At 67.5% G+C, this 55442-nt stretch carries 57 protein-coding genes and 1 pseudogene (1 of these 58 running past the window's edge); 37 read left to right on the top strand and 21 right to left on the bottom strand.

The window, feature by feature from the left end; genetic code table 11:
• The 4 genes in view from RMCN_RS24910 to RMCN_RS24895 are tightly spaced (at most 53 nt apart) and all read left to right on the top strand, a layout consistent with a single transcriptional unit that may run on beyond the window.
• On the top strand, nt 1-712 hold the 3' portion of the coding sequence (locus tag RMCN_RS24910) for an alpha-ketoacid dehydrogenase subunit beta (protein ID WP_067394925.1). The gene continues 296 nt to the left of window position 1, outside the view; 712 of the gene's 1008 nt are visible here — the last part of the coding sequence; its start codon lies off the left edge, out of view; it ends in the stop codon at nt 710-712.
• Nucleotides 705-941 carry a lipoyl domain-containing protein gene (locus RMCN_RS24905; RefSeq protein WP_067394923.1) on the top strand — a complete coding sequence of 79 codons (237 nt, stop codon included), beginning with the start codon at nt 705-707 and terminating at the stop codon, nt 939-941. Before RMCN_RS24910 ends, RMCN_RS24905 begins: the two co-directional genes overlap by 8 nt.
• 53 nt (nt 942-994) lie before the next feature.
• Nucleotides 995-1864 (top strand): enoyl-CoA hydratase/isomerase family protein, encoded by an 870-nt coding sequence (locus RMCN_RS24900; RefSeq protein WP_067394920.1) that lies wholly within the window; start codon nt 995-997, stop codon nt 1862-1864.
• 7 nt (nt 1865-1871) lie between these two features.
• Nucleotides 1872-3407: an acyl-CoA synthetase gene (locus RMCN_RS24895; RefSeq protein ID WP_067394917.1), complete on the top strand. Its 1536-nt coding sequence runs from the start codon at nt 1872-1874 to the stop codon at nt 3405-3407.
• 20 nt (nt 3408-3427) lie between these two features.
• On the opposite strand, the gene RMCN_RS24890 is transcribed toward RMCN_RS24895, so the two are convergent.
• Together RMCN_RS24890 and RMCN_RS24885 are read right to left on the bottom strand one after the other, a co-directional pair.
• Nucleotides 3428-4585, bottom strand: a complete 1158-nt coding sequence (locus RMCN_RS24890) for a Zn-dependent alcohol dehydrogenase (protein ID WP_067394914.1) — start codon at nt 4583-4585, stop codon at nt 3428-3430.
• Nucleotides 4582-5787, bottom strand: coding sequence for a cytochrome P450 (locus tag RMCN_RS24885; protein WP_067394911.1), 1206 nt, complete (start codon nt 5785-5787; stop codon nt 4582-4584). The genes RMCN_RS24890 and RMCN_RS24885 overlap by 4 nt, the downstream gene beginning before the upstream one ends.
• 86 nt (nt 5788-5873) lie before the next feature.
• Here RMCN_RS24885 and RMCN_RS24880 point away from each other — a divergent pair, with 86 nt between their 5' ends.
• The 3 genes from RMCN_RS24880 to RMCN_RS24870 are packed head-to-tail and all read left to right on the top strand — an operon-like array spanning nt 5874 to nt 8403.
• On the top strand, nt 5874-6230 hold the full coding sequence (locus RMCN_RS24880; RefSeq protein WP_067394908.1) for a Rieske (2Fe-2S) protein: 357 nt from the start codon (nt 5874-5876) through the stop codon (nt 6228-6230).
• Nucleotides 6227-7276, top strand: coding sequence for an amidohydrolase family protein (locus tag RMCN_RS24875; RefSeq protein ID WP_067394904.1), 1050 nt, complete (start codon nt 6227-6229; stop codon nt 7274-7276). Before RMCN_RS24880 ends, RMCN_RS24875 begins: the two co-directional genes overlap by 4 nt.
• On the top strand, nt 7273-8403 hold the full coding sequence (locus tag RMCN_RS24870) for an amidohydrolase family protein (RefSeq protein ID WP_067394901.1): 1131 nt from the start codon (nt 7273-7275) through the stop codon (nt 8401-8403). Before RMCN_RS24875 ends, RMCN_RS24870 begins: the two co-directional genes overlap by 4 nt.
• A gap of 49 nt (nt 8404-8452) precedes the next feature.
• On the opposite strand, the gene RMCN_RS24865 is transcribed toward RMCN_RS24870, so the two are convergent.
• On the bottom strand, nt 8453-9166 hold the full coding sequence (locus tag RMCN_RS24865) for an SDR family NAD(P)-dependent oxidoreductase (RefSeq protein WP_067394897.1): 714 nt from the start codon (nt 9164-9166) through the stop codon (nt 8453-8455).
• 20 nt (nt 9167-9186) lie between these two features.
• On the bottom strand, nt 9187-9996 hold the full coding sequence (locus tag RMCN_RS24860) for a FadR/GntR family transcriptional regulator (RefSeq protein ID WP_067394894.1): 810 nt from the start codon (nt 9994-9996) through the stop codon (nt 9187-9189).
• 72 nt (nt 9997-10068) lie between these two features.
• On the opposite strand from RMCN_RS24860, the gene RMCN_RS24855 reads away from it, so the two are divergent.
• Nucleotides 10069-12396 (top strand): CaiB/BaiF CoA-transferase family protein, encoded by a 2328-nt coding sequence (locus tag RMCN_RS24855; protein WP_067394891.1) that lies wholly within the window; start codon nt 10069-10071, stop codon nt 12394-12396.
• 2 nt (nt 12397-12398) lie between these two features.
• On the opposite strand, the gene RMCN_RS24850 is transcribed toward RMCN_RS24855, so the two are convergent.
• Nucleotides 12399-13640, bottom strand: a complete 1242-nt coding sequence (locus tag RMCN_RS24850; protein ID WP_067394888.1) for a cytochrome P450 — start codon at nt 13638-13640, stop codon at nt 12399-12401.
• A 105-nt stretch (nt 13641-13745) separates the two neighbouring features.
• Between RMCN_RS24850 and RMCN_RS24845 the strand changes: the two genes are divergently transcribed.
• From RMCN_RS24845 to RMCN_RS24825, 5 genes are read left to right on the top strand one after another with little or no spacing between them, the layout of a single operon-like run.
• Nucleotides 13746-14861 carry an aromatic ring-hydroxylating oxygenase subunit alpha gene (locus RMCN_RS24845; RefSeq protein WP_067394885.1) on the top strand — a complete coding sequence of 372 codons (1116 nt, stop codon included), beginning with the start codon at nt 13746-13748 and terminating at the stop codon, nt 14859-14861.
• Nucleotides 14861-16462, top strand: coding sequence for an AMP-binding protein (locus RMCN_RS24840; protein ID WP_067394881.1), 1602 nt, complete (start codon nt 14861-14863; stop codon nt 16460-16462). Before RMCN_RS24845 ends, RMCN_RS24840 begins: the two co-directional genes overlap by 1 nt.
• A 12-nt stretch (nt 16463-16474) precedes the next feature.
• A complete protein-coding gene (locus RMCN_RS24835) occupies nt 16475-16888 on the top strand; it encodes a nuclear transport factor 2 family protein (RefSeq protein WP_067394879.1) in 414 nt (137 codons plus the stop codon).
• Between the two features lie 53 nt (nt 16889-16941).
• Nucleotides 16942-17415 (top strand): FAS1-like dehydratase domain-containing protein, encoded by a 474-nt coding sequence (locus tag RMCN_RS24830; RefSeq protein ID WP_064414519.1) that lies wholly within the window; start codon nt 16942-16944, stop codon nt 17413-17415.
• Nucleotides 17412-17834: a hotdog family protein gene (locus tag RMCN_RS24825; protein WP_067394876.1), complete on the top strand. Its 423-nt coding sequence runs from the start codon at nt 17412-17414 to the stop codon at nt 17832-17834. The genes RMCN_RS24830 and RMCN_RS24825 overlap by 4 nt, the downstream gene beginning before the upstream one ends.
• Here the strand turns inward: RMCN_RS24825 and RMCN_RS24820 are convergent.
• A complete protein-coding gene (locus RMCN_RS24820; RefSeq protein ID WP_067394873.1) occupies nt 17826-19283 on the bottom strand; it encodes an aldehyde dehydrogenase in 1458 nt (485 codons plus the stop codon). The genes RMCN_RS24825 and RMCN_RS24820 overlap by 9 nt on opposite strands.
• 253 nt (nt 19284-19536) lie before the next feature.
• Here RMCN_RS24820 and RMCN_RS24815 point away from each other — a divergent pair, with 253 nt between their 5' ends.
• Nucleotides 19537-20538, top strand: a complete 1002-nt coding sequence (locus RMCN_RS24815) for an alpha/beta hydrolase (RefSeq protein WP_067394869.1) — start codon at nt 19537-19539, stop codon at nt 20536-20538.
• A 21-nt stretch (nt 20539-20559) separates the two neighbouring features.
• Here RMCN_RS24815 and RMCN_RS24810 read toward each other — a convergent pair whose 3' ends face one another.
• Nucleotides 20560-20979, bottom strand: a complete 420-nt coding sequence (locus RMCN_RS24810) for an Rv0313 family protein (protein WP_064414491.1) — start codon at nt 20977-20979, stop codon at nt 20560-20562.
• Nucleotides 20980-21086: 107 nt separating this feature from the next.
• Between RMCN_RS24810 and RMCN_RS24805 the strand changes: the two genes are divergently transcribed.
• The 5 genes from RMCN_RS24805 to RMCN_RS24785 all read left to right on the top strand — a co-directional run bounded on the left by RMCN_RS24805 (nt 21087) and on the right by RMCN_RS24785 (nt 23646).
• Complete coding sequence (locus RMCN_RS24805) at nt 21087-21890, top strand: nuclear transport factor 2 family protein (protein ID WP_067394866.1); 804 nt, start codon at nt 21087-21089, stop codon at nt 21888-21890.
• Between the two features lie 45 nt (nt 21891-21935).
• A complete protein-coding gene (locus RMCN_RS24800; RefSeq protein ID WP_064414493.1) occupies nt 21936-22373 on the top strand; it encodes a hypothetical protein in 438 nt (145 codons plus the stop codon).
• Complete coding sequence (locus RMCN_RS24795; protein WP_067394864.1) at nt 22370-22552, top strand: hypothetical protein; 183 nt, start codon at nt 22370-22372, stop codon at nt 22550-22552. The genes RMCN_RS24800 and RMCN_RS24795 overlap by 4 nt, the downstream gene beginning before the upstream one ends.
• Before the next feature lie 121 nt (nt 22553-22673).
• Nucleotides 22674-23255: a hypothetical protein gene (locus RMCN_RS24790; RefSeq protein ID WP_174523772.1), complete on the top strand. Its 582-nt coding sequence runs from the start codon at nt 22674-22676 to the stop codon at nt 23253-23255.
• 25 nt (nt 23256-23280) lie between these two features.
• Nucleotides 23281-23646 (top strand): DUF732 domain-containing protein, encoded by a 366-nt coding sequence (locus tag RMCN_RS24785; RefSeq protein WP_064414495.1) that lies wholly within the window; start codon nt 23281-23283, stop codon nt 23644-23646.
• 58 nt (nt 23647-23704) lie between these two features.
• On the opposite strand, the gene RMCN_RS24780 is transcribed toward RMCN_RS24785, so the two are convergent.
• From RMCN_RS24780 to RMCN_RS24770, 3 genes are all read right to left on the bottom strand, one after another.
• Nucleotides 23705-24655 carry an ankyrin repeat domain-containing protein gene (locus RMCN_RS24780; RefSeq protein WP_067394943.1) on the bottom strand — a complete coding sequence of 317 codons (951 nt, stop codon included), beginning with the start codon at nt 24653-24655 and terminating at the stop codon, nt 23705-23707.
• A 74-nt stretch (nt 24656-24729) separates the two neighbouring features.
• Nucleotides 24730-25035, bottom strand: a complete 306-nt coding sequence (locus RMCN_RS24775) for a hypothetical protein (protein ID WP_064414496.1) — start codon at nt 25033-25035, stop codon at nt 24730-24732.
• 189 nt (nt 25036-25224) lie between these two features.
• On the bottom strand, nt 25225-26037 hold the full coding sequence (locus RMCN_RS24770; protein WP_067394861.1) for a hypothetical protein: 813 nt from the start codon (nt 26035-26037) through the stop codon (nt 25225-25227).
• 45 nt (nt 26038-26082) lie between these two features.
• Here RMCN_RS24770 and RMCN_RS24765 point away from each other — a divergent pair, with 45 nt between their 5' ends.
• The 3 genes from RMCN_RS24765 (at nt 26083) to RMCN_RS24755 (ending at nt 28203) form a co-directional block, all read left to right on the top strand.
• A complete protein-coding gene (locus tag RMCN_RS24765) occupies nt 26083-27393 on the top strand; it encodes an NAD(P)/FAD-dependent oxidoreductase (protein ID WP_067394858.1) in 1311 nt (436 codons plus the stop codon).
• Nucleotides 27394-27426: 33 nt separating this feature from the next.
• Nucleotides 27427-27618, top strand: coding sequence for a hypothetical protein (locus RMCN_RS24760; RefSeq protein ID WP_064348755.1), 192 nt, complete (start codon nt 27427-27429; stop codon nt 27616-27618).
• A 93-nt stretch (nt 27619-27711) separates the two neighbouring features.
• The gene (locus RMCN_RS24755; RefSeq protein WP_067394940.1) at nt 27712-28203 is read left to right on the top strand and encodes an NUDIX hydrolase; all 492 of its coding nucleotides are present in this window, start codon (nt 27712-27714) and stop codon (nt 28201-28203) included.
• A 22-nt stretch (nt 28204-28225) separates the two neighbouring features.
• Here the strand turns inward: RMCN_RS24755 and RMCN_RS24750 are convergent.
• The 5 genes and pseudogenes from RMCN_RS24750 to RMCN_RS24730 form a co-directional block, all read right to left on the bottom strand.
• A pseudogene (locus RMCN_RS24750) lies at nt 28226-28618 on the bottom strand (nuclear transport factor 2 family protein); the annotation flags it as partial.
• Nucleotides 28615-29502 (bottom strand): LLM class F420-dependent oxidoreductase, encoded by an 888-nt coding sequence (locus RMCN_RS24745; RefSeq protein ID WP_064414498.1) that lies wholly within the window; start codon nt 29500-29502, stop codon nt 28615-28617. The gene RMCN_RS24745 and the pseudogene RMCN_RS24750, both read right to left, overlap by 4 nt.
• The gene (locus tag RMCN_RS24740) at nt 29499-30941 is read right to left on the bottom strand and encodes a serine/threonine-protein kinase (protein ID WP_067394855.1); all 1443 of its coding nucleotides are present in this window, start codon (nt 30939-30941) and stop codon (nt 29499-29501) included. Before RMCN_RS24740 ends, RMCN_RS24745 begins: the two co-directional genes overlap by 4 nt.
• Before the next feature lie 20 nt (nt 30942-30961).
• Nucleotides 30962-32068, bottom strand: coding sequence for a PDR/VanB family oxidoreductase (locus tag RMCN_RS24735; RefSeq protein ID WP_064414499.1), 1107 nt, complete (start codon nt 32066-32068; stop codon nt 30962-30964).
• Complete coding sequence (locus RMCN_RS24730) at nt 32068-32994, bottom strand: metal-dependent hydrolase (protein ID WP_064414523.1); 927 nt, start codon at nt 32992-32994, stop codon at nt 32068-32070. Before RMCN_RS24730 ends, RMCN_RS24735 begins: the two co-directional genes overlap by 1 nt.
• Nucleotides 32995-33081: 87 nt before the next feature.
• Here RMCN_RS24730 and RMCN_RS24725 point away from each other — a divergent pair, with 87 nt between their 5' ends.
• Together RMCN_RS24725 and RMCN_RS24720 are read left to right on the top strand one after the other, a co-directional pair.
• Complete coding sequence (locus RMCN_RS24725) at nt 33082-33927, top strand: lysophospholipid acyltransferase family protein (protein WP_064414524.1); 846 nt, start codon at nt 33082-33084, stop codon at nt 33925-33927.
• A 3-nt stretch (nt 33928-33930) separates the two neighbouring features.
• Complete coding sequence (locus RMCN_RS24720) at nt 33931-34365, top strand: SRPBCC family protein (protein WP_064349836.1); 435 nt, start codon at nt 33931-33933, stop codon at nt 34363-34365.
• A gap of 5 nt (nt 34366-34370) precedes the next feature.
• Here RMCN_RS24720 and RMCN_RS24715 read toward each other — a convergent pair whose 3' ends face one another.
• Together RMCN_RS24715 and malQ are read right to left on the bottom strand one after the other, a co-directional pair.
• Nucleotides 34371-34784, bottom strand: a complete 414-nt coding sequence (locus RMCN_RS24715; RefSeq protein WP_064349838.1) for a hypothetical protein — start codon at nt 34782-34784, stop codon at nt 34371-34373.
• Nucleotides 34785-34861: 77 nt separating this feature from the next.
• Complete coding sequence (malQ, locus tag RMCN_RS24710) at nt 34862-36985, bottom strand: 4-alpha-glucanotransferase (protein WP_067394852.1); 2124 nt, start codon at nt 36983-36985, stop codon at nt 34862-34864.
• Nucleotides 36986-37103: 118 nt separating this feature from the next.
• Between malQ and RMCN_RS24705 the strand changes: the two genes are divergently transcribed.
• On the top strand, nt 37104-38303 hold the full coding sequence (locus RMCN_RS24705; RefSeq protein ID WP_064414503.1) for an MFS transporter: 1200 nt from the start codon (nt 37104-37106) through the stop codon (nt 38301-38303).
• Here RMCN_RS24705 and RMCN_RS24700 read toward each other — a convergent pair.
• Together RMCN_RS24700 and RMCN_RS24695 are read right to left on the bottom strand one after the other, a co-directional pair.
• Entirely contained in the window at nt 38272-38595 is a 324-nt protein-coding gene (locus RMCN_RS24700) for a DMT family transporter (RefSeq protein ID WP_067394849.1), read from the bottom strand. The genes RMCN_RS24705 and RMCN_RS24700 overlap by 32 nt on opposite strands.
• Complete coding sequence (locus RMCN_RS24695) at nt 38595-38930, bottom strand: DMT family transporter (RefSeq protein ID WP_064414504.1); 336 nt, start codon at nt 38928-38930, stop codon at nt 38595-38597. Before RMCN_RS24695 ends, RMCN_RS24700 begins: the two co-directional genes overlap by 1 nt.
• A 145-nt stretch (nt 38931-39075) precedes the next feature.
• Between RMCN_RS24695 and RMCN_RS24690 the strand changes: the two genes are divergently transcribed.
• From RMCN_RS24690 to RMCN_RS24675, 4 genes are all read left to right on the top strand, one after another.
• Nucleotides 39076-40626, top strand: a complete 1551-nt coding sequence (locus RMCN_RS24690; protein WP_067394846.1) for a carboxylesterase/lipase family protein — start codon at nt 39076-39078, stop codon at nt 40624-40626.
• 70 nt (nt 40627-40696) lie between these two features.
• Nucleotides 40697-41584 carry a sterol desaturase family protein gene (locus RMCN_RS24685; protein WP_064394138.1) on the top strand — a complete coding sequence of 296 codons (888 nt, stop codon included), beginning with the start codon at nt 40697-40699 and terminating at the stop codon, nt 41582-41584.
• 37 nt (nt 41585-41621) lie between these two features.
• Nucleotides 41622-43040 carry an NAD(P)/FAD-dependent oxidoreductase gene (locus RMCN_RS24680; protein WP_067394843.1) on the top strand — a complete coding sequence of 473 codons (1419 nt, stop codon included), beginning with the start codon at nt 41622-41624 and terminating at the stop codon, nt 43038-43040.
• Nucleotides 43041-43225: 185 nt separating this feature from the next.
• Nucleotides 43226-43921, top strand: a complete 696-nt coding sequence (locus tag RMCN_RS24675) for an Rv1815 family serine proteinase (RefSeq protein ID WP_064418517.1) — start codon at nt 43226-43228, stop codon at nt 43919-43921.
• On the opposite strand, the gene RMCN_RS24670 is transcribed toward RMCN_RS24675, so the two are convergent.
• A complete protein-coding gene (locus RMCN_RS24670; protein ID WP_064425177.1) occupies nt 43918-44361 on the bottom strand; it encodes a nitroreductase/quinone reductase family protein in 444 nt (147 codons plus the stop codon). The two genes, RMCN_RS24675 and RMCN_RS24670, sit on opposite strands and share 4 nt — an antisense overlap.
• A gap of 102 nt (nt 44362-44463) precedes the next feature.
• Here RMCN_RS24670 and RMCN_RS24665 point away from each other — a divergent pair, with 102 nt between their 5' ends.
• The 5 genes from RMCN_RS24665 to RMCN_RS24645 are packed head-to-tail and all read left to right on the top strand — an operon-like array spanning nt 44464 to nt 48178.
• Nucleotides 44464-45150, top strand: coding sequence for a TetR/AcrR family transcriptional regulator (locus RMCN_RS24665; protein WP_064418515.1), 687 nt, complete (start codon nt 44464-44466; stop codon nt 45148-45150).
• 31 nt (nt 45151-45181) lie between these two features.
• On the top strand, nt 45182-45520 hold the full coding sequence (locus RMCN_RS24660; RefSeq protein ID WP_064393691.1) for an ArsR/SmtB family transcription factor: 339 nt from the start codon (nt 45182-45184) through the stop codon (nt 45518-45520).
• Nucleotides 45517-46155 carry an SRPBCC family protein gene (locus tag RMCN_RS24655; RefSeq protein WP_064418514.1) on the top strand — a complete coding sequence of 213 codons (639 nt, stop codon included), beginning with the start codon at nt 45517-45519 and terminating at the stop codon, nt 46153-46155. The genes RMCN_RS24660 and RMCN_RS24655 overlap by 4 nt, the downstream gene beginning before the upstream one ends.
• A 50-nt stretch (nt 46156-46205) precedes the next feature.
• A complete protein-coding gene (locus tag RMCN_RS24650; RefSeq protein ID WP_064427431.1) occupies nt 46206-46676 on the top strand; it encodes a VOC family protein in 471 nt (156 codons plus the stop codon).
• Nucleotides 46673-48178 carry an FAD-binding protein gene (locus tag RMCN_RS24645; RefSeq protein WP_067394840.1) on the top strand — a complete coding sequence of 502 codons (1506 nt, stop codon included), beginning with the start codon at nt 46673-46675 and terminating at the stop codon, nt 48176-48178. The genes RMCN_RS24650 and RMCN_RS24645 overlap by 4 nt, the downstream gene beginning before the upstream one ends.
• Here the strand turns inward: RMCN_RS24645 and RMCN_RS24640 are convergent.
• On the bottom strand, nt 48175-50088 hold the full coding sequence (locus RMCN_RS24640; protein WP_064393695.1) for an ABC transporter ATP-binding protein/permease: 1914 nt from the start codon (nt 50086-50088) through the stop codon (nt 48175-48177). The genes RMCN_RS24645 and RMCN_RS24640 overlap by 4 nt on opposite strands.
• 205 nt (nt 50089-50293) lie before the next feature.
• Between RMCN_RS24640 and RMCN_RS24635 the strand changes: the two genes are divergently transcribed.
• The 3 genes from RMCN_RS24635 (at nt 50294) to secA2 (ending at nt 55347) form a co-directional block, all read left to right on the top strand.
• Nucleotides 50294-51940: an acetolactate synthase gene (locus tag RMCN_RS24635; RefSeq protein WP_067394837.1), complete on the top strand. Its 1647-nt coding sequence runs from the start codon at nt 50294-50296 to the stop codon at nt 51938-51940.
• 131 nt (nt 51941-52071) lie between these two features.
• Nucleotides 52072-52932 (top strand): GNAT family N-acetyltransferase, encoded by an 861-nt coding sequence (locus RMCN_RS24630; protein ID WP_067394834.1) that lies wholly within the window; start codon nt 52072-52074, stop codon nt 52930-52932.
• Between the two features lie 90 nt (nt 52933-53022).
• Complete coding sequence (gene secA2 / locus RMCN_RS24625; protein WP_067394831.1) at nt 53023-55347, top strand: accessory Sec system translocase SecA2; 2325 nt, start codon at nt 53023-53025, stop codon at nt 55345-55347.
• The last annotated feature ends 95 nt before the right edge of the window (nt 55348-55442 follow it).

Here is a 55442-nt window from a genome sequence, read left to right as displayed (position 1 = left end):
CAACAATGCGGCCAAACTCCGCTTCATGACCGCCGGACGAACCACCGCGCCGATCACGGTCCGTACGCAGGTGTACAGCGGGTTGGCCACCGGCGCCACGCATTCACAGAGCCTCGAAGCCTGGTTCATGCACATCCCGGGGTTGAAGGTGATCGTGCCGTCCACCCCACGCGACGGCAAGGGGCTGCTGACCTCGGCGATCTTCGACGACGACCCGTGCCTGTTCGTCGAGACGATCCGGCTGCAAGCCCAAAAAGGCCTGGTCCCAACCGATCCGGGGTTCTCCATCCCGCTCGGGGTGGCCGACGTCAAGCGCGCCGGCTCGGACGTCACGCTGATCTCCTACGGTCGCAGCGTGCAGGAAGCACTGGCCGCCGCGGCCGCTCTGGAATCGGACGGCGTCAGTGCCGAGGTGATCGACCTGCGCACCTTGGTACCGCTGGACGTCGACACGATCGTCGCATCGGTGCGCAGAACCGGCCGTGCCGTCGTGGTGTACGATGCGGTGCAGTTCGCAGGCCCGGGTGCCGAGATCGTCGCGATTCTGCAGTCCGAGTGTTTCGACCGTCTCGCCGCTCCGATCGGGCGCGTGGCGGCACCGTTCGTGCCCACCCCGGCCGCACCCAACCTCGAGGCGCTGATCTACCCGTCGGCGGCACGTATCGTCGCCGCCGTCCAGAAGACGTTCGACCGGGCGCAAGCCCGTGGGTGAGTTCGTCATTCGTATCCCGCGCGTCTCGGTCGCGGTGGCTGAGGCCGAGGTGACGGAGTTCCTGGTGGAGACCGGTCAGCATGTCGAACAGGGCACACCCATCTACACGATCGCTACCGAGAAGGTGGAGCAGGAGATAGAGGCGGGTGCGTCGGGCACCGTTCGGTGGACCGGCGCGGTCGGCACCACCTACGACATCGGCGCCGAAATCGGTGTCATCACATCGTGATCGCACCAACGGGAATCGAATTTCAGCACGGCAACGGAAGGTAGAGACGACGCATGGACATCAACGAGACGCGGGAACGGATCATCTATCAGAAGGACGGCCCGATCGCGCGCATCATCCTCAACTGGCCCGAGAAGGCCAACGCCCAGGACCAGAAGCTCGCCGAGGAGGTCGACGCCGCGCTGCTCCAAGCCGACCGCGACTACGACGTCAAAGTGCTTGTTCTCAAGGCCAACGGCAAGGGCTTCTGCTCGGGACATGCGATCGGCAACAACGCCGTCGACTACCCGGCGTTCGTCGAAGGCGCGATGAAGATGGGCCATCCGTGGAAGCCGCAGTCGGACTTGTTCGTCAAGCCGACGCTGAACTTGTGGGAGTTCTCGAAACCCACCATCGCGCAGGTGCACGGTTACTGTGTGGGTGGCGGCACCCACATGGGGTTGACCACCGACATCGTGATCGCGTCCGAGGACGCGTACTTCTCCTATCCGCCGCTGCAGGGTTTCGGTATGCCGTCGGGCGAATGCTCGATCGAGCCCTGGGTTTTCATGAACTGGCGTCGGGCGGCCTATTACCTATACCTCGCCGAGGTGATCGATGCGAAGAAGGCGCTGGAGATCGGACTGGTCAACGAGGTGGTCAGCCGCGACGATCTCGACGACCGTGTGGAAGCCATCGCGCGCCACATCGCCCGCGCTCCGATGACCACCCTGCTCGCGACGAAGGCCAATCTCAAACGGGCATGGGAGCTGATGGGCATGCGGGTGCACTGGCAGAGCTCCAACGACCTCGTCGCGCTCGCCTCGATCAGCAAGGACGTTCAGGAACTGATCCAGCAGGTGTTCCGCGACAAGATCCTGCCGTCGGAGATGGCCCAACGCCAGGCGGCGGCCTCGACCGACGGCGCCGCGGCAACCCCGTGACCGACCGGTGAACATCGCCGACCACGCTGAGCACGCACCCGACACCCCAGCACTGATCGATGCGGACGGCGATGTCGTCACCTACGCGCAGCTGCACACTCGAAGCCGACAGGTCGCCGCCGTACTGCACGACGCGGGCCTACGCCGGGGCGACGCGGTGACGCTGGTGCTGCCGAACCGCCGCGAGTTCCTCGAAATCACTTGGGGCTGCCAACTATCCGGGCTCTACTATTCGGCGGTGAACACTCATTTCACGCCGGACGAGGTCGCTTACGTCGTCGCCGACTCCGAGGCGAAGGCGGTCATCGTCGATGCATCGATGCCCGCGCTCGGCGCTCACCTCATCGACAGCGCACCGGGCGTCGATCTCCGCATAGGCGTCGGAGGCGAACTCACCGGCTGGCGTCGCTACGAGGATGCCCTCGCAGCCGCGGGAACGCCGCCGCCGATCTCCGACGGCACCGAGATGCTGTACTCATCGGGCACCACGGGGCGACCGAAAGCCGTGCGACGACCGCTGCCGACCGACGGGGCGGGCTCGTGGGGGCAGAACCTCCTCGAGACCACGCTGCGACGGCGGTACGGGATGACCACCGACGGCGTGTACCTTTCGCCGGCACCGCTTTACCACGCGGCGGGCGTCAACTACACCATGGCCGCGCACCGCGTCGGCGCCACCGCGGTCCTGATGCGCAAGTTCGACGCCGAGGAGGTCCTGCGGCTGATCGAATCCCACCGCGTCACCCATGCCCAATTCGTCCCGACCATGTTCGTGCGGATGCTCAAGCTACCGCCGGCCTTTCGGCAGCGCTATGACCTGTCCTCCCTGCAGTGCGTCATCCATGCCGCCGCGCCGTGTCCGGTCGAAGTCAAACACCAGATGATGAACTGGTTCGGCCCGATCATTCACGAGTACTACGGAGGCACTGAGGGTTTCGCCGGCAGCTCGATCGGGCCTCAAGAGTGGCTCGCACATCCCGGCTCCGTCGGCAGACCCGTGAATCCCGTCCACGTCGTCGCGGAGGACGGAACCGAACTGCCACCGGGCGAGGCGGGTGAACTGTTCTTCGAGGGAGGGCCCGCATTCGAGTACTTCAAAGATCCCGAGAAGACGGCCTCGGTCGCCAACGAACACGGCTGGCGATCGTTGGGCGATGTGGGCTACGTGGACGACGAGGGATACCTGTATCTGACCGACCGCTCGACGTTCATGATCGTTTCTGGCGGGGTCAACATCTACCCGCAGGAGGCGGAGAACCTCTTGGTCACGCATCCCAAGCTCGTCGACGCAGCGGTTTTCGGCGTGCCGAACGCGGAATTCGGAGAGGAGGTCAAGGCTGTCGTCCAGCCGGCCGGGGGAGTGGCCGTCGGGCCCGCGCTCGAGCAGGAGCTCATCGAGTACTGCCGGTCCCGGTTGGCCGCCTACAAGTGTCCGCGCACGATCGACTTCGAGCCCGATCTACCGCGCGACCCCAACGGAAAGCTCTACAAGCGGCGTCTCCGCGACCGCTACTGGCAAGGCCATACCTCACGGATCGTGTGAACCGACGGGTCGTCGACGGTCTAGTTCAGCGCGAAATCGATGACACCTCGGATGATTTCACCACCCAGCAGGTCCTCATACGCGGTGTTGATATCGTCCAGCCGATACCGGCGGGTGATCATCTCGTCGAGCTGGAGCTGTCCTGACTGATAGAGGGTGGCCAACCGGCTGATGTCGGCCCGCGGGTTGCAGGAACCGAAGACGGTGCCGACGAGGTTCTTGTTCCAGAGGATGAAGTCCTGCAGCGCGATCTTGGCCGACCGCGTTGTCTGGGCCGTCATCCCGGTCAGCACGCAGGTACCGCCCTTGCGCGTCAGCTTCAGATATGCGTCGACGTCGCCGCCCGCGATCAGCGACGGCGCCGCCACCACGCTGTCCGCCATGACGCCGGCCGTCAGGTCGCGGACGAGATCGAGCGCCTCGTCGACCGTCGAAACGCTGTGTGTGGCACCGAATTGCAGCGCGGCTTTCTGCTTGAACTCGACGGGGTCGACGGCGACGATCTGCGCGGCGCCGTTGATCCGCGCGCCTTGGATGGCCGCGGTTCCGATGCCACCCGCCCCGATCACCACGACGGTGTCGCCGCCGCGCACGTTGGCGCGGTTGGCCGCCGAACCGTAACCGGTCGGAACCGCGCAGGAGAGCAGGGCGCTCGCGACGAGCGGCAGATGCGGGTCGATCTTGACCAGCGAGTGCGCCGACACCACGGTGTGCTCGGCGAAGGCGCCGACCTTGGACAGGTGCCCGAGTGGGCGCCCGTCGACGGTGTGGTGCCGAAACGTCTGGTCGGTCGGCATACCGGGCACCATCGTCCCGGCACCCTCGTCGCACAGGTACTCCAAACCGGATGTGCACCAGCGGCATTGGCCGCACACCGCGATGAACGACATCACGACGTGGTCGCCGACCGCGAACTCCGTGACACCCTCGCCGGTCTCGACCACCGTGCCGGAGCCCTCGTGGCCCCCGATCAGCGGGAACATCGGTGTGATCCCGTACTGACGCGCGACCTCGTTGGAGACCGACATGTCGCCCTTGAGGATGTGATCGTCGGAGTGGCACAAGCCGGCCGCGGCCATCTCGACGAGCACCTCACCGGCACGCGGGGGATCGAGTACGAACTCCTCGACCGACCATGGACCCCCGACATCGTGCAGGATCGCCGCACGGCTCCTCATCGTGTCGGGCGGAAGGTGACAGGGAGGTGTGTGGGGGAGCGGAAGGGCATGCCGGTGATCCGGGTGTCGTCGTCGGCTTGTAGCTCGAAGTCTGTTGCGCGGTCGAAGAGGCTGGTCAACATGGCGCGCGTCTCCACCCGCGCCAGGTGCATTCCGAGGCAGCTGTGCAGGCCACCCGCAAAGGAGATGTGGGCACGCCGCGAACGACGGATGTCGAACTCGTCGGCTCTGTCCCAACGCTTCTCGTCGCGGTTCGCCGAACCGATGCAGAGATTGACCTGGGCACCCTGCGGTATCGGGATGCCGTGGATCTCGACATCACGCGTCACCGACCTCGGCACCGACACCAGGGGTGTCTCGTAGCGCAGGCCCTCCTCGATCGCGGCGGGGATGAGCTCGCGCTCCTGTTGCAGGGCCTCCAGCTGTTCGGGGTGGGTGAGAAGCAGGAACAGCAGGTTGCTCGACGACCGGTAGGTGGTCTCGAGTCCTGCGGGCAGCAGCAGACGCAGAAACGAGATGATCGCCTCGTCGGTGAGCTTCTCGCCGTCGATCTCGGCGCCGACCAGATCGCCGATGATGTCGTCGGTCATCTGCCGGCGCCGCTGGTCGACCTGGTCCTGGAAGTACGTGCCGAGTTCGACAGAGGCGGTCAGTCCGGCCTCGATGTCCTCCGTGATCGAGATCAGGTCCAGCGAGAGGCGGCGGAACAGCTCCAGGTCGTCTTGCGGCAGCCCCAGCAGCGCTGCGGTGACCCGGGTGGGGAACTCGAACGTCAACGCCTTGATCAGGTCGACTTGACCGTCCTCGATGAACTCGTCGACCAATTGTTGGCAGATCGGCACGATCACCTCGGGCTCCCACTGCGTCAATGCGCTCTGCCGGAACGCCTTGGCGACCAGGCTGCGGTGGTCGTGGTGCTGCTTGCCGTGCATGCCCAGGATGGTCGGCCCGAACACGAGCCCGATCGTCTGGTTGTACATCTCGGAGCCGTAGACCTCGTCGTCACGGAACGCCGCGAACACGCTGTCGAAGTCGAACAGCGTCCACTCATCGGACGGCAGAAGTTCCGGCGGAACCATCGAGGTGTCCATGATCGTGCCGCGCCACACCGGCTCGGTCCTGCGCTTGTACTCGAAAAAAGCGTAGGGATCGCTCGCCACATCGGGAACGGTCTGGTCATCCGAACGGGTGCTGATCGTCACCTTGCCTCCCGGCAGCGGGGTTGGCGCTCTACCCGCCTATCTTTACTATTTTAGGTAATCTAGGTCAAGGTAAGCGAAGGGATGCGATGCGGCGCCGACCGGTGTGTGCCATCGAGGACCTGCCGCCGGGCACCATGAAACTGGTGCAGGCAGGCAGGTTCGGCGTGGGGGTGTACAACATCGACGGCTCGCTTTATGCGATCGCGAACTACTGCACACATGAGGGCGCGCCGCTGTGCGCCGGATACGTCCGGGGCACCACCGAGTACGCGCCCGACCTGCCAGGCCAAGTCCGCCATGTGCGTGCCGGCCGGGTCATCCGATGCCCTTGGCACCAGTGGGAATTCGACATCCCCACCGGAGTCAACCTCGCCGACCCCACGAAACGCGTGCGCACCTACGAGGTCGACATCGCCGACGGACAGGTGTACCTGACCGCATGACCGTCATCGACGCATCGGTGCAGCCCCACTTCCGGTACAACGCCGAGATCCGGCGCTACCTGGCCGAACCGCACAAACTGCGGGCGATACCGGACGTCGAACAGCAGTGGTACCAGGCACCGGGAGGCGACTACCGAACGGACCTCTACGGCGACGGCTATCCGGGGTCGGACCCCGAAATCGTGGCCCGTCACCTCTTCGACGAGGGCGGCGTGGACTACGCGATCCTCAACCCGTTGACCCGAGGCAACATCGCCGACTACCTGCTCAACAGCCGGATCTGCGCGGCGGTCAACGACTGGTTGCTCGACCGCTGGCTCGAGCCCGACACCGGCGGACGGTTCCGCGGTACCATCCGCGTCAACCCCGAGGACGTCAGGGGCGCGGTCGCCGAGATCGAGCGGTGGGCCGATCATCCGAAGATGGTCCAGGTCGGTGTCCCCATGCAGTCGCGCGAGCCATATGGCAAGCCGATGTTCGAACCGATCTGGGAGGCGGCGGCCGGGCACGGACTCCCGGTCGCGGTGCGCATCAACGGCGGCAACGGCGTCGACCACGCGCCGACATTCGCCGGGCACGCATACACCTATCCGGGTTACGCGTCGTTCATGCCGCTCAACGGTTTCGTGCATCTTGCGACGCTGATCGTCGAGGGGACCTTCGGTAGGCATGCGGGGCTGAAGTTCGTGTTCGCCGACGGCGGCTATGACATCCTCACCCCGCTGATGTGGCGGTTGGACACGTTCTGGATGTCGATGCGCGACCAGACCCCCTGGGTGGACCGCTATCCCAGCGAGTATCTGCGCGACCATGTGCGGTTCTGCACCTCGGCCCTCGATGGCCCGACGTCGGCCGAACCGGCCGAGCGGTGGATGGACTTCACCGACAAGGCGGATCTCGTGATGTACGGCTCGAGCTATCCGCACTGGTCGGCGACCACGCCGGCGGAGGCGGTGCGCGGACTCAACGAGCGTCAACGCGAGAGCCTGCTGTGGCGCAACGCCAGTGAACTGTATGCGTTCGCGCTGGAGGTGAACGTGACATGACAGCCATCGCACCGGATCGGCGGTCCTCCGCGGAGGACATCGCGGTCACCATCGTCGACACCGATGTCCACCCACTGCCCGTCTCTGCCGACGAGCTCAAGGGCTACGCCCCGGCGACCTGGAAGGACAGACTGTGGCCGACGGGCAACGCCGTCTCGCCGCTGCCGCACTTCTACGACACCCCCGACTCGTACAAGACCAACTCGCTGCGTGTCGACGCCGGACCGCCCGACGGCGGACCGCCGGGCAGCGACCCCGACTACGCCGCCAAACAGTTGCTGATCGACGCAGGCGTGAGCATCGCCGTGCTGGAACCGATGTGCGATGCGCAACTGCCGCAAGCCGAACACGTCCTCAAGGCCACCTACAACGACTGGCTGGCCGACGTGTGGCTGGGCGAGGCCAACTGGCACGGCCGGTGGCGCGGAGCGATCAGCATCACGGCACAAGACCCACAGGCCGCCGCCACAGAAGTCGAACGCTGGGCGGGGCACCCCTACATGGCCGAGGTGCTGATGACACCGCAGACCCGCGGAATCCCCTTCGGCAGCCCGCATTTCGACCCGCTCTATCGCGCGGCGGCCCGCCACGGCTTGCCGATCGCCACGCACCTGATGGGGCAGACGCCGTTCGAGCTGATCCCGATCTATCCGGTCGGCAACCCCGCGCACTGGCACGACTTCTTCGCATCCTGGCCGCTGCTGTACGCATCGCATCTGATGAGCCTGGTGTTCGACGGGGCGTTCGACCGCCACCCGGACCTTCGCGTGGTGTTCGTCGAGGGCGGCTTCACCTGGGCGATGCCGGTGATGTGGCGCATGGACCGCATCTGGTCACAGCGCAGGTCCGACCTGCCGCACGTGAAACGCAAACCGTCCGAATACGTCCGCGAACACGTGCGTTTCACCACTCAACCGTTGGAGGAGGTCGACGTCGTCGTGTACCGCGAGTACCTCGAGATGATGGACCTCGGTGACAACTTGATGTTCTCCACCGACTATCCGCATTGGAGCTACGACTCGCCGCAGTGGGCGGTCCGCCGTTTTCCCGCCGACCAACGCGAACGGATCATGCGCGGCAACGCCACCGAACTGTACGGCCTGCCGTCGACAGTCAAAGCACTGTAGGCGATTTCGGTGTAGTTGGTCGCGGTGCGCGAACCCAACGACACCGAAGTCACGTGTTGGCGCGGCGTTGCGCCTCGAGGGGGACGACCGGCGGACGGGCCGACGGCCCGCGGGTGATCGCATGCAACCTGATCTCCGGAACGTCCACCGCCGGGTCGACGGTGTCGAGCCAGGCGACGGCGTCGGCCACATCGGCGGCCCGGATCGCGTACATCTCGAACGGCACGTCTTGGAGCATTTCGGTCTCGACGGGTCCTGGGGTGACCACGTGCACGTTGATCCCGTCGCGGTCGACCTCCTGCGCCAGCGCACCGGCGAACGCGTTCATACCCGCCTTCGCCGCCGAGTAGGCGGTGCGGGCCCGCATCGGCTCATGCGCCGCCGAGGACGAGATGAACACGAACCGGGAGCCGGACCGCATCCGCGAGAGCGCGGCCGACGTCACCACGAAGCAGGAGTCCAGGTTCGCCGACATGGTCGCGCGCCACTGCTCGAAAGTCTGCTTGCGGGCGTAGGTACCACCGAGGATTCCCGAGGCGTGCACGAGCAGGTCGATGGTGCCTGCCGCCTCGACGGCGGGGGCGAACCCCGAGGGCAGGCTCGCATCGGCGACGACATAGCGTGCACCCATTTCCTCGGCGGCGGCCCGCAGCGGCGCTTCCCGTCGTGCCGTCAGCACGACCTCGTATCCGAGTCCGGCAAGCTTGCGGCCGCACGCCTTGCCGATTCCGCCACTCCCGCCGGTGATCAAAGCCGTTCGCACGCAGCGCCTTTCACGGACATCTAGCGCTTACGCTGTGCCAGCGCCTGCGGGGACAGCGCGACGATCCGCTGTTCGGGGTCGCCTGCCAACAAATAGGTCTGAGTGTCGGCGACGTGCTTGGCGGCCAGCTTGCGGGCGCGTTCGCCGTCGCCCGCCGCGATCGCGTCGGTGATTTTCGTGTGAATGGTCAACGCGATGCGGCGCTTGCTCATCGACGGATATTCACCTTTGGCCGCGCTCTCCTCGGCCCACCAGTTGAGGTGTCCGGTCCACAATGTCTCCAGGCTGCCGACGACCGCGATCATCGTGTGGTTACCGCATCCGCGGACGATCTCGTCGTGGAACTGCCCGCCGATCTCGGTGAACCGCGCTCCGTCCTCGATATGTTCGGCCATGGCCGCGTTGAGTTCGCGGAGCCTGGGGATGAGGGTCTTACCGCGGTCGGGTCTGCGCGCGGCAAGCGCCGCGCACATCGGATCGAGTTCCTGCAGCGCCGTGCCGAGGTCGGCAAGCGGCACGTAGTCGCTCTGCAGCAGCAGGCCCAGCATGTATGCGGCGCTGGCTTTGGCCGGCGCGTGCACCACCGCGCCGCCACGGTTGCCTCGACGCACCGAGACGAGGCCCTCAGTCTCCAGGATTCGCAAGGCTTCTCGTAGCGACACCAAACTCACGTTGAACTGCTCGACGAGCACTTCCTGACGCGGCAGCAGGTCGCCGTCGTTGAGCTCACCCTCGATGATCTGCCGGCGCAGTTCGTCGGCGACGATCTCCGCCGTGCGGCGGGCGCCCAGTCGGCGACGCGCCTCGGGCCCGATTCCCAGTGTTGTCATGTCTTAGCAATATTAACAGTGATAGCGCCACCACCTGCGGTGTCGCCCTGCCATCTGCCAATAGTTACTAAGATGGCGGCCGACCGGGAGGTGTGCGTGGGCGTGAACGACACGATATCCACCCCGCTGCACGATGTGCGGGTCCTCGAGATCAGCGACCGCATCGCCGGGGCGTACTGCGGCAAGCTGCTGGCCGATGCGGGCGCCGATGTGGTCAAGGTCGAACCGTGCGAGGGTGATCCGCTGCGCCGCGTCACCGTTACCGGAGGTGAACTCCGCGATGATGTCGACTCGCCGCTGTTCTGCTATCTCAACGCCGGAAAGCGCAGCGTCACAAGCGTTTCAGAGCGCATGATGACCACCGCCGACATCATCGTGGTGACGGCGGACGAGCCCACTGCCCGTCGCAACGGTGTCGACCCCGCCGCGCTGCTGGCCGCCGCGCCCGGATGCGTCGTCGTCTCGATCTCGGACTTCGGGTGGACGGGGCCGTGGTCGGGGCGGCCCGCGACCGAATTCACGCTGCAGGCCGCGTCGGGTCTCACCGGGTTTCGCGGCGATCCCGCGGGCCCCCCGATCTCGATCGGCGGAGACCTGGGGGAGTACATGGGTGGCGCCTGGGCCGCCTACGGTGCGCTGGCCCTTCGGCGGCGCGTGCGCGACGGCGGGGCAGGCGGACACCTCGACATGTCGATGCTCGAGGCGGTCACGCTGATGCAGAGCGGGGAATGGCTGCATTCGGCGCTTCTGCAAGTTCCTCCCGTGCGGAGGTCGGTGGAGGTGCCGTCGATCGAACCCGCCAAGGACGGCTACGTCGGCATCAGCATGGTGACCGGCCAGCAGTGGCTGGACTTCGCCGCGATGGTCGACTGCCCGGAGTTGACGGAGATAGCGCAGTTGCAGTTCCAGATCGGCCGTTGGGACTACCGCGATTGGATCCGCGAACGCATTGACCCCTGGATGAGGGAACGCACGGTCGCCGAGATCGTCGAATTGGGACAGTTGTTCCGGTTGCCTCTGGCGCCGCTGGGCAAAGGCGCGACGATTCCGTCGATGGAGCACCTCCGCGAACGCGGGGTCTACGTCGACAACCCGGCCGGATTCCGCCAGCCGCGACCCCCGTGGCTCATGTCGAGGGCGCGCCCCGCGCCGGTCGGCACCTCACCCCCCGTCGGCGGAAGCGACGATGAAGCACTATGGGAGCCAAGGTCGTTACGTACCGAACGGGCGACGACCGAGCGCATGCCGCTCGCCGGAGTGCGGGTGGTCGACTTCACCGCGTTCTGGGCCGGTCCGGCTGCCACCCACTCGTTGGCCGCATTCGGCGCGGACGTCATCAAGATCGAATCGATCCAGCGCCCGGACGGCATCCGCTACTCGGGCGGCATGCGCAAGGACGTCGACGACTGGTGGGAGTACGGCTGGGTCTTTCACGCGATGAACACCAACAAGCGGTCGGTGACCCTCGATCTGCAGTCCGACGAGGGGCTCCGGCTGGTTCGGCGCCTGATCGGCCAGGCCGACGTCGTGGTGGAGAACTTCTCGCCGCGCGTGATGGAGCAGTTCGGCCTCAGCGCAGACGCCCTGCTCACCCTCAATCCGCGGTTGGTCGTGGTTCGGATGCCTGCATTCGGGTTGTCCGGGCCCTGGCGGGACCGCGTCGGTTTCGCTCCGACGATGGAGCAGATCGCCGGCCTGGCATGGCTCACCGGAATGCCCGACGGCCCGCCGATCGCTCCGCGCGGCGCCTGTGATCCGCTCGCCGGGGTCCACGCCGCTTTCGCGGCGCTCGCCGCACTCGAGTTCGCCGACCGCGCGGGCGAAGGCCAACTCGTCGAGGTGCCGATGATCGAGGCGGTGCTGAACGTAACAGCAGTTCAGACAATCGAATACGAGGTGTTCGGGCGGGTGATGGAGCGGCGAGGCAACCGGGGGCACGCGGCGGCCGTGCAGAACGTCTATCGGTGCGCCGGGGACGACAGCTGGATCGCCCTGGCCGCGCGCACCGAAGACGAACGCACCGCACTGACCGCTGTCACCGGCGGTGCGGAGCTCGAAACCTGGCTCGCCGAGCGAGACCCCGAAGCCGCCGCGGAGGCACTGACACGCGCAGGGGTGCCTGCCGAGGTCGTGGTGTCGCCGTCGCTCGTCACCGACAACCCGCAACTGCGCGATCGCGGGTTCTTCGAACGCCTGCACCATCCCCGTACCGGGGAGAACCTCTACCCGTGCCCGCCGTTCACCCGGTTACCCGGCAGCGAGCGATGGCTGAAGCGCCCGCCGCCGACGCTCGGTGAGCACAATGCCGAGGTGCTAACCGCACTGTGCGAACTGACCGAAAGCGACCTGGATCGGCTTGAAACTCAGGGTGTCATCGGGTCGCGACCCAAGGGGTTGTGAATTCAGCGGGCCCGCAACGAAATCGGCATCGAGTGGAAGATCGTCATGTTGTTGGTCAGCGTCGGATAGGTGACCTCGGCCGGTCCGAGCGTGATGTCCTCGGCGCGGCACAGGACCTCGTCGAGGACAGCGCGAATCTCCGCGCGAGCCAGCATCGCGCCGAGGCAGTGGTGTGGTCCGCCGCCGCCGAACGCCACGTGGGGGTTGTCCGCGCGGCCGATGTCGAATGCGAACGGATCGGCGAAGACGTCCTCATCGCGGTTGGCCGACCGCAACATCGACACCACCCGCTCGCCTCGGGGGATCGTGACGCCGTCGATCTCGACATCGACCCTGGTGACCCGGCTCCAGAACGCCACTGGTGTCGACCATCGCAGCACTTCTTCGACCGCCGACTGGCGTACCGACGGATCGGTGCGGTAGCGCTCGGCCTGCTCGGGGTTGTCGACGAACGCCCGAACCCCGTACGCCAGTGCGTTCTTCGTGGTGTCACTGCCCGCGAACGCGATCACGAAGAAGAAGATGTCGAGCTCGGTGGCGGGAATCGACAGTTTTTCGCCGTTCTCGTCGGTCACCACCGCCGTGGCCAGGGTGCTCCAGATATCGTCGGTGGGCCGCAGGCGCTTTGCGGCTGTCAGTTCCGAGGCATAGGTGAAGATCTTGCCGAACAGTTCGAGATGCTGTTGTTCGGCCTCCCGTCCCGACGGAGCCGAATTGGCCTGCAGGATGAGGTCGAAGGTATCGAAGATCTCCGGTCGGTCCTCCTCGGGTATCCCGACGATGTCGCCGATCACGGACATCGGGAGAGCGTCGGCGACGTCGGCGATCCAGTCGCCGCCGCCGCGCTCGAGGAGGTAGTTGATCAGCGCCGCGGCCCGTGTGCGGATGTCCTGCTCGAGCTTTCCGATCGCCTTGGGCGTGAACGCGTGTGACATCACCCGGCGCCGCTTGAGCAGATCGGGCGGATCCATGTTGATGATCGTCGGGAACGCCCCCACGGCGCCCACTCCTTGGATCAACGGCCCCTCGGCGGCGGTGAACGATTCGGTGTCGCGGTGGATGCGGTGAGCGTGATGCAACTTGGTGGTCATCCAGAAGTCGCGCTTCAGCGTCGCCGCCACCCGTTCGGTGAGCTCGTGCTTGAAGACGGGCCGCTCGCGCCGCAGTTTCGTGAAGAGCTCATCGGGAAAACCGTTCTGCCACAATGCCGGATCGGAGAGGTCGACCGGGGCGGTCGTCGTCATGCGCGGTTCCCTTCGCCGTCCTTGACCCAGAATGCCTAAAATAGTAAAAATAGGCAACGGACAGCGCCGCTGACCCCGGCTGGTGCGTGCGCGGACGGAGTTGCGATGACGGATACGGTCGACGATCCCACCCTCGACCCGTCGGAGCGCGAATTCGGGCCCAGCGGTATCAGCTTGTCCACCTACCGGTTTCCCACGGGGTGGTTCATCGTCGGATTCTCCTCCGATCTGGGACCCGGTCAGGTCAAACGCGCCCACTACTTCGGCGAGGAGCTGGTGATCTTCCGGACTCAATCCGGCCGGGTCAACGTGCTGGACGCCTACTGCCAGCATTTGGGCGCCAACATGGGCGTCGGCGGCACCGTCGAGGGCGAGCACATCGTCTGCCCCTGGCACGGCTGGCACTGGACCGGTGAGGGCACCAACGCGCTGATTCCCTACAGCAAGATCGGCTGCAAACAGAATGTGCGGATCAAGCGCTATCCCTGCACCGAGTGGTACGGCTTCATCTTGGTCTGGCACGAACGCCACGGCCGCGCCCCGTACTGGCAGCCGCCGGTGTTGCCTGAACTCGAGACCGACGAGTACTACCCCCTGCACCCCCACACCCGGATGGTCAACCGGGTCAAGGTGCACGCCCAGATGATCATCGAGAACGCGGCCGACCCGTACCACGTCCAATACGTGCACAAGGCCGCCAATCCCGCCAACACCGCGTCGTTCGAAGTGTCCGGGTACCACCTGCACGCGACGGTGAACGCGAATTTCGGTGGGGGACGGGCCAAGACGTGGCTCACCCCGAACGGGCCCGTGGACGCGAAGATCATCTACGACAACTACTCGCTCGGCCTCGGGGTGGTGCGCTTCCCCTCGGAGTTGGTCGCCACCGTCCAGGTGACGGGCCAGACCCCGGTCGACGAGGATTACACCGACTACTTCTACACCCAGGCGTCGGTCCGCGAACCGGGCGAGACCGGCGACAAGCCCACGGGTCGTGCGGCGAAGTTCTTGCAGTTGCAGCAGGAGGTCATCAAACAGGACTTCTTCACCTGGGAGAACATGAAGTACCTGGAGAAGCCGAACCTCGCGCCCGAGGAGGCCCGTGACTACGCCGCGCTGCGACGTTGGGCGCATCGCTTCTATCCGGGTGCCGAACCGTCGGCGACCGACTTCGGGTACACGGCCAGCGGTGAACCCGACCCGTCGGCAGCGGACGCTTGATGCCCGCAGGCAGGGCGTCGTGCATCGAGCCCACGGCATTCGGCGTCGAACATTTCACGGTCGCTTCGGTTCTCGACCGCCGTGCCGACCAGTTCGGCGATCAGGTGATGATGTCGATCGACGGCACCCCGATCACGTTCGCCCAGATGCGCGACCGGTCCTGCGCCGCGGCGGGCATGCTGGCCGACCGCGGCGTGCGCCGGGGTGACACCGTCGCGCTGTTCGCCGGGACCTGCGCCGAGTGGGTGTACTTCTGGCTCGGTGCCGCCCGGTTGGGCGCGGTCAGTGCCGCGGTCAACGCCGCCAACAAGGGCGACTTCCTGACACACGCGCTCAACGTGTCGCGGGCCCGGCTGGTGGTGGCCGACGACGCCCGCCGTGCTCGACTCGCCGAGGTGGCCGACGACCTCGACGCCCCGGCCGCGACCCTGCTGATCGACGATTCGGTCGGCACCGAGTTGAGCGGACCGCACGACGTCACCTATCCGGTGGTGCGCACAGACGCGGACGAGGTGGGAGCGCTGTTCTTCACCTCGGGAACCACCGGACCCTCGAAGGCGGTGGCGACCACATGGCACTACCTGTTCGTCGCGGCCGCCACCGTGGCATCGGCGTGGGAGTACGGCCGGGGTGACGTGATCTGGACGGCCATGCCGCTGTTTCACCTCAGCGCAGCCCCGACGGTGCTGGCGCCGATGCTCGTCGGCGGCACCAGCGTGCTGGCCAGCGCCTTCCACCCCGCCGATGTGCCAGGTGAGTTGCGAGCCTGTGGCGCAGCGGGGTTCGCCGGGGCGGGTGCGATGGTGTCGATGCTGTGGAATCTGCCGCCCGACCCGAGCGATGCGCAGCTCGGAATCCGGTTCATCTCGGCCGCCCCCATTTCGGCCCAGCTGTACCGCGCGATCGAGGAGCGGTACCGGTGCCGCGTGGTGACGATGTACGGAATGACCGAAGCGTTCCCGATCGCCTACAAGGCGGTTTCGGACGACGGCGTTGCGGGTACGTCTGGACGAGTCAACCCGGCCTTCGAGGTCCGCATCGTCGACGGGGACGGGCATCCCGTTGCCCCCGGCGTGACGGGTGAGATCGCGTGCCGGCCGCGGACAGCGCATGTGATGAGCGAGGGGTATGTGTCGTCCGCGCCCGGGCACCGCGGCCTGCGGATCGAGCCCCACCCGGAGTGGTTCCGCACAGGCGATCTGGGTGTCCTCGACAACGACCAGAACCTGACGTTCGTCGACCGCGCCAAGGACTCGCTTCGCAGGCGAGGCGAGAATGTGTCGTCGGTCGAGCTCGAGCAGGTGGTGATGCGGCACCCGGCGGTCGCCGAAGCCGCCGCGATCGCGGTCCCGAGCGAGTTGGGCGAGGACGACATCCTCGTCGTCGTGGCCCTTCGTCCCGGCGTGACGGCGGACCTTCCAGAACTCCTGGACTTCTGCGCCGCGCGCATGCCGTACTTCTGCGTGCCTCGGTATCTCGAAGTGCTGGACGAGATTCCGAAGAACGTCATCGGGCGGGTGCGAAAGGACGTCCTGCGGCAACGCGGCCTGAGCGCGGCGGTGTGGGATCGAGAAGCCCACGGCTACCTGCTGAGTCGGTGAAGGAGTCAGACGATGGCATTGAGCTACCAACAGCAGTACGTGCTCGACGGGCTGGCGGGCCGGGCGGGCATCCTCAACCTCGACGCCAGGCACAACCGGTTGTTCTCCAGCGGTGATCTGGCCGGATGGCTCGCCACCTTCCGGCACTCCGGTGCGACGTACACCAGGGGTGAGGAGTCGTTCACCAACCTGGCGGAGGCATTCGACGGCGGCAGCGGCCGTCGACTCGTCACCGTTGACCACGACATCACCGTCGATGGCGTCGAAGCGACTCAACAGTGCGTCGCATTGCTGTTCTGCGACAACGAACTCGAGGCCACCGGCAGCTACACCGATCGCCTCGTCTACGAGCGCGGCGGGTGGTATTTCGCCTCGCGTCGACTGGCCTGGGACGCGGTTCCGCATGAGAGCGCGCTACCGGGGTGACCGAGACCCTCCGGTACGAGCTGGCGTTCGGCACGTACGAAGACGCGTTGCGGATGGTCGGCACGCGCACACAGCCGCGGTACGCCGGGACCGCGGTGAGTGCGGCCCGCATCCAGCACTTCGCGGCCATGGTTCGCGACTCCAATCCGGGCTACTGGGACGAGGATTTCGCCCGCCGCCAGTGGGGCGGTCTGCTCGCCCCACCCGCTCTGTTGATGGGGTGGCTGATTCCACCTCCGTGGCTGCCGAACGGCCGATCACCGGTCGCGGCGATCGCGCTCCGCGTTCCGCTGCCCGGAACCACGTTCATCAACGCCGCCAACGACGCCGAGTATCCGTGCGCGATCGTGGAAGGCGATCGCTTGCACCTGGTCGAGGAGGTCGTCTCGGTTTCGCCACTGAAGCGGACCCGCCATGGGGCCGGCCACTTCGTCCAGACCTGCGACGAGTTCCGCCGCGACGACGGAACATTGGTCGCCGTCAACCGCAACACCTTGTTCCGGTTCACCCCCGAGGAACAGCCGTGAGGACACCGCCCGGGGTGGACTGGGAGCGGGTCGCGGTTGGATCGGAGCTGCCCGAACTGGTGGACCACATTGACTACCAGCGCGTCGTGATGAACCCCGGTGCCACGTGGGATTACTTTGCGGCACACTACGACCCGCGCTACGCCGAACAGCACGGCCATCCGACGATCTTCGTCAACACGATGCACATCGCCGGATTCATCGACCGAATCGCCACCGACTGGGCCGGCCCCTACAGCCGCGTGGTGCGCCGCAAGATCACCCTGCTGGGATCCATCTACGCCGGTGACTCGATGGTGGGTCGCGGGTGCGTCGTGGCGAAACGGCATACCGGCCTGATCGATCTGCAGATCACCGTGTCCAATCAACGCGGAGAGCTGTGCTGCCCGGCGGAGCTGACACTCGAGCTGTCACGCTAGCTCGGGCAGCTTTTCCGCGCTGATGGTCGTCTGCAACTCGACATACTCCGACAGTCCCTCCGCGCCGAACTCGCGACCGATTCCGGACTGCTTGAAGCCGCCGAACGGCATGGTCGTATCGAGCCTGTACATGTTGATTCCGTAGGTGCCGGTGCGAATCTCTGCGGCGATGTCGAGCCCGTGCGCGACGTCGGCCGTCCAGACCGAGCCGGCCAGCCCGTAGTCGCTGTCGTTGGCGATCCGGATGGCGTCGCGTTCGTCGGAGTAGGTGAGCACGGTCAGCACCGGCCCGAAGATCTCCTCGCGGGCGATGCGCATCTCGTTGGTCACGTCGGTGAACAGCGTCGGCTGGACGTACCACCCCCGGTAATGGGGTGTGTCGGTGCCGCCCAACACCATTCGCGCACCCTCGGCGAGTCCCGCGTCGATGTATCCGTGCACCCGCTGCTGTTGGCGCTGCGCCACCAGTGGTCCGATGTCGGTGGCATCGTCGGCGGGATCACCCACCGCGAGCCCCGACATCATCGCGGCCAGCGCTTCCACCACCTCGTCGTGGCGGCGTTCGCTCACCAGGATCCGCGTCTGCGCCACGCACGCCTGCCCGTTGTTCATCAGGCTTGCCGTCTTCAAATGCTCGACTGTGCGCTCGATATCGGCGTCGTCGAGGATGATCGCCGCCGACTTGCCGCCCAACTCGAGGCTGACGCGTTTGAGTTGCTCGCCGCACACGGCGGCGATATGGCGTCCGCTGGCCGACGAACCGGTGAACGAGATCTTGTCCACGCCGGGGTGATGCACCAGGCGCTCACCGGTGTCGCGTCCGCCGGGAAGGATCGACACGACACCGTCGGGAAGGTCGACCTCCTCGAGCATCTCCGCCAGCCACATCGCGTCGATGGGCGTCTCGGGCGCCGGTTTGACCACGACGGTGCAGCCCGCGATGAGCGCCGGGATCATCTTCGGCATGATCAGGAACTGCGGGACGTTCCACGGCACGATCGCACCCACCACGCCGACGGGTGCGCGTCGTATCTGCACGTCGCCGAACAACCCGGGCCGCCGCTCGACCCACGGGAACTCCCGCGCGGTGGCCAAGCCCAGATGTATCTGGGCGAGCGCACCGGCGGCCTGCCCCAACCGGCTGAAGCTGCGCGGTGAGCCCATCTCCGCGGTGATGAGGTCGGCCATCTCGTCGGTGTGGGCCGCGTAGACCGTCGCGAGCTTCTCGATCTTCTCCATACGCTCGTCGACGCTCATCCGCGGCCACGGCCCCTCATCGAACGCCTTGCGCGCGGCCTGCACTGCGCGGTCGACGTCCTGCGCGGCGGCCTCGGGTGTTTCGCCGATCTGCTCCTCGGTGTGCGGCGAGATGACCGCGATACGTTGTCCGGTGGCCGGCGTCTGCCATCGGCCGCCGATGAAAAGCCGTTCGTAACTCAGCGATCTCACGACGGCGCCTCCTCGATCACCGGGCGAGCTCCGCAGATGTCCGCATCGCGCCACACCATGCGGCGGCCGCCAAAGTCGCTATTTGTGCAAACATAACAAAATTGGCGGGCCAGGGGCGCGGGCGCGAGTCCCCGAAATGGCATTCCAGCAGACGTCCACTCGAACTCTCCCTGCCGGAATGCCATTTCGCGATCGATCCGGGGCGGGCGGGCGTATCGTCCGCTCTGGGACGGCGATGAGAGGGAGGTCGTCGATGGCGCTCGTGAAGTGGACGTCACTGCGCCCGGTTGCGCGATGGGCAACAGCGACGGTGGCCGCCGCGATGCTTCCGGCCCTCGCGGCCGGGAGTGTAGGCCCGTCCGCGCAGGCCTTTTCGGATCCGAGTCTGCCGATCGAGCACCTGGAAGTGCCGTCGGCGGCGATGAACCGCACGGTCCGGGTCGAGTTTCTCGGTGCGGGCGCAGACTCACCCGCGTTGTATCTGCTCGACAGCATGGAGGCCGGCGACGACCTCAACGGTTGGGACATCAACACCCAGGCCTTCGACTGGTATGACGGCTCGGGCATCTCGGTGGTGATGCCAGTCGGCGGCAAATCGAGCTTCTACTCCGATTGGTATGCGCCCGCGGTGGGCAACAGCACGACCTACACCTACAAATGGGAGACCTTCCTGACCCGGGAACTTCCGGCCTGGCTGGCCTCCAACAAAGGGGTACGACCGACCCGCAACGCCGTGGTCGGGTTCTCGATGGGCGGTTCCGCGGCGCTGATCCTGGCGGCCTACCACCCGCAGCTGTTCAGTTATGCCGGTTCGCTGTCGGGCTTTCTGAACCTGTCAGCGCCCAACGGCCCGGGCCAGGTCAGGGTGGCCCAGATGTGGAACGGGGGCTTCGATCCCACCGCGATGTGGGGCCCGCCCGGCGATCCCGCATGGGCCCGCAACGATCCCACGGTGCAGGCAGGCAGGCTCGCAGCCAACGGGACGCGGGTCTGGATCTACTGCGGCGACGGCACACTCACCGACCCCGCGCTGACCAATCCCGACGCGCCCATCGCCGGGCTCGGCTTCCTCGAAGGCTTCGCGATCGACTCCAACCGGGCGTTCGTCGACGCCTACATCGCCGCGGGCGGGAACAACGGCGTGTTCAACTTTCCCGCGGGCATCCACAGCTGGGGCTACGCAGGCCAGCAGTTACAGCAGATGAAACCCGATATCCAGCGAGTGCTGGACGCCCAGCCGACGAACGAGCAGTGAAGCGGTGCAAGCGATTTCGCGTTAGATGTCGTCGGCGGCAGGGGAGTCCGGGGCCGAGTCCGTTTCGCCGGCGTCCAATACGCTGACCGCGATGCCGTAGGGCAGGAACCGCACCTTGCGGGCGGGATCGGTGTTGTTCTTGTTGGCCCGCAGCGCATCCAGCTCGGTGGGGTAGACCTGCTCGATATGCGCACCCCCGTCGTCGTCGACGGTGTAGATGGCCCACACCCCGTCTCCGGTCTCACCGGTGGTCTCCGGTTCGCGCCGGGGCCGGGACGAACGGGTGAACTCGTCGACCAGGTTGGCCCAGCCCGCACGTTCCCCCGACGTGCTGAAAAACCTGCCGAGGCCGTCGAGCGCGTCGCGCAGCCCCTCACCGGCTTCGCGCACGACGCGGTCGAACTCCTCGGGGTCGAACCCGAACGGGCCGTTGCTGCTCATGGTGCCTCCTCCTGGGGCGCCCGCACCTCTGCGCGGTAGTGCTTCCAGTGTGCCCGCCTGCGGTGAAGTAGTCGACTGAGGCGATCCCGAAGTGGTAGGCAACCTCTATGGCCATCTCCCGGGCCGACGCCCTGGCCGCCGTCGAGCGATCCCCGGCCGCGGTCGCCGACCACGACCGCCAGGCGTGGGTCGCCGCCTTCACCTTCGACGCGATCGTCGAAGACCCGGTGGGTGCACAGCCGCACCGCGGGCCGACGGCCATCACCCGCTTCTACGACACCTTCATCGGCCCGCGCGACATCGCGTTTCACCGCGACGTCGACATCGTGGTGGGCTCGACCGTCGTCCGCGATCTGGAGCTCGAGGTTCACATGGCCGCGGGTTTGACCATGCGGATCCCCGCCTACCTGCGCTACCACCTCCACGAGGACGCAGGTGAGCTGAAAATTGCAGAGCTGTCAGCCTATTGGGAGCTCCCGGCGATGGTCGGGCAGTTCCTCAGCGGGGGGATCCGATCGGTGCCCGCCGGGCTCCAGCTGTCGCGGGGGCTGCTGACGAACCAGGGCATCGTCGGGACGCTCGGTTTTCTGGGCGGCTTCCGTGGCGTCGGCCCCCAGGGCAAGCGGCGGTTCGGGGAATTCCTCGCGGCCGCCCGTGCGGGTGACGAGGTCGGGCTGCGGCGCTGGTTGGGCGGCGGCGCGCAGATCACCGCCGGCGACCACACACCGATGGGCAGCACAGAACTGCTGTCCCGGCTGACCGGCGCCCACTCCCGCAAACTGATCGGGTCGGGTCAGAGCCTGGTGTGCGGCATCGAAGGCGCCGGGACGCGCGACGTACTGATCGCCGACGTGGCGACGAACCCGTTCGCGATCAGGCGAATCCGCTACTACGCCGCGACGATGGCCTGAACCACCCGACGTTTCGTGTCCTCGACCCGGGGCAACTCAGCAACCATGCGACACACTGATTCACGCGAGTTCGCCGTTGTGGGCGTGGCGCTGGCCGCGGTCTTGGCCTCCTGCCTGATCCTGCCGACGATCGGACAGCTCGCGACGCTCGACCAGACGTGGATGGCCGCCGCGATCCTGGGCATCCCCACCGTCGCGGTGCTCACTGTCACCGGTTACCGGCACTACGGGCCTGCCCGCAGCTTGGCCGTCGCGGTGGTCGTCATGAGCGTCGCCCTGATGGCCAGCTGGGCGTTCTCCGTTCACGTGGTCGCCGCCGCGATGAGCGGTTCGACGACAACCCTGGCCATGGGGGTCCTGCTGTACGGGACACCGGCCCTGATCGTGGCGCTGCTCGGGCTCCTGGCGCTCAAGCTCGTGCCGCCCCGGTCCCCGTCGAGCGACCGTTTGACCACCTCCACCGCGGGTAATCCGGCCGCATGACTCCGCGCGAAGACGACGACAGCAGCGAAGAGGGCGTCACCGAGGACGACCACGTGGCGAGCTCCCGCGCCGGTAAGGACAGCGGCGACGACGGCACCTATGTTGGCCAGACATCCTCCGACGACGCCATCGACGCAGAGGAGAGCGGGGCCGAGGCGCGCAGTAACGACGGTGCCTGACGGGCCGGCGCACAGGATCGCGGAACGGTTGCAGAAGCATCGCGGGAGGCGTGCACGAGGTGTCTCGATTCGGTCGCGGCGGTCGCGTCGCGTGCAGCCCGAGTTGGGCGCGTGAGACGGTATGAGCACCATGCCTGTCGACGATGAGTCCACCGAGATCACCTACGAGGAATTCGGCCGCAGATTCTTCGAGGTCGCCGTGACCGAGCAGCGTGTCGGCAGCGCCATCGCCGATATCGCCGGCGATGAGTTCGAGATGGGACCCATCGCTCAGGGCCCGGGCAAAATCGCCAAGGTCACCGCCAAGGTGCGGATCCAGGAGCCGCGACTGACCCGCCACGTGGGACCGCTGATCACGTTCGCCATCCGCATCCCGCTGGAGATCGACATGATGGTCGATCTGCGCATCGACAAGCCGAAGTTCATGGTTTTCGGGGAGATCGCGCTGAACGCCACCGCGCGCGCCGCCGAACCGTTGCTGCTGATCCTCGACGTCGAGAAACCGCGGGCCTCCGACATCTCCATCCATGTGACATCCAAGTCGCTGCGAGGGGAGGTGGTGCGCATTCTCGGTGGCATCGACGCCGAGATCCGGCGGTTCATCGCCGCGCACGTCGCCGGCGAGATCGACAGCCCGGCCTCCCAGAAGGCCAAGGTGATCGACGTGGGCGCCACCATCGACACCGCCTGGACGGGCGTCTGAGGGGTCCACGGCGTAGGATTCCCGGGTGCTTAGCAAACCCGTGTCGGCGCTCGCGCTGACCTCCGGACTTCTGGCCGCCGCGGCCTTGGTGGCTGCGCCGGCGCAGGCTGACCCGGTCGACGACGCGTTCATCAACGCGGTGACGGAGGCCGGTGTCGTCATGAGCGATCCGAACAGTGCGGTCGCGGTGGGCCAACAGGTGTGCCCCATGCTCGCCGATCCGGGCCAGAACGCCGCCAACGTCGCGGCCAAGGTCGCCGAAATGGGCGGTATGTCACTGGGGCCGGCAACCATGTTCACCGGCATCGCGATCTCGATGTTCTGCCCCGCGATGGTGTCGTCGATCGGCAACGGTGATTCGCCGATCCCGCTGCCGTTCCTCGGAATCTAGAGGCCGCCGCCGGATCCGATGGCGACGTATCGGACGTATCCGGCCACGCTTTGACGCCTCACCGACGCAGGGCCGCCGTCACCTGCTCGACGCCGGCGGCGGCAGCGGCGTCACGGTGACGTTGGCTCACCTGGGCGCCCGCGGTGCGCAGCACCTCGACGACGTCGGTCACGACGCCGGCCCGCTGGACGCAGCACGACACCCCGGCCGCCCACCACGACATCAGCGCGTCGAGACCGCGCCCCGGATCGGCACCGTGATCGACGAGTGTGGCGACGGTCGCGGGCAGCAGACGCCGCGCGGCCCGGTCGATGGGTTGGGTGCCGTCGGGCAGCGCGGCGTCGACCGGCGCACCGGCGCGCACCAGTGCGCGCACCGACTCCGGGTTGACGTTGTCGCCGTCGCCGCCGAGCACGTGCAGCGGTGTCGCACCTTCGGAGTCCAGCAGCGCCGGGCACACGCCGTTGGCCAGGGCGTGTTTCAGCGCCACGGTGCGCCCATTGCGCACGATCTCGTGCAGGATCGTGGTGTAGCGCTCACCGCGGGCCGACAACTCGATGCGCCGTCCCGCGTCGGCCCCCGCATCGATGAGCGCCACCGCGAGGCCCAGGCCCGGTGAGCGCACCGCGTACCAGAGCGGTGACGCACCACACGCATCCACTGGATCGGGATCGGCGCCCATCGCGAGCATCTCGATCACCGCCGAGTCGCCGCGCTGCGCCCGGCGAAACAGGTCCAGCACGTCCGGTGGTAGTGGCTCTGTCCATTCCGGTGGGTCGACATCGAGTCCGGCCAGCGCTCGTAACACACCCTCACGCTTTGGACCGAGGTCGTACCAGGGCCACGGACCTTCGCCTCGGGCGACGAAATCCTCGACCCGCATGCGGGTCTCGGAGGTGCCCCTCGGCGGTTCGCCGTCCGCGTAATCGGTGCAGAAAACCAGATCGGCGCCGTCGAGCAGGATGACGACCCATACGGTCCCGTCCTGATACCGGGCGAGTTCGGCCACAGCGAGGATTGTGCCCATACGCGAAGAGGGGCACCCCTGCGGGTGCCCCTCTCGCGCCGTCTTTCAAGTACCGGCTACTTGACGTCTACGTAGACGAGACGGTCCTGATGTGTGATGTAGTTGTGGCTGCTCCCGATCACCGGGGCGCCTGCGTCGATCCGGGTGAAGGTGGGGCCCTCGCGGACCGCGACCACCTCGGCCTCGCTCAGCGGGGCCGTCCCCACCTGAGTGACGATGACCCTGTACCCCTCAGATTTGAGCTGGTTGATGGTGTCCTGTGCGTTCTGCGACCCCGACGGTGCGGCGGCCACCGGTGCGGCCAGCCCGATCAGGGCGGCGGCCAGTCCGCTCGCTACGGCTGCAATTCCTATCTTTTTCATTGACGTGCCTCTTTTCTATGTCTGCGAGCCACCGAAACCCGCTTTCCACCAAATAAATTCGGATCGGACGCGTTCCGGTCGACTCATAAGCGGCAACCAAGAAGAGACGGGTTTAATTCCCTGGCAGAAATTGACCGGAGATTGGCAGATTTTAAGCGGCGCAACGATGTTCGGTGTGCGCAAACACTGTCAGAGTAGGCGCCCCAACCGGCTCAGCTGCAGTGGACGGCCGACTGCGCTCAACTGGCCGAGGATGTCCTCGAGCCTCGTCAGCGGCAGGTCCATCCGCCACTCCGCCACCGACGCCGACAGCCGCACCACACCCGGTGCGAAGCTGATTCCGGTGAGTCGCACACCGTGCGGCAGTTCGGGCAGCCGCACGGGGTAGGCCGGGGTCCGGGCCGGAAGCGGACAGCGTGTCCGGCCGAAGGTGAGGCAGCGTGGTTTGAGCCACAGTGTCGAGCCGTCCAGATGTGCGTCGACCTCGAGGTGGCCGGCGCCCGGCCGCCGCGCCAGGCGCAGCCGGGCCACACCGTCGGCGCCGACCGCGCCCGAGAGCCGCGGCGCCGCCCAGCGGAACACGTCGTCGAGAACCGGCGCCGGAATCTCCAACGTCAGTTCGACGGGCGCGGCGACCAGCACCGGTGGCGCCGTGGGCCGCATGTGCACGTTGTGCAACACCGCGGTGGCGTGGTCGAACTGCGCCCCGTTGCACTGAATGTCGCGCGCGGCCAGCCGTACGTCGTTGAGCTGACCGACCGAGAGACCCCGGACATCAAGGCGCGAGTCGAACTCGGTGACCGTCAGCGTCAGATCACCCTCGTCGAGTTTGACGGTGAGTCGCCTGCCGACGACGAGTCGGCGGACCGTCAGGAACAGTGTTCGGTACGCCGCGGCCGCCCCGGTGGTGACCGGCGTCACCGCGGCCGAGGACCACAACGCGGTCAACATGTCGAGGGGTCGGAGCGGGTCGAATCGGCGCAGAGGTTCCGGGCGCGTCATGCCTCCAGCATTCCCCGACGGGGGCGGTTCCGTACAGTCGGGCGCATGACCTCCGTGGTAATCGTCGGCAGCGGATTCACCGGTTTCGAGTGTGCGCGCACCCTGGCCAAGAAACTGCGCAAAGAGCGTTCCGACGTCGAGATCTCGATCATCTCCCCGGTCGACTACATGCTGTACACGCCGCTGCTACCTGACGTCGCCGGCGGGTTGGTCGATGCCCGCTTCGTCGCGATCCCGTTGGCCAACGCCTTGCGCGGGGTGCAGGCGATCCGCGGCCGCGTCGACGAGGTCGACTTCCAAGGACGCACCGTCACCTTCACCGATCCCGAGGAACGGTCACGCGCGCTGTCATGGGACCGGCTGGTACTGACCCCCGGTTCGGTCACCAAGCTGTTCGACGTGCCCGGCCTCGCCGAGCACGCGCGCGGTCTCAAGTCGACCGCCGAAGCCCTGTATCTGCGCGATCACGTGCTCCAGCAACTCGAACTGGCCGATGTCGACGACGATGCCGGCCGCCGTCAGGCGCGGCGCACGATCGTCGTGGTCGGCGCGTCGTACTCGGGTACGGAACTGGCGGTGCAACTGCGGGCGCTGGCCGACGCGGCCGCCAATCAGATGGGCTTCGACCCGAACGAGGTGAAGTTCCTGTTGCTCGACCTGGCCGAGCAGGTTATGCCGGAAGTCGGGGAGAAGCTGGGTGCCGCGGCGCAGCGCGTGCTCAAGTCGCGCGGCATCGACGTCCGACTGGGAGTGACGCTCAAGGAGGTACACGCCGAACATGTTGTGCTCAGCGATGATTCGCTGATCCGCACCCATACCGTCGCGTGGGTCACCGGGGTGACGGGTGCGCCGCTGATCGAGAAGCTGGGGCTGCCGACCGAGAGCGGCCGGCTGAAAGTGACCACCGAACTCGAGGTTCCCGGCCACCCCGGGGTGTTCGCCGCGGGCGATGCGGCCGCGGTGCCCGACGTCACACAGCCCGGCAAGATCACGCCGCCGACCGCCCAGCACGCCACGCGGCAGGGAAAGGTGTTGGCGCGCAACGTCGCAGCCAGCCTCGGCGTGGGCAAACCGAAGCGCTACAAGCACCGCAACATGGGCCTGGTCGTCGACCTGGGCCCGCGTTACGCCGTGGCCAATCCGCTCAACATCCAGTTGTCCGGCTTCCCGGCCAAGGTCGTTACCCGGGCCTATCACGTGTACGCGATTCCGCGGTTCGTCAACCGCTGGGCGGTGACGCTGGCCTACCTGACCGATCTGTTCTTCGACCGGTCCGTCGTCTCGTTCGGGCTGTCCACGCAGGAGGACGCGCAGTTCTCGGCCAGCGAGGGCATCCCGACGCCGAAAGCGGGCTGATTCAAACCCGTTGAACCGGGGAATTGTGTCGGCATGGCTACTTATCGCGTGCTGAACCCCAAGGGCGAGGTTGTCGACACCAAGGACATCGAGAGCGCCGACGATGCTCATGCCTGGTTCGTCGACCAGAAGGCGGACCCCGAACTCGGCTGGCGCATGGAGGTCAAGAACGACGACGGCGACTGGGACTTCTTCGACAGCAGCGAGGGCGACCGCAAGTACTGACCGCCGCCCTTCCCGGCCGTGAGCGACCGCTTTTGTACGCCCGAACGCGGCGTGTCGGTGTACAGCCACGGTCGCTCGCGGAAGATGGGGAACGTGCCGAAGTTGAGTGCGGGGCTGTTGCTCTACCGGGTGCGTGACGGTGACGTCGAGGTGCTCATCGGCCACCCGGGCGGACCGTTCTGGGCGCGCAAGGACGAAGGGGCCTGGTCGATTCCCAAGGGCGAATACGGCGAGGGCGAGGACCCGTGGACCGTCGCGCGCCGCGAATTCGAAGAGGAACTGGGCAAGCGTCCGCCGCAGGGCCCCCGCATCGCGTTGGGGCCCGTCAAACAACCCGGCGGCAAGATCGTGACAGCATTCGCGGTGCAAGGCGACCTCGACCTGGAGGGCACCTTCTCCAACACCTTCACCATGGAGTGGCCAAAAGGGTCTGGCGCGATCAGGGAGTTTCCCGAAATCGACCGGGCTGCTTGGTTCCCCGTGGCGCAGGCTCGGTCCAAGCTGCTGAAGGGTCAGCGGGTCCTACTGGACCGCCTGATGGCGGCAATCGCAGACGACGCACCGGCCGAGTCTCGATCGCATTGATCGTCAATGCGCGACCGTGGATGCGCCAGCCCGCCCGCGTCCGCAGATACTCGTCGTCGTAGCGCAGATGCCACACCAGATCGGACGCCTGACCGTCGCTGACCGTCCAATGGTGGGCGATACAGGTGATGCGCCCGAGCGCGTAGTCGGCTTCGTCGGCTGCGGCGTACACCTCGCCGACGATCGCATGTTCGGTCCTGGCCACAGCGGCCAGCGAGGCCATCGCCGCGCGCACCCCGTCGCGGCCATGGTGGCGGCGCACCGGCTCCAGCGTGCGTGGTGGGTCGGGCAGCCGCAGCTCGGCGTTCTCGGTGAACAGCTCGACGACGTCGTCGAATCGGCGGTCGTCGACGGCCGAGGCGTAGACGTGCACCAGGTCGGCCAGCGCCAGTCGGTCGGCGGTACTGAGCCTCATGAGGAGCCCATGGAGGTCAGCCCGAGCCGCTGCGCGCATGCGGACAACACGTCGCGCGCTTCGTCGATATCGGTCGTCGGCGGCATGGCCAGGATCGCGCGGTCCGCACCGTGCGCCTCCAGTTTGGCCGCCCGCTCAGCGTCGATCTTGGTGACCAGGTGTCCGAGCGAGAGCTCCAGCGCATCGGGGTCGCGCCCGCATCGTTCGGCCTCCTCGCGCATCAGCGAGACCAGTTCGGCCAACTCGGCACCACCCACGCCGAGCGGTTGGAACCCGTCACCGAGCCTGCCGGCCCGCCTGGCGGCCGCCCTGCTGTGCCCACCGATGTGAATCGGTATGTGCGCCAGAGGTTTCGGATAGCACATGGCGTTGTCGAAATCGAAGAACTCGCCGTGGAAGTCGGCTCCTTCGGGACGGTCCTGCCACAGCAGCCGCAGCACGGCCAGTTGCTCGTCGGCGCGCCGGCCCCGGCTTGCGAAGTCGGCTCCGCACGCCTCGATCTCCTCTTTGAGCCAACCCATTCCCACGCACAGCCGCAGTCGCCCGCCGGAGAGCACGTCGACCGTGGCCGCCCGCTTGGCCAGCACCACCGGGTGGTGGTTGGGCAGCACGAGCACGCCGGTGGCCAGCCCGAGTCGCCTGGTGTGACCGGCCAGGAAGGCGAGCAGGTCGAGCGGATCGGGCACGGCGCAGTCGGCGGGCAGTTCGACCCGACCGGACTCGTCGTAGGGGTAGACGCTGGTGTAGCGCGACATCAGGACGGTGTGCTCGACCACGACCAGTGACTCGAACCCGCAGGCCTCCAGATGCGCGGCGAACGCGGCCATGAAGGCGGGGTCTGCGGTGACGCCCGCCGCAACGGGCGCGACGACGGCGTATTTCATGGCAGCGGCGGCAAACCGTTGCTCTCCCGGATGTCTCTTCGACACTCGCGGCGGGTCTGACCGGTCTGCTCCATGCACACCCGAACGGGCGATTCCTCGGCGATCGGCAGCGGCGGCTCGGTCGCCTCGGTGGTGACCGTCGGGCTCGGGACGTCGCCCTCGGTCAGCGACCAGATCGTGGCGCCCGTGCTCTGCAGTGTCGAGCAGTAGGCGGTCGAGCCGTCGGCGGTCTGGGCGGTCGCGCCCTCGGGTGAGCAGTTGGCCCCGATGACCGCGGCGGAGTCGTCGGCGGGCGATGACGGCGTTGTTGTCGTGGCGGTGGTGTCGTCGTCGGTTGCGGTGGTCGTGGGGGCGTCTGTCGTGGTGGTCGTCGTCGGCGGCGGGGGTGGGGGTGCGGGCCGCGGCGGTGACGAAGCGGCGGTGGTGGACCTGCCCGGGGCGTTCGCGCGTTCCTCGCCGAACAGGAAGGCCGCCACCACGACAGCGGCGACCAGCAGCACCGCAAGAACCGCGGGCACCATGATCCCCGGCCGCAGCCACGGCCTCTTCGGGTGGGCGGCCGCCACGGCGAGTCGGGTGCTGTCGGGGTCCGCCGCGGCGACACCGAGGTGGTGGCCGAGCGCCCTGGCGAAGTCCGCGCAGCGCTCGAACCGGTCTTTGGGGTTCTTGGACATCGCCTTGGCCAGCACGGGATCCAGGTTCGCCAGGTCCGGTCGGCGGGTGCCGATCGCCGGCGGCGACGCCGACAGGTGCTGGCTGATGACCACGGCCGGATTCGAGTTGCGAAACGGCGGCGAACCGGTCAGCAGGTGAAACGCGGTGGCGGCCAACGCATACTGGTCTGCTCGGCCGTCGAGCGTCTCGCCCATCAACTGCTCGGGCGCCGCGTAGGACACCGTGCCCACCGTCATGTTGGTCGCGGTGAGACCGCTGACGTCGTCGGCCCAGCGGGCGATCCCGAAGTCGGCCAACAGGATTCGTCGATCGTCGGTCTCGGGCCGGGCGAGCAGGATGTTGGCGGGTTTCACATCGCGGTGCAGCAGACCGCCCTGGTGGGCGTAGTCGAGGGCGTCGGCGATGGCGGTGACGATCGCGGCGACCTCCTGCGGAGGCATGCCGTTGGGATGATGCTCCTTGAGCAGTTGCGCCGCGTCGGTGCCGTCGACGTAATCCATCGAGATCCAGATCTGGCCGTCGGCCTCGCCACGATCGTGGATCCCGACGATGTGCGGATGCCACAGCGTGGCCGCGATGTCGGCCTCGCGCTGGAACCGCCTGCGGTACTCGTCGTCGGCCGACACCGACGCGGGAAGCACCTTGAGCGCGTCGCGGCGGGGGAGGCGCGGATGCTGGGCCAGGTAGACCTCGCCCATTCCGCCGGAGCCGAGTAAACGCACGATGGTGTATCCGGCGAAAGTCGCCCCCTCGGCCAACGGCATGGCCGAATAGTACGAGACGACTACAGATCGAGTGTGAGATGGGAACCTTCAGCGGCGCGGGAGATGCAGATCAGCATCAGCCCGCCGTCGCGTTCGGTGTCGGTGAGCAGCGTGTCGCGGTGGTCGACCGAGCCGGCAAGCACCCGGCTGCGACACGTACCGCAGAAGCCCTGCTGACAGGAGTACGGGGCGGGCACACCGGATCTGCGCAGCGCCGCGAGCAGCGTCTCGTCGGCTCTGACATCGATGGTCTGGCCGCGTGAGGCCACGGTCACCGAGAAGTTGGTGCCGTCCTCGACGGGCGGGGCGGCGAACCGTTCGAAATGCAGTTCCACGTTGTCGCACCCGACCAGCCGCTCGCGGATGACGGTCAACATCGGCGCCGGACCGCACGCGTAGACCGCGGTGCCGTCGGGGCAGTCGCCGAGAAGGTCGTCGGCGCTGGGCAGTCCGTCGACGTCGTCGGTGCGGATCTGCACGCGAGAGCCGAACCGGGCGACCTCGTCGACGAACGGGAGGCTGTCGCGGCTGCGCCCCGTGTACACCATCGACCACTCCACATCGAGCACCTGCGCCAGTCGCAGCATCGGCAGGATCGGGGTGATGCCGATGCCGCCGGCGACGAACCTCAGCTGCCGGGTGGGGGAGCCGTAGCCGGGCACCGTCAGCGGGAACGCGTTACGGGGCCCGTGCGACGTCACGGTCGCACCCGGGCTCAGCGCCCGGTGCACCTCGATCGAACCGCCGCCGCCGTCGGGAATGCGGCGCACCGCGATGCGATAGCTGTCGGTGTGGCCGGGATCGCCGCACAGCGAGTACTGCCGCACCAGCCCGCTGGGCAGCGTGATGTCAATGTGCGAGCCGGGATGCCACCGGGGCAGCGGTTCGCCGTCGGCGGCGACCAGCGTCAGTGCCACGACGTTCTCGTCGCGGGCCACCACCTCACGGTCGGCGACCCGCAGAACCAGGGTGCGGTCGAACTCGCGGGGCGGTGTGACCTTGCGGACGGCGCCGGCCAGCGCTTCCATTCCGTTGATCACGACGTCGGCGATGCCGATCATGGCGTAGCGCCGTCCCGGCCGCAGCGGATGGGCGGGCAGTTGCCGGTAGCGTTCGCGCAGACCCATCAACGGTGCGCGGCGCGCGCGGCGGGTGAGGTGGCCAGGTAGGCCACGGCCTGGGCGGTCGAGCCCATGTCCTCGGGCGAGTAGCCGGGGCGGAAGTAGGACAGCGTGTTCGTCCCGAACAGGGTCCGGAACTTGGGCAGCAGGCCGAGTTCGGAGTCCCGCATCCGCAGTCGCTGCATCTCGAACCAGCCGATGTCACTGTTGGGGTCGGACTTCAGCAGGTACCAGGTGCCGCGTTGGAAGAAGGTGAACATCGCCGTCGCGGCGACCGTCATCGCCCGGATCCGGTCGGGATAGCTGTCGTGGAAGTAGACCGCGACGTCGTGGGCGACGCAGCGATGCTCGACCTCTTCGCTGCCGTGCCAGCGGAACAGGTCGACCAGGGTGGGGTCCGCGCCGTGGTCGTCCCACGTGGAGTTCAGCGCGAAGTCGCCGAGCACCGCGGTGTAGTGCTCGATCGCCGCGATCAGCCACAGCCGCTCACACAGGTTGCTCAGGCGCCGCTGCGGGTCGTCGAAATCCTTTGGCGCCAGGACTTTTTCGAACATGTAGCCGACGAGGTCGAGCATGGGTTTCGGGTCGACCCCGTTGCCGATGAGGAAGTCGGAGATCACGTCGTCGTGGGCCGCGGCGTGCGTCGCCTCCTGGCCGATGAAGCCGCGGATGTCGTCGGCGAGCTTGGGATCTCTGACGAGTGGGAGCGCCTCGTTGTAGGTGCGGACGAACCAGTGCTCGGCGGCGGGCAACACCACGTTGAACAGGTTGATCATCGTGGAGGCCACCGGGTGGCCGGGAATCCACTCGAGCGGGACACCGGAGAGGTCGAAGTGGACCTTGCGGGCCTGGATCTGGACGGGCCCGGGGTCGACCTCGCGGGTGAAGCGGCGCGGACGTAGAGCCCCGGGTTGGGCCGGCGACAATGCCATCTCGGCTCCTCCTTCGTGCCGCACAGTCTACGTGCGGTAAGTGGGAACGCAGGTTTGCGGTTCGCGGCCCGTGTCTATAACACGTTCATGGTGGCGATCGACGACCTCCTCGGGTGGGCCAAACAGCAGGTGGCGCTGCGGGTCCCGAAGGCCGACCTGGACCAGCGCGACCCCGACTACATCCGCGAGCAGTTACCGGGTCTGTGGCTGCTGGCCTCGTTGTACTTCCGCGCCGACGTCCGCGGCCTGGACCGCATCCCCGCCGAGGGCCCGGTCCTGTTGGTGGGCAACCATAGCGGCGGCAACCTTCCGCCGGACACGTTCGTGTTCACGTTGGCGTTCAGCTCGTACTTCGGCGTCGAGCGGCCCTTCTACCAGCTCGCACACAATCTCGTGGTTTCGATGCCGGGCCTGGGTTCGCTACGCAAGTTCGGCACCGTGGCCGCCAACCACGACAACGCCAAGTTGGCGCTGGAGTCCGGCGGGGCTCTTCTGGTCTACCCGGGCGGCGACTACGAGGTGTTCCGCCCGTCGTGGCAGCGGCACGAGGTCGACTTCGGCGGCCGCAAGGGTTACGTGAAGCTGGCCCGCGAAGCGGGTGTGCCGATCGTGCCCGTCGCCAGCGTCGGCGGTCAGGAAGCCGCATTGTTCCTCGACCGCGGCCAATGGTTGGCGCGACTGCTGATGGTGGACCGGCTGGCCCGCCTCAAGAGCGTGCCCATCCTGCTGGCGCCTCCGTGGGGGCTGACCGTCAGCGACTTCATCCCGCGGCTGCCGCTGCCGACGAAGATCGCGATCGAGGTGCAGGATCCGATCGACGCCGACGACATCGCGGCCAGTGACGACGACGTCATCAACGACAAGGTGTTGAGCAGCCTGCAGGCAGGAGTCGACAGGTTGGCCGCCGGACGACGCTTCCCGGTTCTGGGCTGAGACATGCGGGTTCAACGCCAGTGCGTCATCGACGCCGACCGCGACCAGGTGTGGAAGGTGGTCAGCGACCCGGGGTGCTATCCGGAGTTCATGGCCAGCCTGGAGCGCTGGGAGATGCTGACCGATGCGCCCGCCGGGCTCGGGTCCCGCTACACCGTGCACTGGAAGGTCGGTTCGGTGCCGATCGGCGGCACCGTGGAGGTCGTCGAGTTCGACGCACCGCGTGAGGTGTCGTGGATCGGGATCACCGGGGTCTCACAGCGTGGCCGGTTCCGGCTGCGTGACACCGGGGACGGGCGCACCAAGGTGACGTTCCGGTTGTCCTACGAGTCCGCGGGCAACCTCTTGGGCCTGATCGCCGACCGGGTGGCCGCGCGCCAGGTCGGCCGCACGATGAGCCGGACGTTGACCAACCTGCGCCGGATGGTGGAGGGCTAAGTCTCTCAGCCTGCCGGTGGCGGCGGCGGGGTGCCCGCGCCGGGGGCGCCCTGGATCGGCACCACCGGGGTTGGGGTCACGGTCGTGACGCCGTTTCGGCCGACCGTCGGGCCGCCCGAGGGACCCTGCTCGGCGATCAGGTCCGCCGCCTTCTGGCTGCAGTCCAGCATCAGCAACATCCGGCCGCCCGAGGTGATCTTCTGCTGGTCGACCAGGCACTCCGCCTGGGGCAGCACGCTGCCGACCGAACCGCCGAAGTAGGCCTTGACGCCCTGGGACTTCAGGATCTGCAGCGCCCGGTTGTACGGTTCGCCGACCACGTTCAACGTGCTCGGTTGCGACATCGCGATGCCGGCGCCGACGAGTGCCGCCGAACCGACAGCCACGAGCCCGCCGCTGAGCACAACAAGCTTGTTCACGTGATCTCCTCAGGTCGCTGCGCTGCGAACATATCGCAGCCGTGACGAATGTGAAACCGGAGCAGAAGCCGTCCGCGTTACACCGTCGGGCGCACCGCTTCCCGCATGACCTCGCCGAGCCGCGCCGCGGTGACGTCGTCGAAGACGTCCTCGAGCAGCAACTTCTTACCGTCCGGACCGGCCAGCGGCACCCGCCAGTTCGGATACTCGTCGGTGGTTCCGGGCTGGTTCTGGGTGCGCAGGTCGCCCACCGCGTCGGCCAGTGACAGCGACAGCAACCGCGACGGTGTGCGGCCGAGATAACGATGCAGGGCCTCGACGATCGCGGCGGTGTCGGCCTCGGTGTCCAGGAGCCCGACACGGCGCAGTTCGTCCAGCCATCTGTCCTGTTGCTCGCGGTCGTCGGCCAACTCCTCGGCGGCGGGCCGCGTCAGCAACCCGAGTTCGTCGCGCAGGCGGACGTGTTCGCCGGCCAGATAGCCGGCCGTGGGGGGCAGGTCGTGCGTGGTGACGGCCGACAGGCAGTACTCGCGCCACCGCTCGGCGGGCAGCGGGCCGCCGTCCCCGTCGCGGTCGGCTTCGAACCACAGGATCGAGGTGCCGAACAGCCCGCGTTCGTGCAGATAGTCCCTTACCCACGGTTCGACGGTGCCGAGGTCCTCGCCGACCACGACGGCTCCCGCCCGGTGGGCCTCGAGCGCCACGATGCCGATCATCGCCTCGTGGTCGTAGCGCACATAGGTGCCGTCGGTGGGCCGCGCCCCGTTCGGGATCCACCACAGCCGGAACAGCCCGATGATGTGGTCGATCCGCACACCTCCCGCATGCCGCAGCACCGCGTTGACGAGTGCACGGAACGGCTCGTAGGCCAGCCTCTCGAGTTGGTCGGGGCGCCACGGCGGTTGCGACCAGTCCTGCCCGAGCTGGTTGAACTCGTCGGGAGGAGCGCCCGCCGTGACGCCGAGCGCGAGCACGTCCTGCAGGGCCCACGAGTCCGCGCCGTTGGGATCCACGCCCACTGCGAGGTCGTGCATGATGCCCAGGTTCATTCCCGTCTGCAGCGCGGTGGCCTGCGCCGCGGTGAGCTGGTCGTCGAGCTGCCACTGCAGCCAGCGGTGGAAGTCGACGTCGTCGGGGTGCTCGGCGGCGAAGGCCGCGACGGCTTCGCCCGCCGGATGCTGCAGTTCCTCGGGCCACCGGTGCCAGTCGGCGCCATACCGTTGCGCCAGGGCACACCAGGTGGCGAAGTCGTCGAGGCTGGTGCCCTCGCGCTCCCGGTAAGCGGCGTAGGCCAGTTCCCGACCCGCCGAGCGCGGTGCCTCGTAGACCGCCTCCAGCGCCGAGCGCTTGGCCTTCCACGCGGCGTCGCGCTCGACCTGCTCGGCGCGGTCGGCTCGGGACTGCACGGCCTCACGCAGCTTGCGTAACCGGTTGCGGCGGCGGACATAGGCGTATTCGGGGATCGCTTCCACCCGCAGATAGATCGGGTTGACGAACCGGCGGGAGGTCGGCAGGTAGGGCGACGGTTCCATCGGCGCGACCGGTGCGGCCGCGTGCAGGGGATTGACGAGGATGAATCCCGCGGCGTGCCGGGCCGCTGACCATACCGCCAGGTCGGTCAGATCGGTCAGATCGCCGATGCCCCAGGATCTTTCGGACCGCACACTGTAGAGCTGGGTGGCCAGACCCCAGGTCCTGCCCGATGGGGCCGGTAGTGACGCGGGGGAGACGATCAGCGGGGTGCTGAACTCCGCCCCGTCGGCGTGCAGTTCGAGGCGGTGATAGCCGATCGGCAGGTCGGCGGGCGTCTCGAAGGTCGCCTCGCCGACCAGTCTGCCGTCCAATTCATAAGGGGGCCTGTTGTTTTCGAGTTGACGCAGGCCCGTCCGCACCGACCCGTCCTCCAGCAGGATCCGCAGCGACACCGGGTCGCCGTGCGTGACGTGCACCCAGAACGTCGAAGTCACACCGGTGCGACCGATGATCGTCGGCGGAAGGTGGCGCGACCAGTATTCGCGGTCGTGCGCGGCGAGTGCGGCGGCGCGGTCGTCCTCGGTGGCAGCGGGGACGCCCAATGCGGCCAGCACCGAGATCAGCGTCGAGGAGGCCACGCTGACGCGCGAGCCCGTCCAGTCTTCGTAATCGGTTGCGACACCGTAGCGTCGCGCCAACTCCACTAGCGACGCGGCGGGCCCTGTCATGTCGCCAATCTTGCCCGGAATCGGCCGCCACGTCTCATCACAGGCTCGCTCATACCCGATCTGCGCGAACTCAACCGGCGCTCAATGCGCGTCGGCCCGCTGGGTAGTGTCGGCCGGTATGGCGCCCGACCGGCAGGAGACGGCCGAGGCGCAGAGTCGTCGGGCCCGGATCGCGGTGGCGGCGCTGTTCTTGACCAACGGCGCCGTGTTCGCCAATCTGGTGCCGCGCTACCCCGAGATCAAGACCGATCTGGGGCTGTCGAATTCGGCCTACGGTGCGGCTGTCGCCGCGTTCTCGGCGGGGGCGCTGGCGGCCGGGTTGACCGCGGCCGCGCTCATCCGCCGCTACCGCTCGTCGCGGGTGGCTGTCGTCGGCACCATCGGGATCGGGGTCTTCGTGGTGCTCGCGGGCGTGGCGACCTCGCCGGTGTTGTTCGCCGCCGGGCTGTTCGCGGCGGGTGCCTGCGATGCGGTGACCGACGTCGCGCAGAACGCCCACGGGTTGCGCGTGCAGCGCATCTACGGTCGCTCGATCATCAACTCGCTGCACGCGGTGTGGGCCGCGGGCGCGATCATCGGCGGCGTGATGGGCGGGGCGGCGGTCGTGTTGGGTGTCCCGCGCGCGCTGCATCTCGGCTTCTCCGCAGTGCTGTGCAGCGTGGTCGTTCTCGTCGCGTACCGCTATCTGCTGCCCGGGCCCGATCACGAAGACCACCGGGAGGCGCGCGCCGACCGTGCCGGCAGCGCCGGCGCTGCGGTGTACGCCGCTCTGCTCGCCCTGGTGCTCATCGCGGTGGCCGGTGCGACGGTCGAGGACGCCGGCAACTCCTGGGCGGTCTTGTATCTGCGGGACGTATTCGGCGCGTCCGGGCCGATCGCGGTGACGGGCTACATCGTCGCCGTCACCTTCCTGTTCATCGGGCGACTGGTCGGCGACCGGCTGGTCGACCGGTTCGGGGCACGCGCCGTGGTCCGTTCGGGTGGTGCGATCACCGCGATCGGCATGGGTCTGGCGCTGGCGTTCCCGTCCGTTCCCGGCACGATCGCCGGTTTCGCGATGGCCGGCCTCGGCGCGGCGACGCTGGTGCCGTCGGCGATGCACGCCGCCGATCAACTGCCGGGCCTGCGGCCGGGCAGCGGGCTCACGATTCTCACCTGGTTGATGCGCATCGGGTTCTTCGGTGCCCCGATACTCGTCGGGCTCATCGCCGACGCGACGAGCCTGCGGATCGGCCTGCTCGCCGTGCCGATCGCCGGCGTCGTAGTCGTGGTGTTGTCGGGCGTGATCAGTGCGCGACGCCGGCGAGCTCGATCGTGAGCACGCCGCCGACGACGAGTGCGATGCCCAAGGCCATCACCCAGGTCAGCGCTTCGGCGAACACGAAGCGCGCGATGACCGCGACCAGCGCCACGCCGCAGGCCGTCCACACGCCGTAGGCGATGCCGACCGGCATCCCCAGGCCCAGGGTCAGCCACAGCAGATAGAAGGACGCCAGGTATCCCAGGACGATCGGCGGGATCCAGGCCTTCTTGCGGAACCCCTCCGATGCCCGCAGCGACAACGTCGCGAACACCTCGAAGGCGATCGCGGCCGCCAAAGTCCAGTACATCACCGCTGTTCGACCGCCCGGTGCGATCCGAACTCGATCAGCAGCACGCCGGCGATGATCAGACCGATGCCCGCGACGATAGGCCAGGTGAACGGGTCGCCGAACAGCACAGCGGCCAGCACCGCGGTGCCGGCCGTGCCGACGGCTCCCCAGATTCCGTACGCCACCCCGACCGGAACTCCGGCGCGCAAGACCAGCGTCAGGAACGTGAAGGCCGCGATGTAGCCCCCGACGACGACGAGAAGCCACGCCGAATGATCCTGGGACGCCCGCAGCGACAGGGTCGCGGCGACCTCGACGATGATCGCACCGGCCAGCAAGGCCCACTTCTGCACGCGATCAAGCTAGCCGACCGGGCGACTTTGCCCCCGCCGGGCGGCGAAAACGCTGACCAGGTGGCCTGTTCGCAGCCGCGCGTAGCCTGAACTCGCTGTGTTCGATCGATAGGAGGAGTCCCGTGCCCGACGTCGTGGAGTTCCGGTGACCGCAGAGGCAGGAGGCACCGACGCGCCCGTCGTCGACACCGCGTACGGACCGGTCCGCGGCCTCGACGACGGCACCGTGAAGGTCTGGAAGGGGATTCGGTTCGCCGCCCCGCCGGCGGGTGAGCTGCGGTGGCGGGCGCCCGAACCGCCACAGCGCTGGTCCGAACCGGTGGACGCCACAAGGCTCGGCCCGGTGTGCCCGCAGCCGACGGACCCGCGCATCCCGATCGACCTCGGCGCTCCGCAGAGCGACGACTGCCTGAGCTTGAACGTGTGGGCGGCATCGAACATCGAGCCAGGCGCGGGCAAACCGGTGCTGGTGTGGGTGCACGGCGGCGCCTACGTGCTCGGTTCGTCGGCGCAGCCGCTGTATCACGGCCGCACGCTCGCCGCCGACGGCGACGCCGTGATCGTCACGGTGAACTACCGCCTCGGGGCGCTGGGCTTCCTGGACCTGTCGGCGGTGAGCGACGACTTCGCGACCAACCTCGGCCTGCGCGACGTACTGTTCGCGCTGCAGTGGGTCCGCGACAACATCGCCGGTTTCGGGGGAGACCCGAACCGCGTCACCGTCTTCGGAGAATCCGCCGGTGGCGGGATCATCACCACACTGCTGGCCAGCCCGGCTGCCGCCGGCCTGTTCGGCGCGGCGATCGCGCAGAGCTCACCGGCGACCTCGGTCTACGACCGCGAGCGCTCGCAACGGGTGGCGGCGCTGTTGCTCGACCGGCTCGGGCTGAGTCCCAGCGAGGCCCAGCAGTTGGTTTCGGTGCCCACTTCCGCGCTGATGACCGCCTCCAAGCACGTGTTCGACCACATCCCGGTGAGCACCCCGGGCACGCTGGCGTTCGCGCCGATCATCGACGGCGATGTGGTGCCTGCGCATCCGGTCCAGCTCGCCCGGGATGGGCGCACCCTCCCGGTGCCGCTGATCATCGGCACCAACAAGCACGAAGCCGCACTCTTTCGCTGGATGAAGTCGCCCCTGATGCCGATCACACCCAAGGCGATCCGGGCGATGTTCGCGGAGATCGCCGCCGAACAACCCGACCTGGAGCTGCCCGACGAACAGCAGATCCGCGCCGCATACCGGGGCCGAGGAAAGACCATCGGTATGGGCGTCGCGCGCGATATCGGGTTCCGGATGCCGTCGGTCTGGTTCGCCGAGGGTCATCGCGAGGTCGCACCCGTGTACCTCTACCGATTCGACTTCGCCACCCCGATGTTGCGGCTGCTGCGGCTCGGAGCCGCGCACGCGACCGAATTGCCGTACGTCTGGGGCAATCTGGTCGCCGGCCCCAAGGACCCGACCTTCAAGCTCGGCGGGCTGAAAACGGGGAAGGAGGTCTCGGCGCGCATCCGGCGGCGCTGGGTGAACTTCGCCGTCGACGGCACACCCGCGGGCTTCGCCGGCGACCCGGTGTGGCGGCCGTACCGCACCTCCGATCGCGCCACCTTGCTCATCGACGCCGAGGACAGGGTGGTCGACGACCTCGACCACGATCTGCGTACCGCGTGGGGCGATCAGGTGCTGAGCTTTCGCTGAGACGTATGCTGGGCCCGGAGGTTTCGAAGTGGATGTGAGTGGCGCCTTCTCGCACGTATTGCCACCGTTGATGCACGATCCCGTGGTCTTTGCGGTGCCGTTCTTCTTGTTGCTGCTGGTCATCGAGTGGGCGGCCGCCCGCAAACTGGCCCACGAGGAGGCCGAGCGTGCACCGGCCGGTGCGTACCAGCGCTCCGATGCGTGGGCGAGCATCTGGATGGGCGTGGTCTCGATCGGCACGAGCGGGGTGCTGAACTTCATCGCGCTGCTGGGCTATGCGGCGTTGTTCGTCTACGTCGCGCCGTGGCAGCTACCCGCGAACGCCTGGTACACGTGGGTGATCGCGATCGTCGGGGTGGACCTGCTCTACTACGTCTATCACCGGATGGCGCACCGGGTGCGGCTGATCTGGGCCACCCATCAAGCGCATCACTCCAGCCAGTACTTCAACTTCGCCACCGCGCTGCGCCAGAAGTGGAACATCAGCGGTGACGTATTCCTGCGGGCGCTGCTGCCGCTGTTCGGCGTACCGCCGTGGATCGTCTTCGCCAGCTTCTCGATCAACCTGATCTACCAGTTCTGGATCCACACCGAACGCATCGGGAAGCTCTGGGGCCCCATCGAATTCGTCTTCAACACGCCGTCGCACCACCGGGTGCACCACGGCATGGACCAGCAGTACCTCGACAAGAACTACGGCGGCATCTTCATCCTGTGGGATCGGCTGTTCGGCAGCTTCCAGGCCGAGACGGTCCGCCCGCACTACGGGCTGACCAAGCAGGTCGACACCTACAACATCTGGACGCTGCAGACACACGAGTACGTGGCCATCGCGCGCGACGTCCGCCAGGCGCGGCGGTGGCGCGACAGGCTGGGCTACATGTTCGGCCCGCCCGGTTGGACGCCGGCGCGACCGCCGCTCGTGGCGGAGCAGCCGTCGGCCCCCGTCAGCGCCTGAGCCACGCAGCACCTCTGCGCGCCGTAGTCTGCGCTGTGTGAAAACCGTCTTCGACGCCCCGGTCGACGCCGGTCTGGTCGAACGTTCGCTGGCGACAAGCACGTTGGGCTCGATGTGGCTGGACGAGCGCGTCGGCCCGCCGCGGCCGCAGTTCCCCGCCCTGACGAAGCCGGTCACCTGTGACCTGATCGTCGTCGGGGGCGGATACACCGGCTTGTGGACCGCGCTGCACGCCGCGCGACGCGACCCCGGTCAGCGCATCGTGCTCATCGAGGCCAACCGGGTGGGCTGGGCGGCCTCGGGCCGCAATGGAGGCTTCGTCGAGGCCAGCCTGACGCACGGTGCTGCGAACGGAAAGGCACGCTGGCCCAACGAATTCGACGTTCTCGAAGACATGGGCTTGGACAATCTCGACGGTATGCAGGGCGAGATCGCCGAGCTGGGCCTCGACACCGACTGGCAGCGCACCGGCACGCTGACGGTGGCCACCGAACCCCATCAGGTCGAGTGGTTGCGCCAGGCCGCGGCCGACGGCGAGGGGGAGTTCCTCGACACCACCCAGGTTCGCGACGAGGTGGCCTCACCGACCTACCTTGCCGGCCTGATCGACGCACAAACCTGCGCGATCGTGCACCCGGCCAAGCTGGTGTTCGAGCTCGCCAGGGCATGCGAGAACGCGGGCGTGCGCATCTACGAGCACACCAACGCCGCCCGGCTGGATTCCGGTGGCGTCGGGTTGCGCGTGCAGACCGGTCAGGCCGTCGTCACCGCCCGGCAAGCGGTGCTCGCGACCAACGCCTATCCGAGCCTGCTCAAGCGCAACCGGCTGTACACAGTGCCCGTGTACGACTACGTACTGGCCACCGAACCGCTCACCGACAACCAGCTGGGCCGCATCGGCTGGCGCGGCAGGCAGGGAATCGACGACTGCGCCAACCAGTTCCACTACTACCGCCTGACCGCGGACAACCGGATCGTCTGGGGCGGGTACGACGCCGTCTACCACTTCGGGCGCAAAGTGCGGCCCCGCTACGAGAACCGGCCCGCGAGCTACCGCCGGCTGGCCGAGCACTTCTTTCTGACCTTCCCACAACTTCACGACGTCCGATTCAGTCATCGGTGGGCCGGCGCGATCGACACCAACACCCGGTTCTGCGCGCACTGGGGACTGGCCAGGGACGGCCGCGTCGCATACGTCAACGGCTTCACCGGACTGGGCGTTGGCGCTTCCCGGTTCGCCGCCGACGTGTGCCTGGACCTGCTCGAGGGCAGACCCACCCCGCGCACCGAACTGCAGATGGTGCGCGAGCGCCCGCTGCCGTTCCCTCCTGAGCCGCTGGCCAGCGTCGGCATCCAGGCGACCCGGTGGTCACTCGACCGCGCCGACCACGCCGCCGGACGCCGGAACGCCTATCTGCGGACACTGGATGCGTTAGGCCTCGGTTTCGATTCGTAGCTGTCCCGTGCCGAAACCGCGGCCGGGGCGTAACGTCTCTGTGACCTTCACCGATGGGCAAGTGACGGGACCATCGTCGAGTGGTTGCTCCTGGTCGGGCGGTGATTGTCAGCTCTCCCGACCCGGTAGGCGGCTCGCAACGCGCCGGTTCCGAACCTTTATCGGCTCGACGAGCGGAGACGAGAGTGCGCCGACATTCGCTACGGGTACTGGCGGCGCTGGCCGCCCCGATCACTGCGGTCGCGCTGATGTCGGCGCCCGCGCAGGCCAACCCGGGCGTCCTCGTCTACCCCGGCATGGAGATCCGCCAGGACAACAACGTTTGCACGCTGGGTTATGTCGATCCGGCGACCCGCATCGCATTCACCGCAGGCCATTGCCGAGGCAGTGGGCCGGTGCGCGACCGCAACGGCAATCTCATCGGGATGCAGACGGTGTACCGCGACAACACCCCCAACGGTGCGACCGTCGACACCAATCACCAGATCGCCGATTGGGAGGCGATCGCGCTCGCACCCGACGTCGCGGTCAACAACGTGCTGCCGGGCGGCAAGGTGCTGGTGGCCGACCCCGGTGTCGTGCCGACGGCCGGGCAGCCGGTGTGCCACTTCGGCGTGGTCACCGGTGAGAGCTGCGGCAACGTCGAGGCTGTCAACAACGGCTGGTTCACGATGGCCAACGGTGTGGTCAGCCAGAAGGGCGACTCGGGCGGCCCGGTGTACGTGATCACCCCCGACAACCGGGCGGTGCTGATCGGCATGTTCAACAGCACCTGGGGCACGTACCCGGCCGCGGTGTCCTGGCAGACGGCGAGCCAGCAGGCCAGCGAGGCCGTCATCTCGGCCGCATCCGCCAACGTCGGCTCCGTATCCCTGCCCTAACGCACGAGCTCGAACACCGGAATCGACGGCGCCGCAGCGCGCAACTCCTCCGGTGAGGACGTCGGCGTCAGGCCGCCGACGTGTCCCTTGACCTCCCAGAACCAGCGGTCGAGGTAGCGGCTGAGCAGCTCGGGCTTGACCTCGTCGGGCACCTCGGCGATCCGCACCTCGCGGCGGCGCCACCGGGGACCGACGTCGACGACGCCGGCCGCCCTTGCGTTGCGGGCCCACTGGGTGTGACCGCGCGGGGAGACGAGGTAGTCGCGACCGCCGACCGTGAGCACGTTGACCACCACGCTTCGGCGCTTGCCCGTCTTGCGGCCTCGCACCGAGAGCGCCTTCGTCCCGGCGACACTGACACCGGCCTCAGCCAGCCAGCGGAAGACGTGGTTGACGACGCGGGCGGCCCGCGTCGGTTTGTCGTAGCGCGTTGTAGTCACAGGGGACCTCCTCAATCAGAGAGCGGTGCTCTCGTACTCAGAGTGCCACCTCGCGACGCCGAATTCAAGAGCACTGATCTCGCTTTGTGTCACACTCGGCACATGGGCAAACGGGCCGAGAGCCGGCAGCGGATCGAGGCGCAGATCATCGAGTTGGGTCGGCGTCACCTCGTGACCGACGGCGCGGCCGGGCTCTCGGTCAGGGCGATCGCCCGCGACCTCGGCATGGTGTCGTCAGCCGTGTACCGCTACGTGTCCAGCCGCGACGAACTGCTGACGCTGCTGCTGGTCGATGCATATTCCGAACTCGCCGATCACGTCGACCACGCCCGCGGCGAAGGCGCACCGTGGCACGAGCAGTTACGCGCGATGGCGCACGCCGCACGCGGATGGGCGGTCGACCGACCCGCCTCGTGGGCGCTGCTCTACGGCACCCCGGTTCCCGGATACCAGGCGCCCCGAGAACGCACCGTGGGCCCGGGAACCCGCGTCGTGGGCGCCTTGTTCGACGTGGTCGACGCCGGTATCGCCGCCGGCGACATCCCCTCGTCGAAATCGGTTGTCGACGAACCGTTGTCGTCGGATTTCGAGGCGTTGCGCGTCGAGTTCGACTTCGGGGGCGACGACGGTGCGATCGCCAGGAGCTTCCTGGCATGGGCGGCACTGGTCGGTGCGATCAGCCTCGAGGTGTTCGGCCAGTACGGGCCCGACACGCTGACCGATCCCGCGGCGCTCTTCGATCTGCAGATCGGCCTGCTGATCGACGCACTGCAATCGGATAAGTATTGACTTATATAAGTAGAGGCTTTAATTTGTAGGGGTGCACGCGTTCGACGTCCTCGGCGATCCGGTGCGCCGCCGGATCCTCGAGCTGTTGGCCGACGGCGAGCAGCCCGCAGGAGCCATCGCCGAGACCATCGGCGACGAGTTCGCGATCACCCAGCCCGCAGTCTCGCAACATCTCAAAGTGTTGCGCGACAACGGGTTCACTTCGGTGCGGCCGGACGGTCAGCGCCGTCTCTACGCGGTCAACGGGGCAGCGCTGCGCGACGCCGACGAGTGGCTCGCCGGCTTTCGGCGGTTCTGGTCACCGAAGCTCGATGCGCTCGGCACCGAGATCGCGCGCGGTAAGCGACAACGACGAAAGAAGGCAACATGACCGAGATCGACGTGGACCACCAGATCAGTGCCGTCGCACGCACGGTCGGGAAACGCACGATCGACGCGGGCGAGGCACACGTCGTCACCATCAAGCAGACCTACGACACCGATCAGGCGGATCTGTGGGATGCCGTGACCAACATCGAGCGCATCCCGCGGTGGTTGATGCCGATCTCGGGCGATCTGAAGGTCGGTGGCAGCTATCAGTTGCACGGCAACGCCGGCGGAACAATCCTGACGTGCGACCCGCCGAAGAGCTTCACCGCCACCTGGGAGTACGGCGGCAACACTAGTTGGATCGAGGTCAGCGTCGGCGACCAGGGCGCGAACCGGGCACAGTTGGTCATCGAGCACATCGCCGTCGTCGGCGACGAGATGTCGCTGCAGTTCGGCCCCGGCGCCGTGGGCATCGGCTGGGACTCGATGGTGCTCGGGTTGGCGCTGCATCTGTCCACCGGGGAGGCGGTCGACCCGGAGTTCGGGGAACAGTGGGTCACCACCGCCGAGGGTCGACGCTTTCTGGCGTTGTCCAATGACGCCTGGTACGAGGCGAACATCGCCTCCGGCGCCGAGCCCGCCGCCGCGCGGGCAGCCGCCGACCGGTGCCTGAAGGCGTACTACGGCGAGGCCTGAACTAGAACACGTTCTAGCCAAGTGAGCAGCCCGCGGATATTCTCGACGCGATGCTTGCCCAGACACCTGTCCAGATCGCGTGGGTGACGCGGGACCTCGAGGCCACCGAGAGCGCGCTCACCTCGATGTTGGGCGCCAAGAAGTGGGTGCGCATGCCCGGCGTCCACTTCGCCCAGGAGGCGTGCACGTATCGCGGCGAGCCCGCCAGTTTCGTGGCCGACATCTCGCTGAGCTATGCAGGCGACATGCAGCTCGAACTGATCGCACCGGTCTCCGGGCGCAACATCTACTCCGACTTCCTCGATACCGCGGGCCCCGGCATGCACCACATCTGCATCGAGGTCGACGACGTGGAAGCGGCACTGGCCGAACGGAAAGCCGAGGCGGTGCAGCGCGGCGTGATGCCCGGCGGCATGGAGTTCGCCTACATCGCCGCCGCCGGCGTGCCGTACCTGGAGATCGCCCACATCCCCGACGAGATCAGGGCATTCTTCGACTACATCAAACAGGAGCAGCAGTGAGCACCATTGAAATTCCCGACACTGTCGACGCCGCCGATGTCGCGTCGTGGTCCGACGAATTCGATGTCGTGGTGGTCGGATTCGGTATCGCAGGCGGGTGTGCAGCGGTCAGCGCCGCCGCTGCGGGCGCTCGGGTGCTGGTGCTGGAGAAGGCCGCCGACGCCGGCGGGACCAGCTCGATGGCCGGCGGACACTTCTATCTGGGTGGCGGGACCGCGGTGCAGCAGGCCACCGGTCATGAGGACAGCGCCGACGAGATGTACTCCTACTTGGTCGCGGTGTCGCGTGATCCGGAGCTCGACAAGATCCGCGCCTACTGCGACGGCAGCGTCGAACACTTCAACTGGTTGGAGGACTTGGGTTTTCAGTTCGAGCGCAGCTACTACCCGGGCAAGGTGGTGGTGCCGCCGGGCACGGAGGGCCTCTCGTATACGGGCAACGAGAAGGTGTGGCCGTTCTACGAACAGGCCAAACCGGCACCGCGCGGCCATTCGGTGCCGGTGCCCGGTGAGCTCGGGGGAGCCGCGATGGTCATCGACTTGTTGGTCAAGCGCGCCACCGAGCTCGGTGTGCAGATCCGCTACGAGACCGGGGTGACCAACCTGGTCGTCGACGACGGGTCGGTGGCCGGCGTGCGTTGGAAGCACTTCGGCGAGACGGGCGCGATCAAGGCGAAGGCGGTGATCATCGCCGCGGGCGGATTCGCGATGAACCCCGAGATGGTCGCCGAGCTCACGCCGGCGCTCGGCCAGAAGCGCAAGACCAAGCACCATGGCGAGGTGGAGCCCTACATCCTGGGCAATCCGAACGACGACGGCCTGGGCATCCGGATGGGCATCTCGGCGGGCGGCGTCGCCAAGAACATGGATCAGCTGTTCATCACCGCCGCGGCGTATCCGCCGGAGATCCTGCTCACCGGTGTGATAGTCAACAAGTACGGCCACCGCTTCGTCGCCGAGGACTCATACCATTCGCGCACTTCGGCTTTCGTGCTCGAACAGCCTGAGCAGACGGCCTATCTCGTCGTCGACGAGGCCCACATGGAGATGCCCGAGATGCCGCTGATCAAGTTCATCGACGGTTGGGAGACCGTGGAGGAAATGGAAGCGGCGCTGGGTATTCCGCAGGGCAACCTGGTCGCGACCCTGAATCGGTACAACGAATTCGCCGCTCGCGGTGAGGATCCCGACTTCCACAAACAACCCGACTACGTCGCACCCCAGGACACCGGCCCGTTCGCGGCGTTCGACCTGTCGCTGGGGCGCGCGATGTACTCGGGGTTCACCATGGGCGGGCTGGCGGTGTCGATCGACGGAGAGGTCCTGCGCGAGGACGGCTCCGCCGTCTCAGGCCTCTATGCGGCGGGAGCGTGCGCGTCCAACATCGCCCAGGACGGCAAGGGCTACGCCAGCGGAACCCAACTCGGCGAAGGGTCGTTTTTCGGGCGGCGGGCGGGTGAGCACGCAGCCAGGCGCGCGGGCGCACACGTTGTGGCGCGTTAGACCTTCGCCGGTTCGTCACCCTCGACGCGACCCAGTCGCCAGTCGCCGTCGCCCAGCAGCTCGAGTTCGTGGGTGTGGTGCTGTTCGACCGTGCTGCGGTGGCTCACGCTGACCAGGATGGTGTCGGGCAGTTCGGTGCGAACCAACTGATAGAGCATGAACTCCAGGCCCTCGTCCAGGGCCGACGTGGACTCGTCGAGGAACACGGCCTTGGGTTTGGTCAACAGGATCCTGGCGAACGCGATCCGTTGCTGTTCGCCGGGGGAGAGCACCTTGGCCCAGTCGTCGACCTCGTCGAGGCGGTCCGCCAGATGCGGCAGCGCCACCTTGTGCAGCGTGTGTTTCAACGTCCTGTCATCGATCTCGCCGACTTCGTTGGGGTAGCTGACCACGGTGCGTAGATCGCCCAGCGGCACATACGGCATCTGCGAGAGGAACATCGTCTCGTTGGGTCCACACGGGCGAGTCAGTCGGCCCGAGGTGAACGGCCACAGCTGCGCAAGGCTGCGCAGCAGGGTGGTCTTGCCGCTGCCCGACTTACCGGTGACCACCAACGAGTCACCGACCTCCAGTCGCATGTCGAGCGGTCTGATCAGTTGTCGGCCATCGGGAGTGCGGACTTCGACGGCGGAGAGTTCGACGGTGCCGTCCACGCACGGCGCGGTGGTCAGTTCGGGCAGCGCCCGGCCCTCCTCGTTGGCGACCACCAGGCCGTGCAGCCGGATGATCGCCGCCCGGTAACCGGCGAACTGGTCGTAGACGTTGCGGAAGAACGACAGGCCGGCCTCGATGTTGCCGAACGCCGCCGCGGTCTGGCTCATCGCGCCGAGCGTGATCTCACCGGTGAAGAACCGGGGGAACTGCAGCAGATAGGGCGGCACGACGATGATCTGGTCCATCGACAGGTTCCAGCCGTAGAAGCCCATCATGCGGTTGATATAGCGCTTGTAGTTACTGACCACCGGCGCGAACAGCCGCCGCAGCCCTGATCTTTCGGCGATCTCGCCGCGGTAGAAGGCGACCGCCTCGGACGCGTCGCGCAGGCGCACCAGCGCATAGCGGAAGGCGGCGTTGAACTTCTCGTTGTAGAACGACAGCCAGATGATCGGCCTGCCGATCCAGAACGCGAAGACCGAAGCCAGCAGCACGTACGCCAACAGGATCCAGAACATCGCCCGCGGCACGTCGCCGATGAACGGCAGCGTGAGCGTCCCCGACAGGTTCCATAGGATCGCGGTGAAGGAGACCATCGAGACGATCGCACTGATCGCGCCGAACAGCAGCGTGGCCGTCGAGGTGTTGTTGGGTGTGTTCGGCAGGCCGCCGACGCCGGCGGTGAAGATGTCGATGTCGTACTGGATGCGCTGGTCGGGGTTGTCGATGGTGTCGTCGATGAATCGGCCGCGGTAGTAGGCCTTGTCGTCCAACCAGTCACTGGTGAGCCGGTCGGTGAGCCAGACCCGCCAGGCCAACATGAACCGCTGGGTCAAGAAGAGGTCGAGCATGATCCGCGCGACGTGGATGACGGCCAGGATCGCGAAGATCATCATCGACAACCAGAACCCGTCCCTGCCGGAGTTCCGGATGGCGTCGTCGCCGGTGCCCAGGCCGGACGCCACCACCTGGAAGCTGGTCATCATGTCGTTGCCCTGGAAGGTGAACAGCACCGTCAGGCGGACCCCGATGATCACCGAGAGCAGCAGCGTGCCCAGCCACAGCCAGATCCTGACGCTCTCCGGACCCTTGAAGTAGTCGCCGGTGATGCGCCAGAACTGACGGCCCCACTCGGTGAACTTCGCGATGAGCACCAAGACGATCAGAGTGCACACCGCGGTGATCGCCCAGGCCCGGGCGATCCACACCAGCGATATCCACAGTTCACTGCCCCAGTCCAGCGTCGGGGTGAACATTCCCTCATTCACTCCGGCAAGGTACCGCGACAACCCTTGTGTGACCGTCCAAAGGGTCGCGCCGGGCCGACGCGTCGCTCAGCCTCACCTTCGCCGATAGCACCGCCGATTTCTGCGCCAGGGCTGTGGAACGGCCGGATCCGCGACCCTCCTGCAGAAGTCGGCGACGGTCCTTACCGGTGATCCGCCTGCGTAAGCTGCCGACATGAGCAGCGACGCTCCGGTCACCGTGAACGCAGGGCATCTGATCGCTCGCCGGTTGCGCGCAAGCGGGATCGACACGGTGTTCACGCTCTCGGGCGGGCACCTGTTCTCGATCTACGACGGTTGCCGGGCGGAGGACATCCGGTTGGTCGACACCCGCCACGAGCAGACCGCCGCGTTCGCCGCCGAGGGCTGGTCCAAGGTGACCCGGGTACCGGGTGTCGCGGCGTTGACGGCCGGGCCCGGCGTCACCAACGGCATGAGCGCGATGGCCGCCGCGCAGCAGAACCAGTCACCGCTGGTGATCCTCGGCGGTCGCGCGCCAGCCATGCGGTGGGGGCAGGGCAGCCTGCAGGAAATCGACCACGTCCCGTTCGTCGCGCCGTTGACCCGCTTCGCCGCGACCGCCCAGGCGCCGGATGCCGTTGCGGGACTGGTCGATGACGCGTTGCGCGCCGCGGCCGGGACGGCGGGCGGGCCCTCGGGTGTGTCGTTCGTCGACTTTCCGATGGACCACGTGTTCAGCGAGGCCGCGGACGCCGGCGCGCCAGGAGCGCTGAGTCAACCGACTCCGGTGGTGCAGGCCGACGGCGACGCCGTGGGCGCTGCGCTGGGCCTGCTCGCCGAGGCGCAACGGCCGGTCATCATGGCCGGGACCAACGTCTGGTGGGGTCATGCCGAGACGGCGCTGCTGAATCTGGCCGAGGCGCTGCGCATTCCGGTGCTGATGAACGGGATGGCCCGCGGCGCGGTCCCCGCCGACCACCAGCTCGCGTTCTCCCGGGCGCGGTCAAAGGCGTTGAAGCAGGCAGATGTTGCGCTGGTGATCGGCGTGCCGATGGACTTTCGTCTGGGCTTCGGTGGTGTGTTCGGCGCGGACACCGTGCTGATCGCCGTCGACCGTTGCCCCCCGGATCGACCGCAGCCTCGACCGGTCGCCGCCGGCCTGTACGGCGACATCAGCGCCACGTTGTCCGCCCTGTCGGCGGCCGGCGCCAACGATCACGAAGCCTGGATCGCCGACCTGCGTGCCACCGAGACCGCGATGCGTGCCTCCGAGGCCGATGAACTGTGCGACGACCGCACGCCGCTGCACCCCATGCGCGTGTACGCCGAGATCAGCGCCATGCTCGACCGCGACGCTATCGTGGTGGTCGACGCAGGCGACTTCGGCTCCTATGCCGGCCGCGTCATCGACAGCTACGTGCCCGGCGCCTGGCTCGACAGCGGCCCGTTCGGCTGCCTGGGTTCCGGACCGGGCTACGCCCTGGCCGCCAAGCTGGCCCGGCCCGATCGCCAGGTGATCCTGCTCCAGGGCGACGGGGCGTTCGGGTTCTCGGGCATGGAGTGGGATACGTTGGTGCGTCACGGGATTCAGGTCGTTTCGGTGATCGGCAACAACGGTGTCTGGGCGCTGGAGAAGCATCCGATGGAGGCGATCTACGGGTATTCGGTGGTGGCCGACCTGCGGCCGGGCACCCGGTACGACGAGGTCGTGACCGCGCTCGGCGGATACGGCGATTTGGTGTCGACACCGGCCGAACTGCGCCCCGCCCTCGAGCGCGCCTTCTCCTCGACGCTGCCCGCGGTGGTGAATGTGCTGACCGATCCGACGGTGGCCTACCCCCGTCGCTCCAACCTGGCCTAGCCCTAATTTCCGCGAGCGCGCGTGTCTGCCCACCGCACGCCGCCAAATCTCAGCACTTTGCGCACCCTCACACCGCAGCGAACGCGACGAAAATCGCTCGACCCGTTCGGCGTTCGGGCCATGCTGAACTGATGGAGGTGCACATTCACAATTCCGCCGACGAGTTCCGCGCAATCGCCGAACCGGTGTACCGGCGCGACCCGGTCGCCAACACCGTCGAGCTGACGGTCCTTGCCGCGGCGATCCCCGACGACACACTGCTGATGTCGGTGTGGCAGAACTCGGACGTCGTCGCTGTCGCAATGCAAACACCGTCATACCCGTTGGTGTGCAACGGTATTCCGATAGATTGCGCCGACGTCGTCGCCCGCGGTCTCCTCCAGAGGCGACCCGATCTGACCGGGGTGCGCGGGCTCCGTCAGGTCGCCGTCGCAATCGCCGACGCCTGGCAGTCGCACGGCGGGCATCCCGGCACCGTCACGCTCGAAGAGCGGCTCTACCGACTGGGGACCCTGCAGCCGCCGACCGGCGTTGCCGGAGCGCCGCGATGGGCCGACGAGACCGATCGCGCCCTCCTGACCGACTGGATGGAGCGCTTTTTCGGCGAGACGTTCGGCCACCCCCGCGACGACGCCGCGAGGGCTCGCTTCGTCGACGCCGCCGCCGTCCGGGGCGGCCGGTTTCTGATGTGGGACGTCGACGGCACACCGGTCAGCACGGCACTGCTGCATGCGCCGGTGGCGGGGGTGTCGCGCATCGGTCCGGTGTTCACACCGGCGGCGCACCGGGCCCATGGCTACGGCTCGGCCCTCACCGCCGCGGCCTCCCAGTCCTCGCTGGAGCGCGCCGACGCGGCGGTGGTGCTGTTCACCGATCGTGCCAACCCGACCTCGAACGCGATCTATCGAAAGATCGGCTTCGAGCCGGTGTGCGATTTCGCGCGCATCGACTTCCGCACGGTCGACCGACCCTGTGGGCTCACACGTGAGTAGGGGACGTGCGCAGACAGCCGCCGAAACACGGCGCGTCGCGAAGCGGGCACGTGCGCTCACGGCCAGGAGCGCAGCGCGTACGGTAGCGGTGTGGCAAAGACGAAGACCCGCACTTCAGGTCGTGTCAGCAATAGGTTCTGGAAGTTGCTCGGCGCCAGTACCGACCGGAGCCAGGCGCAATCGATGGCGCAGGTGCGCAGCTCGGCGGACTTCGACGAGAAGGCCGCGGCGCTCGACGACGAGAAGTTGGCCAAGGCCGCCAAGTTGCTCAACCTCGATGACCTCGCCGAGTCGAGCGACGTGCCGCAGTTTCTGGCGATAGCCCGCGAGGCCGCCGAGCGCAAAACTTCGCTGCGGCCATTCGATGTTCAGCTTCTGGGTGCCCTGCGCATGCTCGCGGGCGACGTGGTCGAGATGGCGACCGGTGAAGGCAAAACGCTCTCGGGTGCGATCGCGGCGGCCGGTTACGCCCTGGGCGGTCGCAGCGTGCACGTCATCACGATCAACGACTACCTCGCGCGCCGCGACGCCGAATGGATGGGCCCGCTTCTGGAGGCGCTGGGCCTGACCGTCGGCTGGATCACCGAGAGTTCGACGGCCGAGGAGCGCCGCTCGGCCTACCAGTGCGACGTCACCTACGCCTCGGTGAACGAGATCGGGTTCGACGTGCTGCGCGACCAGTTGGTCACCGACGTCGCCGATCTGGTCTCGCCGAACCCCGACGTCGCGCTGATCGACGAGGCCGACTCGGTGTTGGTCGACGAGGCGTTGGTCCCGCTGGTGCTGGCCGGCACCACCCACCGCGAGACCCCCAAGGTCGACATCATCCGCATGGTCGGCGAACTCACTCCCGGCGTGGACTACGACACCGACACCGACAGCCGCAACGTCCATCTCACCGAGATCGGTGCCCAGAAGATGGAGGCCAAGCTCGGCGGCATCGACCTGTACTCCGAGGAGCACGTCTCCGGCACGCTGACCGAGATCAACGTGGCGCTGCACGCCCACGTCCTGTTGCAACGCGACGTGCACTACATCGTCCGCGACGACGCCGTACACCTGATCAACGCCTCGCGCGGTCGCATCGCGCAGCTGCAGCGCTGGCCCGACGGCCTGCAGGCCGCGGTCGAGGCCAAGGAGGGCATCGAGACCACCGAAACCGGCGAGGTACTCGACACCATCACGGTCCAGGCGCTGGTGAACCGGTACGCGACGGTGTGCGGTATGACCGGCACCGCGCTGGCGGCCGGCGAACAGCTGCGCCAGTTCTACAAGCTCGGCGTGTCACCGATCGAACCGAACAAGCCGAACATCCGCGAGGACGAGCCCGACCGGGTGTACGTCACCGCGGCCGCCAAGAACGACGCGGTCGTCGAGCACATCAAGGAGGTTCACCAGACCCGGCAGCCGGTGCTCGTCGGCACGCGCGACGTCGCGGAATCCGAAGAGCTGCACGAGAAACTGGTCAAGGCCGGTGTTCCCGCAGTCGTGCTGAACGCCAAGAACGACGCCGAGGAGGCCGCGGTGATCGCCGAGGCCGGCACGCTGGGCAGCGTCACCGTGTCCACGCAGATGGCAGGCCGGGGTACCGACATCAGGCTCGGGGGCTCAGACGAGGCCGACCACGATGAGGTCGCCGAACTCGGCGGGCTGCACGTCATCGGTACCGGCCGCCACCACACCGAGCGGTTGGACAACCAGTTGCGCGGCCGCGCCGGGCGCCAGGGCGATCCCGGCTCGTCGGTGTTCTTCTCCAGCTGGGAAGACGACGTCGTCGTCGCGCATCTCGAACCCAACAAGCTGCCGATGGAGACCGACGAGGACGGCCGCGTCGTCAGCCCCAAGGCCGCCAGCCTGCTCGACCACGCACAGCGCGTCGCCGAAGGCCGGATGCTGGATATCCACGCCACCAACTGGCGCTACAACCAGCTGATCGCCCAGCAGCGCGCGATCATCGTAGAGCGACGAAACACCTTGCTGCGCACACCCACAGCGCCCGAGGAGCTCGCCGAGCTGTCGCCGAAACGCTACGAGGAGGTCGTCGAACGGCTCGGTGAGGAGAAGCTGGAGACGATCTGCCGGCTGATCATGCTGTACCACCTCGACCGCGGCTGGGCCGACCACCTGGCATACCTGGCCGACATCCGCGAGAGCATCCATTTGCGGGCGCTGGGCAACCAGACCCCGATCGACGAGTTCCACCGCATGGCCGTCGACGCGTTCGCATCGCTGGCCGCCGACGCGATAGAGGCGGCCCAGCAGACGTTCGAAACCGCGCCGTCGATCGAGGACGAGCCGGGCGTGGACCTGTCGAAGCTGGCCCGGCCGACCTCGACGTGGACGTACATGGTGCACGACAACCCACTGGCCGACGACTCGCTCTCGGCGCTGAGCCTGCCGGGCGTGTTCCGCTAGGTTTAGCCTCGATCCATGGATCGACCCTGTTGAGGTTCTTGGGGTTGACTTTTTTCGTGCGCCTAGGTCGTGGGCAGCGTGGAGTCGCTGGTCTG

The organism is Mycolicibacterium novocastrense (assembly GCF_001570485.1).
GTDB classification, from domain to species: domain Bacteria; phylum Actinomycetota; class Actinomycetes; order Mycobacteriales; family Mycobacteriaceae; genus Mycobacterium; species Mycobacterium novocastrense.
The sequence above is the reverse complement of the archived record's forward strand: the minus strand, read 5'-3'. Positions and strand labels throughout refer to the sequence as shown.

What these genes read in the sequence shown, in the direction of transcription:
- RMCN_RS24900 (WP_067394920.1), top strand. Translation starts at nt 995, where the DNA reads ATGGACATCAACGAGACGCGGGAACGGATCATCTATCAGAAGGACGGC.
- RMCN_RS24890 (WP_067394914.1), bottom strand. Translation starts at nt 4,585, where the DNA reads ATGAGGAGCCGTGCGGCGATCCTGCACGATGTCGGGGGTCCATGGTCG.
- RMCN_RS24880 (WP_067394908.1), top strand. Translation starts at nt 5,874, where the DNA reads ATGCGGCGCCGACCGGTGTGTGCCATCGAGGACCTGCCGCCGGGCACC.
- RMCN_RS24875 (WP_067394904.1), top strand. Translation starts at nt 6,227, where the DNA reads ATGACCGTCATCGACGCATCGGTGCAGCCCCACTTCCGGTACAACGCC.
- RMCN_RS24870 (WP_067394901.1), top strand. Translation starts at nt 7,273, where the DNA reads ATGACAGCCATCGCACCGGATCGGCGGTCCTCCGCGGAGGACATCGCG.
- RMCN_RS24860 (WP_067394894.1), bottom strand. Translation starts at nt 9,996, where the DNA reads ATGACAACACTGGGAATCGGGCCCGAGGCGCGTCGCCGACTGGGCGCC.
- RMCN_RS24855 (WP_067394891.1), top strand. Translation starts at nt 10,069, where the DNA reads ATGGCGGCCGACCGGGAGGTGTGCGTGGGCGTGAACGACACGATATCC.
- RMCN_RS24850 (WP_067394888.1), bottom strand. Translation starts at nt 13,640, where the DNA reads ATGACGACGACCGCCCCGGTCGACCTCTCCGATCCGGCATTGTGGCAG.
- RMCN_RS24845 (WP_067394885.1), top strand. Translation starts at nt 13,746, where the DNA reads ATGACGGATACGGTCGACGATCCCACCCTCGACCCGTCGGAGCGCGAA.
- RMCN_RS24840 (WP_067394881.1), top strand. Translation starts at nt 14,861, where the DNA reads ATGCCCGCAGGCAGGGCGTCGTGCATCGAGCCCACGGCATTCGGCGTC.
- RMCN_RS24835 (WP_067394879.1), top strand. Translation starts at nt 16,475, where the DNA reads ATGGCATTGAGCTACCAACAGCAGTACGTGCTCGACGGGCTGGCGGGC.
- RMCN_RS24830 (WP_064414519.1), top strand. Translation starts at nt 16,942, where the DNA reads ATGGTCGGCACGCGCACACAGCCGCGGTACGCCGGGACCGCGGTGAGT.
- RMCN_RS24815 (WP_067394869.1), top strand. Translation starts at nt 19,537, where the DNA reads ATGGCGCTCGTGAAGTGGACGTCACTGCGCCCGGTTGCGCGATGGGCA.
- RMCN_RS24810 (WP_064414491.1), bottom strand. Translation starts at nt 20,979, where the DNA reads ATGAGCAGCAACGGCCCGTTCGGGTTCGACCCCGAGGAGTTCGACCGC.
- RMCN_RS24805 (WP_067394866.1), top strand. Translation starts at nt 21,087, where the DNA reads ATGGCCATCTCCCGGGCCGACGCCCTGGCCGCCGTCGAGCGATCCCCG.
- RMCN_RS24800 (WP_064414493.1), top strand. Translation starts at nt 21,936, where the DNA reads ATGCGACACACTGATTCACGCGAGTTCGCCGTTGTGGGCGTGGCGCTG.
- RMCN_RS24795 (WP_067394864.1), top strand. Translation starts at nt 22,370, where the DNA reads ATGACTCCGCGCGAAGACGACGACAGCAGCGAAGAGGGCGTCACCGAG.
- RMCN_RS24790 (WP_174523772.1), top strand. Translation starts at nt 22,674, where the DNA reads ATGAGCACCATGCCTGTCGACGATGAGTCCACCGAGATCACCTACGAG.
- RMCN_RS24775 (WP_064414496.1), bottom strand. Translation starts at nt 25,035, where the DNA reads ATGAAAAAGATAGGAATTGCAGCCGTAGCGAGCGGACTGGCCGCCGCC.
- RMCN_RS24770 (WP_067394861.1), bottom strand. Translation starts at nt 26,037, where the DNA reads ATGACGCGCCCGGAACCTCTGCGCCGATTCGACCCGCTCCGACCCCTC.
- RMCN_RS24765 (WP_067394858.1), top strand. Translation starts at nt 26,083, where the DNA reads ATGACCTCCGTGGTAATCGTCGGCAGCGGATTCACCGGTTTCGAGTGT.
- RMCN_RS24760 (WP_064348755.1), top strand. Translation starts at nt 27,427, where the DNA reads ATGGCTACTTATCGCGTGCTGAACCCCAAGGGCGAGGTTGTCGACACC.
- RMCN_RS24745 (WP_064414498.1), bottom strand. Translation starts at nt 29,502, where the DNA reads ATGAAATACGCCGTCGTCGCGCCCGTTGCGGCGGGCGTCACCGCAGAC.
- RMCN_RS24740 (WP_067394855.1), bottom strand. Translation starts at nt 30,941, where the DNA reads ATGCCGTTGGCCGAGGGGGCGACTTTCGCCGGATACACCATCGTGCGT.
- RMCN_RS24735 (WP_064414499.1), bottom strand. Translation starts at nt 32,068, where the DNA reads ATGGGTCTGCGCGAACGCTACCGGCAACTGCCCGCCCATCCGCTGCGG.
- RMCN_RS24730 (WP_064414523.1), bottom strand. Translation starts at nt 32,994, where the DNA reads ATGGCATTGTCGCCGGCCCAACCCGGGGCTCTACGTCCGCGCCGCTTC.
- RMCN_RS24725 (WP_064414524.1), top strand. Translation starts at nt 33,082, where the DNA reads ATGGTGGCGATCGACGACCTCCTCGGGTGGGCCAAACAGCAGGTGGCG.
- RMCN_RS24720 (WP_064349836.1), top strand. Translation starts at nt 33,931, where the DNA reads ATGCGGGTTCAACGCCAGTGCGTCATCGACGCCGACCGCGACCAGGTG.
- malQ (WP_067394852.1), bottom strand. Translation starts at nt 36,985, where the DNA reads ATGACAGGGCCCGCCGCGTCGCTAGTGGAGTTGGCGCGACGCTACGGT.
- RMCN_RS24705 (WP_064414503.1), top strand. Translation starts at nt 37,104, where the DNA reads ATGGCGCCCGACCGGCAGGAGACGGCCGAGGCGCAGAGTCGTCGGGCC.
- RMCN_RS24700 (WP_067394849.1), bottom strand. Translation starts at nt 38,595, where the DNA reads ATGTACTGGACTTTGGCGGCCGCGATCGCCTTCGAGGTGTTCGCGACG.
- RMCN_RS24685 (WP_064394138.1), top strand. Translation starts at nt 40,697, where the DNA reads ATGCACGATCCCGTGGTCTTTGCGGTGCCGTTCTTCTTGTTGCTGCTG.
- RMCN_RS24665 (WP_064418515.1), top strand. Translation starts at nt 44,464, where the DNA reads ATGGGCAAACGGGCCGAGAGCCGGCAGCGGATCGAGGCGCAGATCATC.
- RMCN_RS24655 (WP_064418514.1), top strand. Translation starts at nt 45,517, where the DNA reads ATGACCGAGATCGACGTGGACCACCAGATCAGTGCCGTCGCACGCACG.
- RMCN_RS24650 (WP_064427431.1), top strand. Translation starts at nt 46,206, where the DNA reads ATGCTTGCCCAGACACCTGTCCAGATCGCGTGGGTGACGCGGGACCTC.
- RMCN_RS24640 (WP_064393695.1), bottom strand. Translation starts at nt 50,088, where the DNA reads ATGTTCACCCCGACGCTGGACTGGGGCAGTGAACTGTGGATATCGCTG.
- RMCN_RS24635 (WP_067394837.1), top strand. Translation starts at nt 50,294, where the DNA reads ATGAGCAGCGACGCTCCGGTCACCGTGAACGCAGGGCATCTGATCGCT.
- RMCN_RS24630 (WP_067394834.1), top strand. Translation starts at nt 52,072, where the DNA reads ATGGAGGTGCACATTCACAATTCCGCCGACGAGTTCCGCGCAATCGCC.